54 protein-coding genes (1 of these 54 only partly in view) are annotated in these 56,556 nt (G+C 62.4%); 30 read left to right on the forward strand and 24 right to left on the reverse strand.

Features of this window, described 5'->3' with window-relative positions:
- Nucleotides 1-110 precede the first annotated feature (110 nt).
- The 4 genes from AC07SI_RS17640 to AC07SI_RS17655 form a co-directional block, all read right to left on the reverse strand.
- Entirely contained in the window at nt 111-302 is a 192-nt protein-coding gene (locus AC07SI_RS17640; protein ID WP_003172956.1) for a PLDc N-terminal domain-containing protein, read from the reverse strand.
- A gap of 67 nt (nt 303-369) precedes the next feature.
- Nucleotides 370-900, reverse strand: coding sequence for a hypothetical protein (locus AC07SI_RS17645; protein WP_495006193.1), 531 nt, complete (start codon nt 898-900; stop codon nt 370-372).
- 41 nt (nt 901-941) lie between these two features.
- On the reverse strand, nt 942-1,457 hold the full coding sequence (locus AC07SI_RS17650) for an ankyrin repeat domain-containing protein (protein WP_065903353.1): 516 nt from the start codon (nt 1,455-1,457) through the stop codon (nt 942-944).
- A 95-nt stretch (nt 1,458-1,552) separates the two neighbouring features.
- Nucleotides 1,553-3,379 (reverse strand): long-chain-acyl-CoA synthetase, encoded by a 1,827-nt coding sequence (locus AC07SI_RS17655; RefSeq protein ID WP_495006194.1) that lies wholly within the window; start codon nt 3,377-3,379, stop codon nt 1,553-1,555.
- A 395-nt stretch (nt 3,380-3,774) separates the two neighbouring features.
- Here AC07SI_RS17655 and AC07SI_RS17660 point away from each other — a divergent pair, with 395 nt between their 5' ends.
- Complete coding sequence (locus AC07SI_RS17660; protein WP_003172952.1) at nt 3,775-4,053, forward strand: DUF3509 domain-containing protein; 279 nt, start codon at nt 3,775-3,777, stop codon at nt 4,051-4,053.
- Nucleotides 4,054-4,114: 61 nt separating this feature from the next.
- Here the strand turns inward: AC07SI_RS17660 and AC07SI_RS17665 are convergent, their stop codons facing one another.
- The 4 genes from AC07SI_RS17665 to aroC form a co-directional block, all read right to left on the reverse strand.
- The gene (locus AC07SI_RS17665) at nt 4,115-4,378 is read right to left on the reverse strand and encodes a response regulator transcription factor (protein ID WP_495006195.1); all 264 of its coding nucleotides are present in this window, start codon (nt 4,376-4,378) and stop codon (nt 4,115-4,117) included.
- 211 nt (nt 4,379-4,589) lie between these two features.
- Complete coding sequence (locus tag AC07SI_RS17670; protein ID WP_495006196.1) at nt 4,590-5,120, reverse strand: 1,2-dihydroxy-3-keto-5-methylthiopentene dioxygenase; 531 nt, start codon at nt 5,118-5,120, stop codon at nt 4,590-4,592.
- Nucleotides 5,117-6,280 (reverse strand): MFS transporter, encoded by a 1,164-nt coding sequence (locus AC07SI_RS17675; protein WP_120449291.1) that lies wholly within the window; start codon nt 6,278-6,280, stop codon nt 5,117-5,119. Before AC07SI_RS17675 ends, AC07SI_RS17670 begins: the two co-directional genes overlap by 4 nt.
- A 73-nt stretch (nt 6,281-6,353) precedes the next feature.
- Complete coding sequence (gene aroC / locus AC07SI_RS17680) at nt 6,354-7,445, reverse strand: chorismate synthase (RefSeq protein WP_106803068.1); 1,092 nt, start codon at nt 7,443-7,445, stop codon at nt 6,354-6,356.
- A 143-nt stretch (nt 7,446-7,588) separates the two neighbouring features.
- Between aroC and AC07SI_RS17685 the strand changes: the two genes are divergently transcribed.
- Entirely contained in the window at nt 7,589-8,551 is a 963-nt protein-coding gene (locus AC07SI_RS17685) for an alpha/beta hydrolase (protein WP_065903365.1), read from the forward strand.
- 99 nt (nt 8,552-8,650) lie between these two features.
- Nucleotides 8,651-9,457, forward strand: coding sequence for a hypothetical protein (locus AC07SI_RS17690; RefSeq protein ID WP_065903367.1), 807 nt, complete (start codon nt 8,651-8,653; stop codon nt 9,455-9,457).
- A gap of 83 nt (nt 9,458-9,540) precedes the next feature.
- Here the strand turns inward: AC07SI_RS17690 and prmB are convergent, their stop codons facing one another.
- Nucleotides 9,541-10,449, reverse strand: coding sequence for a 50S ribosomal protein L3 N(5)-glutamine methyltransferase (gene prmB / locus AC07SI_RS17695; RefSeq protein WP_065903369.1), 909 nt, complete (start codon nt 10,447-10,449; stop codon nt 9,541-9,543).
- 240 nt (nt 10,450-10,689) lie between these two features.
- Here prmB and AC07SI_RS17700 point away from each other — a divergent pair, with 240 nt between their 5' ends.
- From AC07SI_RS17700 to AC07SI_RS17720, 5 genes are all read left to right on the forward strand, one after another.
- Nucleotides 10,690-11,280, forward strand: coding sequence for a cysteine hydrolase family protein (locus tag AC07SI_RS17700; RefSeq protein WP_495006197.1), 591 nt, complete (start codon nt 10,690-10,692; stop codon nt 11,278-11,280).
- A gap of 142 nt (nt 11,281-11,422) precedes the next feature.
- Entirely contained in the window at nt 11,423-11,743 is a 321-nt protein-coding gene (locus tag AC07SI_RS17705; protein WP_065903373.1) for a hypothetical protein, read from the forward strand.
- Nucleotides 11,744-11,818: 75 nt separating this feature from the next.
- A complete protein-coding gene (locus AC07SI_RS17710; RefSeq protein WP_057721413.1) occupies nt 11,819-12,376 on the forward strand; it encodes a Smr/MutS family protein in 558 nt (185 codons plus the stop codon).
- 78 nt (nt 12,377-12,454) lie between these two features.
- On the forward strand, nt 12,455-13,000 hold the full coding sequence (gene folE, locus AC07SI_RS17715) for a GTP cyclohydrolase I FolE (protein ID WP_003442011.1): 546 nt from the start codon (nt 12,455-12,457) through the stop codon (nt 12,998-13,000).
- 101 nt (nt 13,001-13,101) lie between these two features.
- Nucleotides 13,102-13,473: a glutathione S-transferase N-terminal domain-containing protein gene (locus AC07SI_RS17720; RefSeq protein WP_065903382.1), complete on the forward strand. Its 372-nt coding sequence runs from the start codon at nt 13,102-13,104 to the stop codon at nt 13,471-13,473.
- A gap of 114 nt (nt 13,474-13,587) precedes the next feature.
- Here AC07SI_RS17720 and AC07SI_RS17725 read toward each other — a convergent pair whose 3' ends face one another.
- Genes AC07SI_RS17725 through AC07SI_RS17735 form a run of 3 tightly spaced genes read right to left on the reverse strand, consistent with a single transcriptional unit; the run spans nt 13,588 to nt 16,518 of the window.
- On the reverse strand, nt 13,588-13,902 hold the full coding sequence (locus AC07SI_RS17725) for an AtuA-related protein (protein WP_106803065.1): 315 nt from the start codon (nt 13,900-13,902) through the stop codon (nt 13,588-13,590).
- Nucleotides 13,899-15,224, reverse strand: a complete 1,326-nt coding sequence (locus AC07SI_RS17730; protein ID WP_495006198.1) for an acyclic terpene utilization AtuA family protein — start codon at nt 15,222-15,224, stop codon at nt 13,899-13,901. The genes AC07SI_RS17725 and AC07SI_RS17730 overlap by 4 nt, the downstream gene beginning before the upstream one ends.
- Before the next feature lies 1 nt (nt 15,225).
- A complete protein-coding gene (locus AC07SI_RS17735; protein ID WP_495006199.1) occupies nt 15,226-16,518 on the reverse strand; it encodes a CitMHS family transporter in 1,293 nt (430 codons plus the stop codon).
- Between the two features lie 130 nt (nt 16,519-16,648).
- Here AC07SI_RS17735 and AC07SI_RS17740 point away from each other — a divergent pair, with 130 nt between their 5' ends.
- Nucleotides 16,649-17,536: a LysR family transcriptional regulator gene (locus AC07SI_RS17740; RefSeq protein WP_495006200.1), complete on the forward strand. Its 888-nt coding sequence runs from the start codon at nt 16,649-16,651 to the stop codon at nt 17,534-17,536.
- Between the two features lie 37 nt (nt 17,537-17,573).
- Here the strand turns inward: AC07SI_RS17740 and AC07SI_RS17745 are convergent, their stop codons facing one another.
- Together AC07SI_RS17745 and AC07SI_RS17750 are read right to left on the reverse strand one after the other, a co-directional pair.
- Nucleotides 17,574-18,176 carry a glutathione S-transferase family protein gene (locus AC07SI_RS17745; protein WP_213554578.1) on the reverse strand — a complete coding sequence of 201 codons (603 nt, stop codon included), beginning with the start codon at nt 18,174-18,176 and terminating at the stop codon, nt 17,574-17,576.
- A 10-nt stretch (nt 18,177-18,186) separates the two neighbouring features.
- Nucleotides 18,187-19,353 carry an aminotransferase-like domain-containing protein gene (locus tag AC07SI_RS17750; RefSeq protein ID WP_495006201.1) on the reverse strand — a complete coding sequence of 389 codons (1,167 nt, stop codon included), beginning with the start codon at nt 19,351-19,353 and terminating at the stop codon, nt 18,187-18,189.
- Nucleotides 19,354-19,434: 81 nt separating this feature from the next.
- On the opposite strand from AC07SI_RS17750, the gene AC07SI_RS17755 reads away from it, so the two are divergent.
- The 3 genes from AC07SI_RS17755 (at nt 19,435) to AC07SI_RS17765 (ending at nt 22,669) form a co-directional block, all read left to right on the forward strand.
- On the forward strand, nt 19,435-19,869 hold the full coding sequence (locus AC07SI_RS17755) for a MarR family winged helix-turn-helix transcriptional regulator (protein WP_065903407.1): 435 nt from the start codon (nt 19,435-19,437) through the stop codon (nt 19,867-19,869).
- A 796-nt stretch (nt 19,870-20,665) separates the two neighbouring features.
- Nucleotides 20,666-22,012 carry an NCS2 family permease gene (locus tag AC07SI_RS17760; RefSeq protein WP_120449300.1) on the forward strand — a complete coding sequence of 449 codons (1,347 nt, stop codon included), beginning with the start codon at nt 20,666-20,668 and terminating at the stop codon, nt 22,010-22,012.
- A 15-nt stretch (nt 22,013-22,027) separates the two neighbouring features.
- Nucleotides 22,028-22,669, forward strand: coding sequence for a LysE family translocator (locus tag AC07SI_RS17765; protein ID WP_495006202.1), 642 nt, complete (start codon nt 22,028-22,030; stop codon nt 22,667-22,669).
- Here AC07SI_RS17765 and AC07SI_RS17770 read toward each other — a convergent pair.
- On the reverse strand, nt 22,650-27,842 hold the full coding sequence (locus AC07SI_RS17770; protein WP_495006203.1) for a dermonecrotic toxin domain-containing protein: 5,193 nt from the start codon (nt 27,840-27,842) through the stop codon (nt 22,650-22,652). The genes AC07SI_RS17765 and AC07SI_RS17770 overlap by 20 nt on opposite strands.
- Before the next feature lie 155 nt (nt 27,843-27,997).
- Nucleotides 27,998-28,351, reverse strand: a complete 354-nt coding sequence (uraH, locus tag AC07SI_RS17775; protein ID WP_495006204.1) for a hydroxyisourate hydrolase — start codon at nt 28,349-28,351, stop codon at nt 27,998-28,000.
- 379 nt (nt 28,352-28,730) lie between these two features.
- On the opposite strand from uraH, the gene puuE reads away from it, so the two are divergent.
- The 8 genes from puuE to AC07SI_RS17815 all read left to right on the forward strand — a co-directional run bounded on the left by puuE (nt 28,731) and on the right by AC07SI_RS17815 (nt 35,989).
- Entirely contained in the window at nt 28,731-29,657 is a 927-nt protein-coding gene (gene puuE, locus AC07SI_RS17780) for an allantoinase PuuE (RefSeq protein WP_495006205.1), read from the forward strand.
- The gene (gene uraD, locus AC07SI_RS17785) at nt 29,654-30,169 is read left to right on the forward strand and encodes a 2-oxo-4-hydroxy-4-carboxy-5-ureidoimidazoline decarboxylase (protein WP_065903423.1); all 516 of its coding nucleotides are present in this window, start codon (nt 29,654-29,656) and stop codon (nt 30,167-30,169) included. Before puuE ends, uraD begins: the two co-directional genes overlap by 4 nt.
- A gap of 81 nt (nt 30,170-30,250) precedes the next feature.
- Entirely contained in the window at nt 30,251-31,246 is a 996-nt protein-coding gene (gene alc, locus AC07SI_RS17790) for an allantoicase (protein WP_120449303.1), read from the forward strand.
- 137 nt (nt 31,247-31,383) lie between these two features.
- Complete coding sequence (locus AC07SI_RS17795; RefSeq protein ID WP_027603915.1) at nt 31,384-31,887, forward strand: ureidoglycolate lyase; 504 nt, start codon at nt 31,384-31,386, stop codon at nt 31,885-31,887.
- Nucleotides 31,888-31,938: 51 nt separating this feature from the next.
- On the forward strand, nt 31,939-33,246 hold the full coding sequence (locus AC07SI_RS17800; protein ID WP_065903429.1) for a urate hydroxylase PuuD: 1,308 nt from the start codon (nt 31,939-31,941) through the stop codon (nt 33,244-33,246).
- A gap of 177 nt (nt 33,247-33,423) precedes the next feature.
- Nucleotides 33,424-34,767: a nucleobase:cation symporter-2 family protein gene (locus tag AC07SI_RS17805; protein WP_065903433.1), complete on the forward strand. Its 1,344-nt coding sequence runs from the start codon at nt 33,424-33,426 to the stop codon at nt 34,765-34,767.
- A 44-nt stretch (nt 34,768-34,811) separates the two neighbouring features.
- Nucleotides 34,812-35,180: a hypothetical protein gene (locus tag AC07SI_RS17810; protein WP_141697272.1), complete on the forward strand. Its 369-nt coding sequence runs from the start codon at nt 34,812-34,814 to the stop codon at nt 35,178-35,180.
- A gap of 23 nt (nt 35,181-35,203) precedes the next feature.
- On the forward strand, nt 35,204-35,989 hold the full coding sequence (locus AC07SI_RS17815; protein WP_065903436.1) for an outer membrane protein OmpK: 786 nt from the start codon (nt 35,204-35,206) through the stop codon (nt 35,987-35,989).
- 110 nt (nt 35,990-36,099) lie between these two features.
- Here the strand turns inward: AC07SI_RS17815 and AC07SI_RS17820 are convergent, their stop codons facing one another.
- Together AC07SI_RS17820 and AC07SI_RS17825 are read right to left on the reverse strand one after the other, a co-directional pair.
- Nucleotides 36,100-37,248 carry a patatin-like phospholipase family protein gene (locus AC07SI_RS17820; RefSeq protein ID WP_495006206.1) on the reverse strand — a complete coding sequence of 383 codons (1,149 nt, stop codon included), beginning with the start codon at nt 37,246-37,248 and terminating at the stop codon, nt 36,100-36,102.
- A gap of 84 nt (nt 37,249-37,332) precedes the next feature.
- Nucleotides 37,333-38,265, reverse strand: coding sequence for a lipid A biosynthesis lauroyl acyltransferase (locus tag AC07SI_RS17825; protein WP_065903442.1), 933 nt, complete (start codon nt 38,263-38,265; stop codon nt 37,333-37,335).
- Between the two features lie 118 nt (nt 38,266-38,383).
- Between AC07SI_RS17825 and minC the strand changes: the two genes are divergently transcribed.
- The 7 genes from minC to AC07SI_RS17860 all read left to right on the forward strand — a co-directional run bounded on the left by minC (nt 38,384) and on the right by AC07SI_RS17860 (nt 46,055).
- On the forward strand, nt 38,384-39,121 hold the full coding sequence (gene minC, locus AC07SI_RS17830; protein WP_065903444.1) for a septum site-determining protein MinC: 738 nt from the start codon (nt 38,384-38,386) through the stop codon (nt 39,119-39,121).
- 201 nt (nt 39,122-39,322) lie between these two features.
- Nucleotides 39,323-40,135, forward strand: a complete 813-nt coding sequence (gene minD / locus AC07SI_RS17835; protein WP_003175251.1) for a septum site-determining protein MinD — start codon at nt 39,323-39,325, stop codon at nt 40,133-40,135.
- Between the two features lie 3 nt (nt 40,136-40,138).
- Nucleotides 40,139-40,393, forward strand: a complete 255-nt coding sequence (minE, locus tag AC07SI_RS17840; protein WP_003175252.1) for a cell division topological specificity factor MinE — start codon at nt 40,139-40,141, stop codon at nt 40,391-40,393.
- A 95-nt stretch (nt 40,394-40,488) separates the two neighbouring features.
- Complete coding sequence (locus AC07SI_RS17845; RefSeq protein ID WP_065903447.1) at nt 40,489-41,124, forward strand: RluA family pseudouridine synthase; 636 nt, start codon at nt 40,489-40,491, stop codon at nt 41,122-41,124.
- Nucleotides 41,125-42,137: 1,013 nt separating this feature from the next.
- Nucleotides 42,138-43,427 carry a M18 family aminopeptidase gene (locus AC07SI_RS17850; RefSeq protein ID WP_065903452.1) on the forward strand — a complete coding sequence of 430 codons (1,290 nt, stop codon included), beginning with the start codon at nt 42,138-42,140 and terminating at the stop codon, nt 43,425-43,427.
- A 219-nt stretch (nt 43,428-43,646) separates the two neighbouring features.
- On the forward strand, nt 43,647-43,814 hold the full coding sequence (locus AC07SI_RS17855; RefSeq protein ID WP_162946051.1) for a hypothetical protein: 168 nt from the start codon (nt 43,647-43,649) through the stop codon (nt 43,812-43,814).
- A 72-nt stretch (nt 43,815-43,886) separates the two neighbouring features.
- The gene (locus AC07SI_RS17860) at nt 43,887-46,055 is read left to right on the forward strand and encodes a mechanosensitive ion channel family protein (RefSeq protein ID WP_065903455.1); all 2,169 of its coding nucleotides are present in this window, start codon (nt 43,887-43,889) and stop codon (nt 46,053-46,055) included.
- A 392-nt stretch (nt 46,056-46,447) separates the two neighbouring features.
- Here the strand turns inward: AC07SI_RS17860 and AC07SI_RS17865 are convergent, their stop codons facing one another.
- The 5 genes from AC07SI_RS17865 to AC07SI_RS17885 form a co-directional block, all read right to left on the reverse strand.
- On the reverse strand, nt 46,448-46,669 hold the full coding sequence (locus AC07SI_RS17865; protein WP_065903458.1) for an MbtH family protein: 222 nt from the start codon (nt 46,667-46,669) through the stop codon (nt 46,448-46,450).
- Between the two features lie 82 nt (nt 46,670-46,751).
- The gene (locus AC07SI_RS17870) at nt 46,752-48,164 is read right to left on the reverse strand and encodes an aspartate aminotransferase family protein (protein ID WP_495006207.1); all 1,413 of its coding nucleotides are present in this window, start codon (nt 48,162-48,164) and stop codon (nt 46,752-46,754) included.
- A gap of 162 nt (nt 48,165-48,326) precedes the next feature.
- Nucleotides 48,327-49,094 (reverse strand): N-acetylmuramoyl-L-alanine amidase, encoded by a 768-nt coding sequence (locus AC07SI_RS17875; RefSeq protein ID WP_106803053.1) that lies wholly within the window; start codon nt 49,092-49,094, stop codon nt 48,327-48,329.
- Between the two features lie 122 nt (nt 49,095-49,216).
- Nucleotides 49,217-50,539, reverse strand: a complete 1,323-nt coding sequence (locus tag AC07SI_RS17880) for an ATP-binding protein (protein ID WP_065903466.1) — start codon at nt 50,537-50,539, stop codon at nt 49,217-49,219.
- Nucleotides 50,536-51,216 carry a response regulator gene (locus AC07SI_RS17885; protein WP_065903475.1) on the reverse strand — a complete coding sequence of 227 codons (681 nt, stop codon included), beginning with the start codon at nt 51,214-51,216 and terminating at the stop codon, nt 50,536-50,538. The genes AC07SI_RS17880 and AC07SI_RS17885 overlap by 4 nt, the downstream gene beginning before the upstream one ends.
- Before the next feature lie 176 nt (nt 51,217-51,392).
- On the opposite strand from AC07SI_RS17885, the gene dsbD reads away from it, so the two are divergent.
- Genes dsbD through dsbG form a run of 3 tightly spaced genes read left to right on the forward strand, consistent with a single transcriptional unit; the run spans nt 51,393 to nt 54,723 of the window.
- Nucleotides 51,393-53,120: a protein-disulfide reductase DsbD gene (dsbD, locus tag AC07SI_RS17890; RefSeq protein WP_495006208.1), complete on the forward strand. Its 1,728-nt coding sequence runs from the start codon at nt 51,393-51,395 to the stop codon at nt 53,118-53,120.
- Nucleotides 53,120-53,971: a prolipoprotein diacylglyceryl transferase family protein gene (locus tag AC07SI_RS17895; RefSeq protein WP_065903485.1), complete on the forward strand. Its 852-nt coding sequence runs from the start codon at nt 53,120-53,122 to the stop codon at nt 53,969-53,971. The genes dsbD and AC07SI_RS17895 overlap by 1 nt, the downstream gene beginning before the upstream one ends.
- Nucleotides 53,947-54,723, forward strand: coding sequence for a thiol:disulfide interchange protein DsbG (gene dsbG, locus AC07SI_RS17900; RefSeq protein WP_065903488.1), 777 nt, complete (start codon nt 53,947-53,949; stop codon nt 54,721-54,723). The genes AC07SI_RS17895 and dsbG overlap by 25 nt, the downstream gene beginning before the upstream one ends.
- A gap of 87 nt (nt 54,724-54,810) precedes the next feature.
- Here dsbG and AC07SI_RS17905 read toward each other — a convergent pair whose 3' ends face one another.
- Nucleotides 54,811-56,556, reverse strand: the end of a protein-coding gene (locus AC07SI_RS17905) for a non-ribosomal peptide synthetase (RefSeq protein ID WP_495006209.1). 11,151 nt of this gene lie beyond the right edge of the window; only the last 1,746 of its 12,897 coding nucleotides appear in the window; its start codon lies beyond the right edge, outside the window; it ends in the stop codon at nt 54,811-54,813.

The following is a 56,556-nucleotide window of genomic DNA, read 5'->3' on the forward strand; positions in this document are numbered from 1 at the left end:
CCCCCCCCCCCCCCCCCCCCCCCCCCCCCCCCCCCCCCCCCCCCCCCCCCCCCCCCCCCCCCCCCCCCGCTCCCACCTTTATCGTGCCCACTCCAGAGGGAGTGAGGCGCTTAGATCCGCACGTTGCCGCGCGGCCCGGCGATTGCCCAGATGATCAGGCCCAGTACCGGCAACAACAGGATCAGCAGGATCCAGAGCACCTTGGCCCCGGTGCTCGCGCCGCTTTTGAACACGTTGATGATCGCCCAGATATCCAGCGCCAGGATGATCAGGCCGATCAGGCCGTTGAAAGTGGAACCCATGGTGTCGCTCCTAAGTGAGGGCATGCACTTGTAGGATAGTCAGCCCTGGCCGGGGTTCCGTTTTATTTCAGACGTGTACGCCGACTTTCAACGCTTCCAGGGACGGCTCGGCCTTGATGCCGACTTCAGCGCACAACTCGAGCACGCGCGGCAGGTCATTGCCGTAGACCAGCACGGCCTGGATTTCATCATCGAGCAATTGGCTGAAATCCAGCAGCACATAGCCGCCATCTTCCGGGCTCAGGGCGCTCATCTGGATCTGGATACGATTGAGCGCGGTCAGGGCCTCGGTCTTGGCCAACTGCTTGGGCTTGAGGTTGAACGCCACACCCGGGCCGAACGAGGCGACGATCTGCGCAAACAGATCGCCATAGGTATCGGCCTGGAACAGCACCGTGTCCGGCAGGCTGCCAACCACCACCCACTCGCCCAACGGGATCGGGAAGGTGTCGTCGTAGTTGATGTCCGGGTTGGCCGCCAGGAAGGCCACCGGATCGGCGTAGGCCTGGGCCGCTTCATCGGCGATGCGCGCCACCTCGTCTGCGCCCATGACCCCGGCGCTGATTTTGCTGATGAGTTCGACGAGGGCGGTTTTCATGGGGTGATCCTGTAGCGGGCTGGTTTTCGAGGGCGCACAGCCTACACCAGTTTTTGCAACTGCGCCGCCGTATCCGTGGCCCCCATGGTCTGCGCCGCTGCCAGTGCCGTAGCGCCCTGGGCGTCGGTGGTCTTGGGGTTGGCGCCCTGGCTGAGCAGGTAGTCGACCATTTCCACGCGATTGAACATCGCCGCCATCATCAGCGCGGTGCGGCCATCGGAGGATGCCGCTTCGACCGGCGTGCCGCCTTCGATCAGCGCCTTGACCACCGGCAGATTGCCCTTGAACGCCGCACCGGCAATCGGCAACTGGTTCTTGTCATTCGCGATCAGCGGGTCGGCCTTGAATTCCAGCAGTACTTTGACCGCTTCGGCGTGGCCGTGGTAAGCGGACAGCATCAGCAAGGTGTCGCCGTTGTGGTTACGAAAATTCGCCGGCAAGCCCTTGGCCAGCAGCGCGGCGAGCATGGCGGCATCGCCCTTGCGGGCCACGTCGAAGACTTGCTCGGCAAATTCGGCGGCTTCGTCTTCGGTCATTTGTTTGGCGTGGTCTGACATGTGGGAACTCCGTGTCTGGTACTGAATAGGCGCCAGTGTCGCGACGGAGTTCCCAGCTGTCATGGCTTTTTTGTCAAAAGCGCCCATAGGCAGAATCAATAGCGGAACTGCCCACCCTGGATCTGCGCGAGTAACTGCCCGGTCACCGGCACGTAGCAGTCGGACCCCGGCAGCCACGCGTACACTGGGTCATTGCCGGCCTTGTCCGGGTCAAACGCCTCTTCCTTGAGCCGCACTTTCTGATACTTGAAGGTGCCGGTGGTTTCCATCTTCACCTTGATCCGCAGGAACAGTGGCACCGCATAGTGCGGCAGTTGGCCATGGGCGAATTGCAGCAGCTCGCGCATGTCCAGTGAGGCCAGGGATTCGCTCGGAGTGATGGCGACCATGCCCGCGCGGCCATTGGTGTTTTCGATTTCGACCCCATAGGCCACTACCTCGGCGATCTGCGGGTGCTGCAGCAGGACGTTCTCGACCTCGGTGGTGGAGACGTTTTCGCCTTTCCAGCGATAGGTGTCGCCCAGGCGATCGACAAATTGCGCATGGCCGAAGCCGATGCTGCGCAACAAATCGCCGGTGTTGAAGTAGCGGTCGCCCTTTTCAAACACGTCGGTGAGGATCACCTTGCGGTTCTTTTCCGGATCGGTGTAGCCGTCGAACGGCGATTTATCATCGATCCGCGCCAGCAACAGGCCTTGCCCGCCGGTTTGCACCTTGCGCATGAAACCATCGGCGCCCCGGATCGGCTCACCGCTGTCGTGGGCGTAGTCCACCAGCGCCCAGTGTTGCAGGCAGAAGCCGATGGTGTTGTCGAAATTCAGCACGTTGGTAAAACCGATGTTGCCGTCGCTGGCCGCGTACAGCTCGCAGATATGCTCCACGCCGTAGCGCGCCTTGAACTGCGCCCACACGCCGGGGCGCAGGCCGTTGCCGACCATCTTGGTGACCTGGTTATCACGATCGAGCCCGCTGGGTGGCTGGTCGAGCAGGTAGCGGCACAACTCGCCCACGTAACCGAGGGTGGTGGCCTTGAACTTGCGCGCGTCATCCCAGAATTGACTGGCGCTGAATTTGCGGCGAATGGCAAAGCCCGACGCGCCGATAATCGCCGACCCCCAGCACACGCACAGGCCGGTGGCGTGGTAGAGCGGCAACGTGCAATAGAGGACGTCTTGCGGGCCCATGTCCAGGGCGATGCTGCCGAAACTCACGGCGGTCTTGGTCCAGCGGCCGTGCTTCATGATGCCGGCCTTGGGCAGGCCGGTGGTGCCGGACGTGTAGATATAGAAGCATGGGTCGTTGAAGAAAATCTGTGCAGTGCTGGCGGGGTTGTCCTCCGCGCACTCGGCGCTCGCGGCCAGCAGGTCGACGTAGCCCTCGGGCACGGCGGCGGGTTGCTGGTCGGCGACAAACCAGGTACGCCGGGCCTCGATCTGCACCTGCTCACGTACTGCGTCATAGGCTGCTACCAGCTCAGCGCCCACCACCACCGCCACCGGGCTCACCAGGTTCAGGCTGTGCACCAGCGCACCCTGGGTCTGCGCGGTATTGAGCATCGCGCAGATGCCGCCGAGCTTGGCCACGGCCAGCACACTCAGCAACAGTTCCGGGCGGTTTTCAATAAACAGCGCCACCACGTCGCCCTTGCCGATGCCCTCGGCCTGCAGGTGATGGGCGATACGGTTGGCGCGCCGGTTGGCTTCGCGGTAGCTGAGCACGCGGTCGCCATACAACAGCGCCGCGCCGTCGGGGTTGCGCAGGGTCGCTTGCTCGAAGTGCCAGCCCAGGCCGCAGGGTTGTTGGGGATCGGTGACGTTGGCGGCACGCATGCCGCGCACCACGCGTGGCAGGGCTCGAACGATGGAGGGCATCTTACGCAGCATCATGCCCCAGGTGATCATGTCGTTTTGCGGATGGCTCATGGAGGAACGTCCTTTTTCTTATTCTTCGTATGATCCAGAAACACCGACTCTCTTGTAGGCAGAAGGCCGAATGCATTGAAGGAAAATACGTCAGCCCCTCTTCGGCTGTACACGCGGGATTTGAAAAGTTTTGTATCCCGAGGGGCGCGTGCTGAAAAAAGGAATTTAGCCGCGTGCGGGCAGTCTTTATGGATAACGGCACGCGCAATTCGCCGGGTCGAGCAGCGCAAAATGCAGGATGCATGATGGCCATTCATGCAAATTGCACGAAAACGAAAAATCTCGTTTTTTATAACTTACTGATTTATAACGATATTTTTAAAATTCAGTAGCTGGCACAATCACTGCACCTATCACTCCATGCTTGCCAACTTGAGCCAACGGAGCTGATAGACATGAGCCTGATCCAAGATAAATTCGCTTCAGTATTCTCCAACTACGACGTCACCACCCAGCCACGTCCCGACGGCGGCATCCTGTTGACCCTGCGCAACAGCGAAGGCAAACAGGTCAAGCGTTCGATTTCCTACCAGCAGCTGCACACCGCCGATCAACTCACTTGGGTGATCAGCGCCATTCGCCGCGACCTGGCCGAACAAGCCAGTGAGTTGCCGCAGATCTCGATGCTGCAGAGCCAGAACCGTTTTGCCCTGCCGACTTACCATTCGGCCTGAGCAAGCAACCAAAAAAAAAGGGCCGCAATGCCGTTGAGCATTGCGGCCCTTTTTCATGGATTCAGCACAGGCCTCGGCGCGCCGCCTCGTTCATCGCCTGCACGCGGTTGGTGACCTCCAACTTGCCGTAGATGTTGCGCAAGTGGAATTTCACCGTGGCTTCGGACGTATTGCGTATCTGGCTGATCTCCCAGACCGTCTTGCCTTCCGCGGCCCAGCGCAGGATCTCCAACTCGGTGGGGGTCAAGGGCTTGCCGGACAAGCTCAGCCGCCGCCTGACGGCATCGGGCGCGCAGTACGGTGACGACTCCTCTGTGCCTATCATTAAGTTCTCTCCCTTTTATTGGCGGACGCCCTGTCAGCATTCGGATTCCTCCTATTGACAGGTGATATAAACATCGATGCCGCAGAGAGTTACATAACGAATGGTATTAAGGCGTAGGGCCCGCAACAAACAGCCGGGCCTTACAGGAATTTAAGTTTCTTCCCACAGCAACTAACAACTCATCGGGGTTGATGTTTGTAATTCGCCGCAATCAGTCGTCCAATCCGGGGAAACGTCGGGCGATCTCATCTCCCGTGAACGCGGGTACCTGGCCTTGAGCGTTATTGAACAGCCGCAGCGTGACCAGATGCGGGTTCTCGCCAATATCAAACCAGTGTGCAATACCCGCCGGGATCACCAGCAGGTCATGCTTTTCGCAACGTATGGCGTACACATAGTCGCCAATGTGCAGGGTGTACAAGCCTTGGCCGGCGATAAAGAAGCGCACTTCATCGTCACTGTAACGGCGCTCATCGAGGAACTGCGCGCGCAGTGAGTCTTTTTGCGGGTGGTCGCCGCTGACGCTGAACACGTCCACGCGCTCGTAGCCCAAGGCGTCGATCTGCGCCTGGTACGCCGCGATCATTTGCGCGTCGCTGGCCCCCTGCTCGATGGGTGCGGGCTGCCAGCGCTCGAACCGCACACCGTGCTCGGCGAGGATCGCGGCGATGTCGTCGGCATGGGTCAGGACCTTGTTCGGGGTATCCGGTGAAGTGACGGGGTAGACGGCGACATAGCTCATTGAGGGTTTCCTTGGTTCTGCTCTTGCAATCGAAGACCGATGATAACGGCGGCGGCCAGGGCCGCGACGCTGGCGATGCTGAAAGTCAGGGTCGGCCCCAACAGGTTCCAACTGTAGCCGGAATACAGCGCGCCCAACGCGCCGCCGGTACCCGCCAGGGCGGCATACAGCGCCTGGCCCTGGCCTTGTTGTCTAGCGCCGAAGCTGCGTTGCACAAAGGCGATGGCCGCCGCGTGAAAGCTGCCGAAAGTCGCGGCGTGCATGACCTGCGCCAGCAGCAGCACCCAGAAGTACTCGGCAAACGATCCCAGCAGCAACCAGCGCAGGGCCGCCAGCAGGAAACTGGCCAGCAGCACCCGGCGCAGCGAAAAACGCGTGAGGATGCGGCTCATGCCGAGGAACATCAGCACCTCCGCCACCACTCCCAGCGCCCACAGCATGCCGATCGTGCCACGGCTGTAGCCCAAGTGTTCCAGGTGCAGGGTGAGGAAGGTGTAGTACGGGCCGTGGCTCATTTGCATCAGCGCCACGCAGGCATAAAACGCCAGTACCCCAGGGCTGCGTAACTGCTTGAGGAACCCCTCCCCGGCCAGGCGATTGCCGTGGCTGGCGGGTTGCGCATTCGGCACCCACAGGCTGGCACCGATGATGCCGGCCATGATCACCACGACGACTACCGGGTAGATGTCCAGGCTCAGCCAGTCGAACAGACGGCCCATGATCACCACGGTGAGGATAAAACCGATGGAGCCCCACAGGCGGATCTGGCTGTAGCGCGAGGTCTGTTTTTGCAGGTGCGCCAGGGTGATCACCTCAAACTGCGGCAGCACCGCGTGCCAGAAGAACGCATGCAGCGCCATCACCAGGGCCAGCCAGGCGTAGGTGTGGCTGACGAAGATCAGCGAAAAACTCGCCAACGTACACACCGCGCCAAAGCGCACGATGGCCAGGCGCCGACCGGTGTAGTCGCCGAGCCAACCCCACAGGTTGGGTGCCACGCAGCGCATCAGCATGGGGATGGCCACCAGCTCGCCGATGCGCGCGCTGGAGAACCCGAGATGATCGAAATACAGCGCCAGGAACGGCGCCGTCGCCCCGAGCAGGGCGAAGTAGAACAGGTAGAAGCTGGAGAGGCGCCAGTACGGGAGGGCTGGGGTCATTACCGGGGCTGCTTCGCCGCCCGGCACGAACAAGCGCCCTTGCCACGGCAAGCTCGCTCACCCCTACAGGCGGTCACAGCTGGCCCAGCACCGGGGTGGTCACCTGTACATCAGCGTTTTGCCCACGGTTGCGCAGCAGGTGGTCCATCAGCACGATGGCCATCATCGCCTCGGCAATCGGCGTGGCGCGAATGCCGACGCATGGGTCGTGGCGGCCCTTGGTGATCACATCCACCGGGTTGCCGTGCACATCGATCGAACGGCCCGGCGTGGTGATGCTTGACGTGGCCTTGAGCGCCAGGTGCGCAACGATTGGCTGCCCCGAGGAAATACCACCGAGGATGCCGCCGGCGTTGTTGCTGAGGAAACCTTCGGGGGTCAGCTCATCACGGTGCTCGGTGCCGCGCTGCGACACGCAGGCAAAACCGGCGCCGATTTCCACGCCTTTCACCGCGTTGATGCTCATCAACGCATGGGCCAGCTCGGCGTCGAGGCGGTCGAAGATCGGCTCGCCCAGGCCCGGCTTGACGCCTTCGGCGACCACCGTGATCTTGGCGCCGACGGAATCCTGGTCGCGGCGCAACTGGTCCATATAGGCCTCCAGCTCCGGCACCTTGTCCGGGTCGGGGCTGAAGAAGGCGTTGTCTTCGACGCTGTCCCAGGTCTTGAACGGAATCTCGATCGGGCCCAGCTGGCTCATGTAGCCACGAATGACGATGCCCTGGGTTGCCAGGTATTTCTTCGCGATCGCGCCGGCGGCCACGCGCATGGCGGTTTCGCGGGCCGAGCTGCGGCCACCGCCACGGTAGTCGCGCTCGCCGTATTTGTGATGGTAGGTGTAGTCGGCGTGAGCCGGGCGGAACAGGTCCTTGATCGCCGAGTAGTCCTTGGACTTCTGGTCGGTGTTGCGAATCAGCAGGCCAATGGCGCAGCCGGTGGTGCGGCCTTCGAACACGCCGGAGAGGATCTCGACTTCGTCGGGCTCCTGGCGCTGGGTGGTGTGGCGGCTGGTGCCGGGCTTGCGGCGGTCGAGGTCACGCTGCAAGTCTTCCAGGGACAGCTCGAGGCCAGGCGGGCAGCCGTCGACAATGGCGACCAACGCCGGGCCATGGCTTTCGCCCGCGGTGGTGACAGTGAACAGCTTGCCGAAGGTATTGCCGGACATGCAGAGCGCTCCGTGAAATCAGTTGAATCAAGTCAACCGTAATAACTTAAGGCGGCCAGTATACGCAGGCTAACTCACTAGTTCATCCTCGAAACCTTACCGGTAGACGTTGGTCCAACCGGCACCTTCCCAATGATGGCGCGATGATGCTGCGAGTTCTGCTTTTGACCCTCACCCTGTTTTCCAGCCTTGGCTTCGCCGCCTCCCCTGTCGTCCTGCAACGGCCCATCAGCCTGGACACCGGCAGCGGCGAGCTGTTTGGCTCGCTCCTGTTGCCCAAATCCGACAAGCCGGTACCGGTGGTGTTGATCATCGCCGGCTCCGGTCCCACCGACCGCAACGGCAATAGTGCCGACGGCGCACGCAACGACAGCCTGAAGCGCCTGGCCTGGGTGCTGGCGCGGCACAACATCGCCAGCGTGCGCTACGACAAGCGCGGTGTGGCCGCGAGCCTGGCCGCCACCCCGGATGAACGCAACCTGACCCTGGATGCCTATGTGGCGGACGCCGTGGCCTGGGGCAAGCAGCTCAAGGCCGATGAACGCATGGGCCCGCTGATCCTGCTGGGCCACAGTGAAGGCGCATTGGTGGCTGCCCTGGCGGCACCGCAACTGGACCCGGCCGGGGTGATCTCGCTGTCCGGCAGCGCGCGGCCGGTCGACCAGGTGATCCGCCAGCAACTGGCCGACCACCTGCCCCCTGCCCTGTTGCTGCGCAGCAATGAAATCCTTGATCACCTCAAGGCCGGCCAGGTGGATGCCGATGTGCCTGGCCCGCTGGAGGGTATTTTCCGTCCCAGCGTGCAGCCGTATCTGATCAGCCTGTTCCGCGCCGACCCGTCGGCGGCCTTCGCCAAGCTGAACATGCCGGCGCTGATCATCCAGGGCACCAACGACATCCAGGTCGGCGTCGACGATGCCCGCCAACTGAAAAACGCCAAGCCCGACGCGCAATTGACGGTGATCGAAGGCATGAACCACGTGATGCGCATCGTGCCCAATGACGTAAAGCAGCAATTGGCCTCCTACAATGACCCGCAACTGCCGCTCGCCGCCGAGTTGGGCAGCCGCCTGGTGCGCTTTATCGACGGACTTCAACCCCGTTAAGCGACAATTTGCCTCCAGTCCTGCAGAAACCGGCCGATAAGCCCTGAGTCGACAGCAAAAAGACTGTCGACTCGCTGGGCTTGGACAGGATCGCGCCGCATGACAACCACTGAAGCAACACCGGAACCAATCGCCGACACCCCGGCTGAAAAAACCGAGGCCGTCGACGCGGCGCCCCTGCCGTGGGCGGATGTTCAGGCCGAGCATTTCAAGATGCTGCGCCTGGCGCCGCTGGCTACCGACCGCGCCACAGGCGTGCGGCCATTGCGGTTCGTGCAGTTCGGCTATGCCGAGCGCCACGACAAACGCCATAGCCTGTTGCGCATGGTCATCCAACTGCCGGGGCAGCGCGTGCGCCGTGAGCAGAACCATCTGGATATCTGGGTCGACCATGACACGCACCGCGTGCACTTCGGCCCGGGCAACAGCCTGGAAATCGAACCGGCCAACCGTGGCATCGGTCGCTTCCTGGTGGCCCAAGGCGCCGCCTGGGCGAAGAAGAAGTGGTCACACTACCGCGTCGACGGCGTCGACCTGGCCAACAAGGACGCCCTCAACGAATCCACACGCCTGCGCCGCGATCACTTCCTGCGCATCCAGGGGTTTGATGTGGCTTACGCCGATGTGCAGCACCTCAAGGGCAACGTGCAGCCGGGCAAGGTCAGCGACGTGCTCGACAGCTGGAACACCGAGAAAGTGCAGTTCGTGGAAATTCTCGAAGCCGCGCAGATGCTGCAACAGGCCGAGCAGAACCTGGCGGAGCAGGAAGTGAAGCTGCGCAAGGAAGAAGAAAAGGTCACCAAGTTCAAGCGCGAAGACAGCGGCTTGCGCTTCACGATTACTTGCCTGGTGGCGTTTACCGTGTTTCAGGCGGGGTTGTTGATCTGGATTGCCACTCACCGGTAATGCAACTGTAGGCGCCCGGTTTGCCGGCGATGGTGGCCTCAAGAGAGCCATCGCCGGCACGCTGGGCGCCTACAGGGCGTGCTTCACACCCGAGCGGCAAAGACCGCTTGATGCTGGCGGCACTGCTCGGCCGTCAACATGAACACCCCGTGGCCACCGCGCTGGAACTCCAGCCAGGCGAAGTCCACTTCCGGATACAGCGCCTCGACGTGCACCTGGCTGTTGCCCACTTCGACAATCAACAAGCCCTTCTCGGTCAGGTGGTCTGCCGCTTCGGCCAGCATGCGCCGCACCAGGTTCAAGCCATCATCGCCACAGGCCAGGCCCAGCTCCGGTTCGTGCTGGTATTCGTCCGGCATGTCGGCGAAGTCTTCGGCATCCACATACGGCGGGTTCGACACGATCAGGTCGAAGCGCTGGCCCGGCAGGCCGTCGAAGCCGTCGCCCTGCACGGTGTAGACGCGCTCGTCGACACCATGGCGCTCGATGTTCTGGTTCGCCACCTCAAGCGCTTCGAAGGACAAGTCGCCCAGCACCACTTCGGCGTCCTGGAACTCGTAGGCACAGGCAATGCCGATGCAACCGGAGCCGGTGCACAGGTCGAGGATGCGCGCCGGTGGCTGGGCCAGCCAGGGTTCGAAGCGGTTTTCGATCAGTTCGCCAATCGGTGAACGCGGGATCAGCACGCGCTCGTCGACGATAAACGACATACCGCAGAACCAGGCCTCTTTCAGCAGGTAGGCGGTAGGCACGCGCTCGTGGATACGTCGATGCAGCAAGCGCTGCACGTGGGAGATTTCCTCTTCTTCCAGATTGCAATCCAGGTAGCTGTCGGCGATTTCCCACGGCAGGTGCAAGGCGCCGAGCACCAATTGCCGGGCTTCGTCCCAGGCGTTGTCGGTGCCATGGCCAAAAAACAGGTCTTCCCCATGGAAACGGCTGACAGCCCAACGGATGTGGTCGCGCAAGGTGCGCAGGCGGGAAGTGATCACGGGGGCAGACTCCTGGAAAAAACGACTGGCGATTCTAACAGCCTTCGCCTGTACCGACGATGTACGAAAAGCCCCGGCCATACGTCGGATTTCATCCAAATTGCCATCATTCGGTTAAACAAGCCGCCCACTTGACATGGCTGCACGTCAACAACGGCGTACCTTACGATGGTAGCGATTCACAGAACCGCTCAGCCAGTGGACAATGTCACAAAAGCCCCCCTCACAGGAGCCCCCAGAATGTCCGTTCCAAAGACGATGTTTCAACTCAGCGGTCGTGGTTATGCGGCAGCCAACCTTGGCCATGCGACCCTCGTGATCATCGATGCCCAGAAGGAATACCTCAGCGGCCCGCTCGCCCTCTCGGGCATGGACGCGGCGGTCGCCAACATCCAGCAACTGGCCGCTGCCGCACGCAACGCCGGGCGCCCGATCGTGCATGTGCGTCACCTGGGCACCGTTGGCGGGCTGTTCGACCCGCAAGGCGAGCGCGGCGAATTCATTCCCGGCCTGGAACCTGTCGGCGACGAGACCATCATCGACAAACTGCTGCCCAGCGCGTTCCACGGCACTGGCCTGGAAAAACACCTGCAGGACCTTGGCTCCCTGGACCTGATCGTCTGCGGTTTCATGAGTCACTCCAGCGTCAGCACCACCGTGCGCGCCGCCAAGAACCTGGGCTTTCGCTGCACCCTGGTGGAAGACGCCTGCGCGACACGCGACCTGCCCTACAAGGGCGGCATCCTCAGCGCCGAGCACGTGCAACAGACCGAAATGGCCATCATGGCCGACAACTTCGCGACCCTCGCGTTGACCAAAGATCTGATCTGATCGACCCATGGGATGAGCGGCGCGGCGTGTTTTATGTCCCGCTCATCTGCAAATGCCTGTCATTTGCTGCAATTACCTCGGGTACAGGAACAACCTGTGTATCTTCCGGTCGAAGGGCCGATACCCTGGAGGAAAGGTCGGAATGAAGATATCCGATGGTTTTGATGCTCGTCGCTTGCGCCCCAAGGGCCCGAGCAACTGGCGTCTGCGCCTGGTGGCCGGCATTGCCGCGCTGCTGGCGATTGTTGGTGTGCTGCTGGCGGGTGCGGGTGCCGCTGGTTTATTCGGTCACTCGCCGGCCCTTGGCGAACTGAATGCCAGCCCCGGTGGCTCGGCGATCTTGGCGGTCATTGGCCTGCTGGTGCTGTGGCTGGGCGTCTGGTTGTGGCGTCGCAGCCGTCGGAAGATGCGTCAGCCGTTGTCGCTGAACATCGCTTCACACCTGATGAAAAAGCACGACTGATGGCGCTTGGATAGCGTTTCCTGCGCCCTGGCCGCCGCGATTTAGGTAAACTGCCCGCCCTTCGCGGAGGCTGACATGCAAGACGACGATTTTTCCCTGTTCAAAAACGAGCTGCGCGGCGTCAAGCCGATCAAGCACGACCGCGCCGACACCGGCAAACCCAAGGCCGACCGGGCGCAGATCGCCAAACTGCGCCAGGCTGCAACCGTGCGCACCGACGCCACCACCGTGGATGGCCTGTCGGACCAGTTCGTGATCGATGTCGGCCCCGAAGACGAACTCATGTGGGCCCGCGACGGCGTGCAGGAAAGCCAGATGCGCAAGCTCAAGGCCGGCCAGATCCCGTTCGAAGGCAGCCTCGACCTGCACGGCATGACCGTGGAAAAAGCCCGCGAAACCCTGTGGGCCTTCCTTGCCGAAGCCACCAAATTTGAAATCCGCTGCGTGCGCGTCACCCACGGCAAGGCTGTGCGACTGGACGGCAAGCGTCCGATGATCAAAAGCCACGTCAACACCTGGCTGCGCCAGCACACCCAGGTACTCGGCTTCACCTCCTGCCAGGCCCGCCACGGCGGCGCGGGGGCGGTGTATGTGATGCTCAAGCGCACCATGATGGAAGGGCGTGACGAGTAACAAGTGCCATCGTCAGGCTTGCAGCGATGTGCCCGCCACCGTAACCTTGCGCTTTGCGAAAATCCCACAGGTAGTTTCATGTCCCTGGAACAGAATTACACCGCGATCCTCGGCCAACTCGGCGAGGACGTTTCCCGCGAGGGCCTGCTCGACACGCCAAAGCGTGCCGCCAAGGCGATGCAGTACCTTTGCCGCGGCTATGAACAGACCCTGGAAGAAGTCACCAACGGTGCCTTGTTCAGCTCTGACAACAGCGAAATGGTGCTGGTCAAGGACATCGAGTTGTATTCGTTGTGCGAACACCACCTGCTGCCGTTTATCGGCAAGGCGCACGTTGCCTACATCCCGAGCGGCAAAGTGCTGGGCCTGTCGAAGGTTGCGCGGATTGTCGACATGTACGCGCGCCGCCTGCAGATCCAGGAAAACCTCAGTCGCCAGATCGCCGATGCGGTGATGCAAGTGACGGGTGCCCTGGGCGTGGCCGTCGTGATCGAGGCCAAGCACATGTGCATGATGATGCGCGGTGTCGAGAAACAGAATTCCTCGATGATCACCTCGGTGATGCTGGGTGAGTTCCGCGAAAACGCGGCCACCCGCAGCGAATTCCTCAGCCTGATCAAGTAATCGTCTGAGTAGGAAAAAACCGGCGTTCATCGCCGGTTTTTTTTCGCCTGCAGAAATCAGGTAAGCTGCGGCCCCTTCTTCATGGGCAAGAGGTTTCAGCCATGTTCGTCAAAGCACTTCGAGTGGGCCTCGGCCACGTCATCATCGCGGGCGACTTCCTTACCCGTCCGCGTAAAAAGCAGCGCCCCGCCGAACAACAGGCACAGGTCAACGAAGCGGCCAAGGGCCTGACCCTGTATCAATTCCACGCCTGCCCGTTCTGTGTGAAGACTCGCCGCACCCTGCACCGCCTGAATGTGCCGGTGGCGCTCAAGGATGCGAAAAACAACGAGCAGGACCGCCAGACCCTGCTGGAGCAAGGTGGCAAGATCAAAGTGCCGTGCCTGCGCATCGAAGAAAACGGCCAGACCACTTGGATGTATGACTCCAAGGTCATCATCGACTACCTGGACAAGCGCTTCGCCGCGGTCTGACAAACACTGAAGATCGAATGTGGGAGCGGGCTTGCTCGCGAAAGCGGCGGATCAGTCAATTAATCTATCGACTGACACAGCGCATTCGCGAGCAAGCCCGTTCCCACTTTGAGTTCAGATTACCAAGTCAACATCCAGCAGCGCCGAGCCCAGGCATTTGCCATGGGCATCCAGCGCCAGGGAGCGGGTCACGCCACCGCGCAGGATCCCCGGCAAGACGAAGTTCAGCGCCTGGACAGTGGGCAATTCATAGCGCCGCACCGGCGCAGCACCCGGTTCCAGCAGGCCGGCAAAGAACTCGGTCACGCGTTCGGCCGTGAGCTGTTCACACAGCAACGGGTAATCCTCGGCGCGATAAGCAATGATCGAGATGTTCGAGGTGTCGCCCTTGTCCCCGGTCCGGGAGTGGGCCAGCGTGTGCAGTTTCATGCTTCGATCCTCGGATTGACCGCGCCTCGCGGCAGCAGTAATGACGCCACCGCCACCACCTGGCGCACGCTTTTACTGGCACCGCCGCCGCCGGACGGGCCGTTGGTGTAGAGGGTTTCCACTTCATTGCCGATCCGTACCGCTTCGCCACGCTCCTCGCATCGAGCCGCGACGCGCAAGCGCACTTCCCAAGGTTCGACACTGCTGCGCGGGCCGTGGAGCGAGTCCATGCCGATCAGCTCGGCGCGCACGTCCTGCATCTTCACGCCGGTTAACGCCAGACGCTTGAGTACGACATCCCGCGCCAATTGAGCCCGTGCGACGGCGCCGGGGCCGCCGTAGGACATCTGCCCTTCGCCGATCCAGCCATCCAGATAGCCCACGCTGACCTTCAACTGTTCAGGTCGCGCGCGACCCGCGGCGCCTTGGGCGCGCACACGATCAACCGCTTCCTCGACAAAACCCACCTGGGAAAAATCGGCGGTCACATCAGGGGTCAAATACGCCGCTGGATCATGCACTTCATAAATCAGTTGCTCGGTGCAGGTCGCACGGCTGACCCGTCCACCTGAGCCTGCAACCTTGGTGATCAGCGCTTCGCCCTCGGCATTGATCTCGGCCAAGGGGAATCCCAGGCGCGCCAGGTCATCCACATCTTTGAAGCCCGGGTCGGCAAAATAGCCGCCACTGACTTGCCCGGCGCATTCGAGCAAATGTCCAACTAACGTGCCGCGACCCAAGCGCTGCCAGTCATCCGCGGCCCAGCCGAACTCGAACATCTGCGGCGCGAGGAACAGCGACGGGTCGGCGACACGTCCGGTAATTACCACATCGGCGTCGGCGCGCAGGGCTTCAAGGATGCCGTCCACGCCCAGGTAAGCATTGGCGGATATCAGCCGTTCGCCGAGTGAACCGACGGTCTGGCCGTTATCCAGCACTTGCTCGGGCTGCAACGCAGCCAAGACATCGTCGCCCACCACCGCGACCACCTTGAGGCGCAGGCCCAGCTCGCTGGCGATGCGCCGCACTTCAATCGCCGCCGACACCGGGTTGGCCGCGCCCATGTTGGTGACCACCCGCAGGCGGCGACGCCCGGCGCCCTCCCCCACAAACGGCAATACACGGCGCATGCGCTCACTGAGCAGCGGGTCATAGCCGCCGTCGGGATCCGTGATCCGCGCCTGTTGCGCCAGGGCAATCGTACGTTCGGCCAGGCATTCGAAGACCAGGTAATCCAGATCGCCCTGTTCAGCCAGTTCCACGGCGGGTTCGATACGGTCGCCGGAATAGCCGGCACCGGAACCGATGCGCAAGGTTTTCATCTCAAATCACTCCCAGGAGCAACGCGGTCAGGGTCATCAACACCGACGCGGCAAACAGAAAAGGGATGGTGAAGCGCTGGTGATCGGCCAATTCGATCTTGCACAGGCCCACCAACAGGAACGTCGCGGGGGTCAGCGGGCTGACCGGGAAACCGGTGGTGTGCACGCCCAGCAGCGAGGCCTGGGCCACCTGCAACGGGTCGACACCGAGGGCCTTGCCGACTTCGGCGATCACCGGCATCACGCCGAAATAATACGAATCGGGGTCGAACAGCATGCTCAACGGCATGGAAATAAAGCCCACCACCGCCGGGATCAACTTGCCGTGGCCGGCCGGAATCTGCGCCACCGCCACTTCGGCGATCGCCTTGAGCATGCCGGTGCCTTGCATGATGCCGGTGAACACCCCGGCGGCGAGCAGGATACTGGCCATGGTCAGCGCGGTTTTCGCATGGGCGTCGATGCGGGCGCGCTGGGCGTCCACATTCGGGTAGTTGATGCACAGGGCCACCACGGTGCCGAGCATGAACATCACCACCGGGTCGACCCAGCCGGCGATCATCACCACCATCACCAACACAGTCAGCACCAGGTTGACCCAGAACAGCCGAGGCCGGCGCAGCTGGATGTCGGCGTCGCTGAGCACCCGTTGCGGCACGGCATCCACGCTGGAACCGGCGCCCAGGCCCAGGCGTTTTTCCTCGCGGCGGCCGAGCCACCAGGCGCAGGCGAAGACGAAGACCAGGCCGACGATCTGCACCGGGATCAGCGGCTGGAACAGGTCAGCCACCGGCACATGCAGTGCCGCCGAGGAGCGCAGCACCGGGCCGGTCCACGGCAGGAAGTTGACCCCGGCGGCCATCGCGCAGACACAGGCAAGGATACGTTTATCAATGCCCAGCCGCGTATACAGCGGCAGCATCGCCGGCACTGTCACCAGAAAGGTCACCGCGCCGGAACCGTCGAGGTGCACCAACAGGGCCAGGGTCGCGGTACCGACGACAATCCTTGTAGGACGCGTCCCTACCGTGCGCAGGATGCGATCAATGATGGGGTCGAGCATGCCGGCATCGGTCATGATCCCGAAAAACAGGATCGCGAACACAAACATGCCCACCACGGGGGCGACGTTCTTGATACCGGTAATGATGAAGGCGCTGGTTTGCAGGCCGAACCCACCGAGCAACGCGGCGATGATCGGCAAGGCGATCAGGGCCACCAGCGGCGAGAGGCGTTTGCTCATGACGGCAGCGAGCAGGCACAGGATGGTGATGACACCCAGGATAGCGAGCATGGGTTACTCCAGAGCGGCCTTTGCGGCCGGTTATTGTTTTCCCCCGAGTATTGGAATCACGTTACCCTTTGTAAATTGGAATGTTCAGCGAGTCATGTTCGTAAAAACAAAACGCTCGAGAAAAACAACAATGAAAAATTCGATCCAGCATATCCAGGCATTCCTCGCGGTGGCCCGTACCGGGAGTTTCACCAAGGCGGCCAACGAACTGCACCTCTCACCTTCGGCGCTGACCGTGCAAGTCCAGCAACTGGAGGATTGGCTGGGCGTTGCCCTGCTCGACCGCAGCCCGCGCCATGTGAGCATCACGGCCGCCGGCCAGGAAGCGCGCGGCCCTATGGAAAAACTGCTGCTGGACCTGGACAACATTGTCACCGGTTCCCGCGACCTGGCCGCCTTGCGTCGCGGCGTCGTCACCATCGCCGCCCTGCCCTCGGTCTGCGCCGGCACCCTGCCCCCGGCCCTACGGCTGTTTCGCGAACGCTTTGGCGGCATCGAAGTGCGCCTGCACGACCTGGTGGCCCATCGCATTCATGCCCAGGTACGTGCAGGCGAGGTCGATTTCGGCATTGGTGTACGCGCACGGCTCAGTCACGGCCTGGCGTTTGTGCCGGTGCTCAATGATCGACTGTGCGCCTTCGTGCCGCTGGATCATCCCCTCACCCGCCATCGCCAGCTGACCCTGGAGCAACTGGCGGACCAGCCGATCATCCTCACCGGGCGTGACAGCAGTGTGCGTGAGCAAGTGGATGCGTTGTTTGATGAGACGCAGCTGACGATGAACGCAGGCATGGAGGCCAACTATATGTCCACGGTCCTTGCCTTGGTGCGCCAGGGGCTGGGCATCAGTGTGCTGCCGGAGTCGGCGGCGGACAGTTTGGCAGGCTTGAAGCGCATCAACATCGATCATCCCGGCGTGAACCGGGAGATCGGGCTGATCAGCCGCAGCGGCATGAGCCTGAGCCCGGCGGCGCAGCGCTGTTTTGACCTGCTCAAGGCCCAGATGCCCTCCTTGTAGGAGCCCGGCTTGCCGGGCGCCTACAGATTGAGGGCGTTCAGTCGAGCATCGCGATGTGCTTGGGGTGGCTGGCCACACGCGCCAACCACGCCTGCACGCCCGGATACGCATCCAGGTCAAAACCACCTTCCCGGGCCACGTGGGTATAGGCATACAAGGCCACGTCCGCGATGGAGAACTGGTCGCCCACCAGGTACGGCGTCAGTTGCAGCTGGCGTTCCATGACCTTGAGGGCTTTGTAACCGCCCTTGTGCAGCTTCTTGTATTCCTCGAGGCGCTCCTGCGGCAGCCCCAGGTAAAACTGGATAAACCGCGCCACCGCAATGTACGGCTCGTGGCTGTACTGTTCGAAGAACTGCCACTGCAACACCTGCGTGCGCAGGCGCGGCTCGGTGGGCAGGAATTCGCTGCCGTCGGCGAGGAAATTCAGGATCGCGTTGGATTCCCACAGGCAGGTGCCGTCTTCGAGCTCCAGCACCGGGATCTTGCCGTTGGGGTTCTTTGCCAGGAATTCGGCCGTCTGCGTGTCACCCCTGAGGATGTCCACATCCACCCATTGGTACGGGATGCCCAGCAGGTTGAGCATCAATTTGACCTTGTAGCAGTTGCCCGACTTGTAATCGCCATAAACCTTGTACATGGGGCTCCCCTTATGCCGCTTGCGCGTGCTGTGCTTGACGGACCACTGCGGCCAGGCGCTTGAGACCTTCGTCCAGACGGGACGGGTCGATATGGCTGAAATTGAGTCGCAGTGAGCCCAGGTGCTGGTCCGGCTCGGAAAAGAACGGTTCACCGGGCATGAACGCGACGTCCTGATCGAGCGCAGGAGCCAACAAGGTGCGGGTGTCGAGCGGCTGTTTCAAGGTCAGCCAGAAGAATAATCCACCCTGGGGCACTTGCCAGTCGGCCAGCTCGCCGAAGTGACGCAGCAATGCCGCCTGGAAGGCATCGCGGCGCTCGCGGTAAAAGCTGCGCAATTGCACCAGGTGCTGCTGGTATTTCTGCGTGCCGATCCACTGCATCGCCTGCCACTGGCCGACGCGGTTGGTGTGCAGGTCCGCCGACTGCTTGAGCTTGAGCAAGTGCGGGAACAGGTCCGGGCTGGCGATCAGGTAACCGACGCGCAATCCCGGCAGCAAGGTTTTGGAAACCGTGCCGGTGTAGATCCAGCTGGCTTTGTTCAGGCGGCCGACGATGGGCTTGGCGCTGCCACCGTCGAAGGTCAGCTCGCGGTAGGGTTCGTCTTCGATCAGGGTGACGCCGAACTCATCCAGCAACGCGGCGACAGCCTCGCGCTTGGCCTCGCTGTAGCGCACGGCGGATGGGTTCTGGAACGTCGGGATCAGGTAGATGAACGCCGGGCGATGGCGTTCAAGGTTGGCGCGCAAGCTGGCCAGGTCGGGGCCGCCTGCTTCCAGCTGCACCGTGAGGCAATCGGCGCCGAACAGTTGGAAGATCTGCAACGCGGCCAGGTAGGTCGGGCCTTCCAACAGGATTTTCGTGCCCTTGTCGATATACAACTTCGCCGCCAGGTCGAGGGTTTGCTGTGAGCCGCTGACCACCAGTACCTGGCTCGCCTGGCACGGCACCCCCAGGGCGCGCGCCTCGGCCGCCAGTAACTCACGCAATTGCGGTTCGCCCTCGCTCATGCCGTATTGGCCGATGTTCAGCGGCATGCCCTCCCACTGCAAGGCCGGCAACATGGCCTCGGCCGGCAGGCCACCGGCGAACGACATCACTTGCGGGCGCTGGGCTGCCGCGAGGATTTCACGGATCAAGGAGCTTTTGAGGCGCGTAACACGTTCAGAGAAGGCCATAAGGTCACCGGTAGCAAAGCCTGTGGGAAATACGTCAAACTGGTTGACCGAAATTACGACAGCTTGAATGGATACGTCAACATGCTTGACCTTAAAAACCAGGGCAGCCAGCAAGAGGCGATGCAAGCGTTCTTCTTCGGCTACCAGGCGTTCACTGCCAAAGCCGATGAAATGCTCGAACGCCGCGGCCTGAGCCGGGTGCACCAGCGCATCGTATTTTTTATCGCACGCTACCCGGCCTTGAGCGTGAAGGAGTTGCTGGAACTGCTCGGCGTGAGCAAGCAGGCGCTGAACATGCCGTTGCGCCAATTGCAGGAGATGCACCTGGTCAACAGCGTTGCGGCGCAGACCGACAAGCGCAAACGCCTGCTGGAACTGACGGAGGAAGGTATGCGGTTCGAGCAATCACTGCGGCGTGAGCAGGTGAAGCTGTTGCAACGCGCGTTCAGTGAAGCCGGGGAGGAAGCCGTGGCGGGCTGGTTGGCGGTGAATCAGGCCCTTGCCGGGCAGCCGTGATTGCTTTGTAGATGTGCTTGTGGCTGTGGCTGGACTTGTGGCAACAGCTGGATCTGGGGCTGTGGCAAGGGCTTGGGGCAACAACTGGATCTGGGGCTGTGGCACTGACTTGTGGCGAGCGGGCTTGCCCCGCGTTGGGGTGCGAAGCAGCCCCAATTCAGTCACTGCATTCTTACAGACAGAACCTGCCAGCAGGTTTTGGGGCTGCTGCGCACCCCAACGCGGGGCAAGCCCGCTCACCACAATTAAGTCCAGTTCACCCCAATAAGCACCAGTTCATCCCAACAAGCCCAGTTCATCCCAACAAGCCCAGCTCCCCCCAACAAGCCCAGTTCACCCCAACAAGCCCGGTTCCCCCCAATAAGCCCAGTTCACCCCAACAAGTCCAGTTCATCCCAATAAGCCCAGTTCACCCCAATAAACCCAGTTCACCCCAACAAGCCCAGTTCCCCCCAACAAGCCCAGATCACCCCAACAAGCCCAGCTCCCCCCAACAAGCCCAGTTCACCCCAATAAACCCAGTTCCCCCCCAACAAGCCCGGTTCACTCCAATAAACCCAGCTCACCAAAAAACGCGGCTCCCCCCCTATCCAGACACCACAGCCGTGGCCTTCCATCGACTTTCGCCCAAACAATCGAAAACATTATTTGCTTTATTTGTATACAAAAGCATAATTCGCTTCGTGCGAGTTCCTGACCTATTGGTCAACAAAACCCGCCAGTACCTCAAAGCGCTGCTGCCCACTGTCGTGACCGGCGCTGGAAATAACAATAAAACTCTTGAGGAGTACTCGCTGTGGAAAGCCGCAAATCCGAAGCCCCAACGCTGGATCTCTCACCCGCACGCAGTGGCTGGCTGGAACGCCTGTTCAAACTGCGCCTGCATGGCACCACAGTGAAGACCGAACTGATCGCCGGCCTCACCACGTTCATCACCATGGCCTACATCATCTTCGTCAACCCCAACATCATGGCCGACGCCGGCATCGATCATGGCGCGGCGTTTGTCGCCACGTGCATCGCCGCGGCGCTGGGTTGTCTGTTGATGGGCCTGTACGCCAACTGGCCGGTAGGCCTGGCGCCGGGCATGGGCCTGAACGCGTTTTTCACCTACACCGTGGTCGGCACCATGGGCTATCACTGGGAAACCGCGCTGGGTGCGGTGTTCATTTCCGGCGTGTTGTTCATGGGCCTCACGCTCTCCCGGATCCGCGAGTGGCTGCTCAACAGCATTCCGGTCAGCCTGCGCCACGCCATGGGCGCGGGTGTCGGTCTATTCCTCGGGGTGATCGGCCTGAAAACCGCCGGGATCATCGTCGACAGCCCGGCCACGCTGATCAAGCTCGGCTCGCTGCATGAGCCGGCGCCGCTGCTGGCGGCGGTGTGTTTCCTGCTGATCGCGATCCTCAGCTATCACCGCGTATTCGGCGCGATCCTCATCAGCATCATCGCCGTGACCCTGGCCGGCTGGGGCCTGGGCCTGGTGCATTACAACGGGATCCTTTCCACCCCACCAAGCCTGGCACCGACCTGGATGGCCATGGACGTGAAGGGTGTGTTCAATGTGAGCATGATAAGTGTGGTATTTGCCTTTCTTTTTGTGCACATGTTCGATACCGCCGGTACACTGATGGGCGTTGCGCAACGCGCCGGGCTGGTCAATGCCGACGGCAGGATCGATAACCTGTCCCGCGCCCTCAAGGCCGACAGTGCCTCCAGTGTGTTCGGCGCCATGGTCGGTGTACCGCCGGTGACCAGCTATGTGGAAAGCGCTGCCGGTGTTGCCGCCGGTGGCCGTACCGGGTTGACGGCGGTCACGGTCGGCGTGCTGTTCGTGGCGGCGATGTTTTTCGCGCCGCTGGCGGGCATGATCCCGGCCTACGCCACGGCGGGTGCGCTGATTTACGTGGCGATGCTGATGATGGCGAGCATGGCCCATATCAATTGGGATGAAGCCACCGACAGCATCCCGGCCATCGTGACCGCGATCATGATGCCGCTGACCTTCTCGGTCGCCGACGGGATCGCCCTGGGCTTTATCACCTATGTGGCGCTCAAGGCCGGCACCGGCAAGTACCGCGAGATCTCCGTGAGCCTGTGGGTGCTGTGCGCGATCTTTATCGCCAAGTTCGTCTTTCTATAAAAAAAGGAGCATGCAATGAGTCTGGAAACCTGGCTGCTGTTCAGTGGCGCTGCACTGGTAGTGATCCTGATCCCGGGGCCGCTGTCGTTGCTGATGATCAGCAACAGCCTGAACTACGGCCTGCGTCGCTCATACCCGGCGTTTCTCGGCGGGGTGATCGCCTCGATCTGCCTGTTGAGCGCGTCGGCCCTGGGCCTGGGCGCATTGCTGCTCGCGTCGGAAAACCTGTTCAGCGCACTGAAGATTGTCGGCACGCTGTACCTGTTCTATCTCGCCTGGCAGAGCTGGCAGCAATCACGCCAGCCATCCCAGGGCGCGACAGTGCCGCAGGCTGCGCCGGTGCCGCGCTTTCGCGCGCTGTTCGGGCGCGCTTTTGTGCTGGGGGCCAGCAACCCCAAGGACATCCTGTTTTTCGCCGCCTTTTTGCCGCAGTTCCTGAGCAGCCAGCAACCTTTCCTGCCGCAGTTGCTGATCATGATCGCCACCTGGACCCTGCTCGACCTGCTGTGCAAGCTGGCCTACGGCCTCGGCGCCCATGGTGCTGCGCGGTACCTGCGCAGTGGCAGCGGTCAAAGCTGGTTCAACCGCGTCAGCGCCGCCCTGTTCGGCAGTGCCGGCGTGGCTTCGCTGATCAAGGCTAGAATGGTTTCACTTTGACGAAATAAACCGTTGGCGGCAGATTGCCCTGGCTGGGCCATTGAATGCCGGTGACGATCGGAACGAGGCGCTGCTCCCTCATGGCGCTTCGGACCATGGCAGCCACGACTGAATCCTGATGCGCGTTGATGGCCGTATTCACCCAGCCATCAGTCAGGCGCATATTCAACTGAACGCTCCCTCGCTCAAGCCACTGATAGGTCATGTAATACAGCTGGCTTGAACGTGGATGCGTCGCCACCAGTTCATGCATCGGAACATGCCCTCGCCTTACCTGCCATTCGTGAAGGCTGAAACCCTGCTGCTCGAGCACTGACCTGACAGCCGCGCGTTGGGCGGTTCTTCTCTCAATCGCCAACGACATGTCACCGGACCGCAGCCGCGCATCCAACGCCACAGGGGGCCTGAAGTCGACACGCGTAAAGCCTGGGGTCTTGCCTTCGTAACCAATGAACACTGACGTCGGCTTCCTTTGCACAGGCCGCAGCATCCTCAGCAAATCATCCGTCTGACCGGGCCTCACCGGATTGGGGGTCATCCAATCGTCCAACGTCGCCCGCAGGTTGAGCAAATGGCTGGCCGTTGCCGAGCGAGAGGAGTCCGAAAGCTCAAGCACCCGGGCCACTGCAAACTTACGGCTGTGACGCGTCAGCCCTGGGAACGCCCTGCCGACCTCTGCCTCCGGCGGCCCAGTGAACAGAGGGGCATGGAGCTGCCACTCACCGGTTGCGGTACGCGTCGCCGGCAGCGGTTGCTCACCCAGCGCGGTGGTGGTCCATCGCTCAATGTCCACGCTGACCCTTGAAACCAGTGGCTCGTGTTTGCCGATAAACACGAACTCGCTCAGCGGCGCGTGATCGCCTTGGTGGAGCAACCGGTAATAACCCGCCGCCGATTGTGTGGGCGTGTCATAGCGGCGGCCCACGTAAATGAGGTCATAGGGAAATCCTGGCGGTTCCAGCGGCACATGGAACACCCCTGAAGCTACGGAAGCCAGCGACTGCGCGTCAGGTGCGGGTGCACGCCAACTGAACCAGTGACCGGCCGGTGCGGATGACTGGCGGATCCGGTTGTGCGTGGCGATGCGCACGCTGGGCGGGCGCCAACTCGGCGGCTGCACCGCTTGCCACGGACTGAGTAGCGCGGAACTCGGACCGGCCATGGGCGCATCCGCCCCCAGCAGCCATTCCTTGGGCGAATAAATCGTCAGGATCAGCTCATCCGTTCCCGGCGCGTCGCTGTTTTTCAGGCGGAAAAACGCTTCGCCCTCACGGCGGTAAACCGGGTAATGGTGCGTGTCTTCCACCAAGAAGTGCTCGCCGCGCCGCACGTAGAGACCCTTTTCCCCGGGCCCCTGCAACACGACCGCGTTTTGCGGCCTGCCCGGGGCGCGAAACCGTTCCAGGGGCTTGAGCCGCGCGACTGCCGGGGACGATCGTGGCAGGTTGAGGGGCCGACCAAACTGCGCGAGGGTTGAACGATGGATCCGTCCCAGGCTTGCACCTATCGACCGCGTCATCGGGCGAACCACCGCGCCCGCCTTCACCTTTGGGCCGGGCACAAAGCTCAGCAACAGGTCTATCGCCAAAAATACCGAGCCAAACGCCACGTCCACCGCAACCCGAGGATCACCCGTGCGGTGATAGTGTCGCGCGGTCAGCAATAGCTCATACAACTGGTTACCCAAGCCAAAAAACGGCAGGACAATCGACAGCAAGGCCCGCCCTCGGCTATCCGCCTCGGCCTCCAGGCGCTGCTCGCGGTAGGTCTCCAGACTTTTGCGCGACTGACTGCCGGCCTGTGCCTGACGGTGCAGATCAATTGCCCTCGCCTGATACAGGAGCGCCCTGGCATCACTGTGTGAGGTGGGCACCAAGGCTAGCCAGTGCTGCGGGTCACTGGCGATCTGCTCGAGGATCTGTTTTTCAATGTCCTCGACCCGTGCAGTGGGCACCAGGTGTTTGACGGAGAACGAGCGAACAAACTCGACGCCGCGCCAGAACCCATTCACCAGGGCGTAGTCAGGGCGCAAGTCGGCGGGGTCGAAGGACGTCGCGTGTGTTTGCCCGGGATGCGCGTTGATGGCTTCGAACGCCCAGCCGGGTGCAATGTGCCGTGCCAGTGCGCTGACGTGATCAGGCGATGCCCAGTGACGGTTCAGGTGTTCCTGGGCCGCTTGCAGGTTGGCGTGCTCACTGAGGCTCATGCCATCCGGCGCGGCGGGCCAGTAAACCACGCAACGTTGGGAAAGCCGGTCATGAATCACCAGGATGCCCGCGCAATAACGATCATGCTGCAGGGTATGGGCCACCAGATGCACGATGTACAGCTGCAATTGATCGCCATGTTCCAGCAAATCCTGAGGAATGCGTGCGTTCATGGCGGTGTTGAAAAAGCGCTGCGCCTCCAGCGTCAACCCGCGTCGAACCGCCGAATACAGATCTGCGTCCGCACCTGCCCGCAAGACGCGCCTCAAGAGTTGTGGCACACGCATGTCGGTACCGGGCGAATAAAACACACTGTCGATCAACGCCGCATAGCGCCCGCCGATATCCAGCGAGAACACCATATTGATCAAGTAGTCCGCGTTCAGTTGCTGCTTCCATGCGGGTTTGAGGTACTCGGCGTACTTGAAACGCCACCACGTGGGCATCATCTGCGGGTCGAGGTTATGCAGCGCCAACTGCAGCAGGCTGAACCGCGAACGCTCCGGGCTGGGCGTCAGGACTTCCTTGCGATCGCCCACCGTACAGCTGCTTTCCCAACCACAGACCTTGCCGTCGACGTGGTCGGGCATGTCGATAAACGGTGTGTCGATGTCCACTTGCGGGAACAGGCCGTCCTCGCGTAAACGCGCAATCAACCGTTCACGGGCATAGGTGTGCAGATCCGGCAGCCGCTGTTTAAGGTGCTCTTCAAACGCCAGCATGCTGCCCAGGGAGTGGCGCAGCAGGTGCTTGAAGCGTTTGCGCTGCGCCACGCTCGACTCGCCCAGCCAGGACGGCAGTTTTTTCTTCGCGCTCGCAGCTTTGCGCACCAGCGCCACATGCACCTGCGCCTGGATCAGCGCATCGCTGACCGGCGCATGCAGATGCTGCTCCAGTTCGACCGCCAGCAGCAGGCGGCTCAAGGCAATATCCGCGGTTTCACTGAATACACGGGCGCCGCCATCGAGGCCGCGCTGCAGGGACAGGTAACCCTTGAGCAGCCGCTTGAGCGCCAGCAGCACGGGGTTACCCTCGATGATTTGATAACGCACCGCGAGGGTTTGGTCGGCAGCCTGCTCACGCACACTTTGGCGTTTGGGTCGCTCGACGTAGCGCCCCAGCACCGATTCATCTCGGCTGCCAAGGCTGGCATTGATCCCCACGGATAATGCGCCAAGGCTGTCAAATACCGTCACGCCGCCGTCTCGCCCGAACGCACACAGCACCACCGGTTCGCGCCGCTCGGGATCACTGAGCGCCGCCTTGCGGGTCACCGCAAACAGGCTGTGCAACGGAGAATCGGTATCGGGTCCAGCCCCCACCAGAACCGACAGCACGCAGGCCTCGCTGTCTGCCCGCTTGCTGGCCAGCGGCGTATCCAGCACTTCGAGCAGCAGGTCGCGGTGGGCTGTGCGGACCAACTTGAGTCGGTGCTGCAACTCGATTTCGCCACGCAGCCAATCGGTCCAGAGTTGGAGGACAGAGGACAGGCGATGGTGTTCACCGTCGGGTTTTGCCTTCCAGAACGCCACGTCGAACAGCTGCAGTTGCGCCCCCTGCACCAGCGCGGACAGGGTGTCCGCGGTAGCCTTGAGTTGCGCGTCAAGCGTCACGAAATCCCGCAAGGCTTGGGTGTCTTCCACAGGATCCTGCGGGTTCAGCAGTTTCATCAGGCCTTTTTCGTAGCGCTTGACTTGGTGCAGCGCAGTGTCCATCGCCAGCCACGGCGCCGTACTGGCGAAAATGATCTCGTGACGCCGTCGATGCCGGTCCCAGGCCTGCAATGGCTGGCGCATACTCCCCAACCGTGGCGTGCCCACCCAATGTGTTCGGCCGCGCTCGACGTCGGCGAGATAGCGGCCGGCGTCGGTCACTGGAGGCTGTCGCGCACCGGCAAAGACCTGCGCCAGGTTGATCGACACCGCGCACGCCAACTCATTTTCCCATTGGCTCTCCAGCATCGCCTGGGCGCTGAGCACAAACACATCGCTCTTCAACGCTGAACCTTGCCACACCGCTGCGGCGGTCATTTGCGCCGGGCACACCGGGTGCCGACGCCGCAAGGGCAGGCACTGCCACAGCTCATCCAGTGACGTCCCCTGGATCAGCGCCACCAGGCCGCACTGCAATTGGCTGAATGAGCGGTACTCGTAATAGTTGCGCGTCAACCCTGGCAGGTACATCACGTGCGGCGACTGCGCAGGGTCATCCGCGCGATGAATATGCAGCGCACCGGGGATGGGCATCAGCCGCGGGCCTACACCCGGCCACATCAACTGGCTGACCTTGAGGCTGGCCCACGGCTCACCCGCGCGTTGCCGCGCCTGCGCCGTCGGCGCATCCACCAGCGCCTGGACCATGGCCCGCCCTGCACTCGATAACTCGTCCAGTTGCCAGGCCACAAAAGCCTGGTCGGCGAACGCCTGCTGGTGCAACTGGGTCCAGCGCTCCTGGCGCGTCAGCCACGATCCCGGCACCAGCGCCTGCCAATAGTCGCTGTATGCCTGGGCAAGCCGCCCAAACAGGTTCAGGGCAATCACCCGCTGCAACGCCTCCAGCGGGGTAAACGGCAGAACGCGGGCGGGATCGTCCTTGAGGCTCAGGGTGGTGTAATGGTTGAGATTGATCGGCACCGAAGGCAGCACCAACAGGCGCAGCGTGCGGTCGGTCAGGCTCTCGACGTTTTGCGCGGCGGCAGGCGGCTTGGGCTCGGTAAGCAGCAGCTTGTCCGGGTCCAGGTCAAAGGCCTTGCGCAACTCGGCGCGAATGACCCGCAAGACCCTGGGCGCTCCGAGGATCAGGCGCGAGCGTAATCTGGTTGATTCGGCACTGCGCAGATCAGCGGCTGCGAGCCAGTTGATCAGCAGGCTGGGATGGGGGCTGGCGTTGATCCGCCGCGTCAATTGAATACGCATCGCCTGCCATGCATCGTCGTCAGGCACATCGGAATCGTCAGGTAAGGTCACGGCGGTATCTGCGTCGAGGAAAACACCTAGCCTATGCAGCACCCGCCCTGATAGGGCGCTAGATAATTGAACGCGCCCCGGGCAAAAAAAAGCCCGCAGTGTGGGCGGGCGAAAAACCAACGAAGAGCTTTGGGGGTGTGAAGCGAGGTGACGACTCAGCTACCGCGATAGGTGGAGTAGCTGTAAGGCGAAATCAGCAGGGGCACGTGGTAGTGATCCTGTTCGGCACTGATGCCAAAACGCAGCACCACCACATCGAGGAACGCAGGCTGTGGCAATTGCACGCCGCGGGCGCGGTAATAATCGCCGGCGCTGAATTGCAATTGGTAGACGCCACTGCGGTAATCCTCCCCTTGCAGCAGCGGCGCGTCGCAGCGACCGTCGCTGTTGGTCACGGCCGTGGCGACCAGCTCCAGTTGCGCGCCTTTGACGCGGTACAGCTCAACCTGGATGGCGCTGCCTGGGCAGCCGTGGGCTGCGTCCAGTACGTGTGTGGTCAGTCGTCCCATGGGTTGGGGCTCCCTTGCGTTGAGTGAAATAAGCCGCCCCCTTATGGGGCATGAAAAGTCGCGATTGAGCTGATTAAGACACTTTTAATAAAAATTGTACACAATAAAAATCACAAAGTTTCTGACACCCCTACTGGCACACGCCCCAAGCTCAAAAACTCAACACCCCTTGCTTTTAAACGACCTTTTATCCATTTACTGACCAACCGGGCAAGTTTCTTGCAGTGTTAAGCTGCGGCAACCGTCGAGAAAAAATGCGGAAATACAGGCTTACAAAGTGACCATCAAGTTGTATACAATCAGCCCATCGCTGTGACGCCACCCAGTCTTTCCGCTGGCCGCCACACACTTGCTACCACGAACAAGAAGGAAGACTGCAGTGAGCGCTGACTACCCACGCGACCTGATCGGTTACGGCAGTAACCCTCCTCACCCCCACTGGCCGGGCAAGGCGCGCATCGCTTTGTCGTTCGTACTCAACTACGAAGAAGGCGGCGAGCGCAACATTTTGCACGGCGACAAAGAGTCCGAAGCCTTCCTTTCGGAAATGGTCTCGGCCCAGCCGCTGCAGGGCGAACGCAACATGAGCATGGAGTCGCTGTACGAGTACGGCAGCCGTGCCGGCGTGTGGCGCATCCTCAAGCTGTTCAAGCAATTCGATATCCCGCTGACCATCTTCGCCGTGGCCATGGCCGCCCAGCGCCACCCGGATGTGATCCGCGCGATGGTCGAGGCCGGCCACGAGATCTGCAGCCACGGCTATCGCTGGATCGACTACCAGTACATGGACGAGGCCCAGGAGCGCGAGCACATGCTCGAAGCCATCCGCATCCTCACCGAACTGACCGGCGAACGCCCACTGGGCTGGTACACCGGGCGCACCGGCCCCAACACCCGGCGACTGGTGATGGAGGAAGGCGGCTTCCTGTATGACTGCGACACCTACGACGACGACCTGCCCTACTGGGAACCCAACAACCCGACCGGCAAGCCGCACCTGGTGATCCCCTACACCCTGGACACCAACGACATGCGCTTTACCCAGGTGCAGGGTTTCAACAAGGGCGATGACTTTTTCGAGTACCTCAAGGATGCCTTCGACGTGCTGTACGCCGAGGGCGCCGAGGCGCCGAAAATGCTTTCGATCGGCCTGCACTGCCGCCTGATCGGCCGCCCGGCGCGCCTGGCTGCGTTGAAGCGCTTTATCGAATACGCCAAAGGCCACGAACAGGTGTGGTTCACCCGCCGCGTCGATATCGCCCGTCACTGGCAAGCAACCCACCCGTACACGGGAGCTGCGAAATGACTGCGTTTAAGACATTGAAACCCTCGACCTTGAGCCGCGACGCCTTCGTCGCAGCCTTTGCCGACATCTACGAACATTCGCCATGGGTGGCCGAAAAGGCCTACGACCTGGGCCAGGACACCTCGATCGACCAGATCGAAACCCTGCACCAGCGCATGAGCGACATCCTGTTGAGCGCCGATCATGCCAGCCAACTGGCGCTGATCAACGCTCACCCGGACCTGGCCGGCAAAGCCGCCGTCCAGGGCCAACTGACCGAAGCCAGCACCAATGAACAGGCTGGCGCCGGTATTCACCAATGCACGGCCGAAGAGTTCTCGCGCTTCACCGAGCTGAACGACGCCTACAAGGCCAAGTTCAAGTTTCCCTTCATCATGGCGGTAAAAGGCAGCAACCGGCATCAGATCCTCGCCGCGTTCGAAACGCGCATCCACAACTCGGTGGACACCGAGTTCAAGTGCGCGCTGGACGAGATCAACAAGATCGCGTTGTTCCGATTACTGACTCTTTAAGCAGACCTGGCCCGAGCGGTTCATGAACGCCCAGGGCCTGGCGAGCATCCCAAGCCACTCTATTTAAGGCAGACAAGAAGAATGAAAGCTTACGCCGTACCTTTCGAGAAGTTCGTCAACCTGGCCGACGCCCGCCTGGGCACCAAGATCATCTCCGTCACCGATGACTGGTTCGCCGACGCCAACCGCCTGTTCCAGCCGACCCCGGCCGTGTGGAAGGAGGGCGTTTTCGATGACAACGGCAAGTGGATGGACGGCTGGGAGTCGCGCCGCAAGCGCTTCGAAGGCTACGACAGCGCGGTGATCCGCCTGGGCGTACCGGGCTCGATCAAGGGCGTGGACATCGACACTTCATTCTTCACCGGCAACTACCCGCCATCGGCCTCGCTGGAAGCCTGCTTCCTGGCCTCGGGCGAGCCGGATGACAATACCCAGTGGGTGGAAGTGCTGTCGGCCGTCGAGCTGCAGGGCAACAGCCACCACTACCACGAAATCAGCAACGACCAGGCGTTCAGCCACCTGCGCTTCAACATCTACCCGGATGGCGGCGTGGCCCGCCTGCGTGTGTACGGCGTGCCGTTCCGCGACTGGTCCGCAATCGGCGACAACGAACAGGTCGACCTGGCTGCCGCGTTGAATGGCGGTCGCGCCCTGGCGTGCTCCGATGAACACTTCGGCCGCATGAGCAACATCCTCAACCCGGGCCGTGGCATCAACATGGGCGACGGCTGGGAAACCGCACGTCGTCGCACGCCAGGCAATGACTGGGTGATCGTCGCGCTGGGTCACCCGGGCGAGATCGAGAAGATTATCGTCGACACCCTGCACTTCAAGGGCAACTACCCGGACACCTGCTCGATCCAGGGCGCCTTCGTGAAGGGCGGCACCGACAGCCAGATCGAAACCCAATCGCTGTTCTGGCGCGAACTGCTGCCGGCACAGAAACTGGAAATGCACGCCGAACACACCTTCGCCGAACAGATCAAGGCACTGGGCCCGATTACCCACATCCGCCTGAACGTGTTCCCGGATGGCGGTGTGAGCCGCCTGCGCGTTCTCGGCAAGGTCGCGAAGTAACACCCGATCGTTCCCACGCTCCGCGTGGGAACGCATTCCGTGACGCTCTGCGTCACAAGAGCGGACGCAGAGCGTCCGGGGCGGTGTTCCCACGCAGAGCGTGGGAACGATCCATAGACAAGATTAAGAAGACAGCCATGCGCACACTGATGATCGAACCCCTGACCAAAGAAGCCTTCGCCCCTTTCGGAGACGTTATCGAAACCGATGGCAGCGATCACTTCATGATCAACAACGGGTCGACCATGCGCTTTCACAAGCTGGCAACGGTAGAAACCGCGCAGCCTGAAGACAACGCGATCATCAGCATCTTCCGCGCCGACGCGCTGGATATGCCGCTGACCGTGTGCATGCTGGAGAGACACCCGCTGGGCAGCCAGGCTTTCATCCCGCTGCTCGGCAACCCCTTTCTGATCGTGGTCGCGCCACTTGGCGATGCACCTGTATCAGGCTTGGTCCGCGCCTTCGTCACCAACGGCAGGCAGGGCATCAATTACCATCGCGGCGTCTGGCACCACCCGGTGCTGACGATCGAAAAGCGGGATGACTTCCTGGTGGTTGATCGCAGTGGCACAGGCAATAACTGCGATGAGCATTTCTTCAAAGAGGATGAGCGATTGATCCTCGCCCCCCACCAATAAGAGAAGGCCGGATCACCCGACAACAAGGGTGACAGGCGAGAGGTAAAGACTGTGGAAGCACATCTGTTGGAATGGCTGAACCTTAGCGTGCGCTGGGTTCACATGATCACTGGCGTCGCCTGGATCGGCGCTTCGTTCTACTTCGTCTGGCTGGAAAACAACCTCAACCGCGTCAACCCCAAGGACGGCCTGGCCGGTGACTTGTGGGCGATCCACGGTGGCGGTATCTACCACCTGGAAAAATACAAACTGGCCCCGCCGACCATGCCGGACAACCTGCACTGGTTCAAATGGGAAGCCTATTTCACCTGGATGTCAGGCATCGCGCTGCTGTGCGTGGTGTTCTACTCCAACCCGACCTTGTACCTGCTGGCCCCGGGCAGCAGCCTCAGTGGTCCGGAAGGCGTGCTGCTGGGCATCGGCTCACTGTTCGTCGGCTGGTTCATCTACTCCTTCCTCTGCGACTCGGCCCTGGGCAAGCGCCCTGCCCTGCTCGGCTTCATTCTGTTCGTGCTGTTGATTGCCGCCGCGTACGGCTTCAGCAAAGTGTTCAGTGGCCGTGGCGCGTACCTGCACGTGGGCGCCGTGATCGGCACCATCATGGTCGGTAACGTGTTCCGCATCATCATGCCGGCGCAACGCGCGCTGGTGGCGGCAATCGCCGAGAACCGCACGCCGGATCCGGCCCTGCCGGCCAAAGGCTTGCTGCGTTCACGCCACAACAACTACTTCACCCTGCCCGTGCTGTTCATCATGATCAGCAACCACTTCCCGAGCACCTACGGCAGCCAGTACAACTGGCTGATCCTGGCCGGGATCGCGGTGGCGGCAGTGCTGGTGCGGCATTACTTCAACACCCGCCACAACAGCCAGAAGTACGCGTGGACCTTGCCGGTGGGCGCCTTGGCGATGATTTGCCTGGCGTATGTGACCGGGCCCAAGCCCGTTGCGACCGCTCCGGACGTGGCCAAGGCACCGGCGGCGATCGAGTACCAGCCGCTGCCGGAAACCGCCTTGGGCGGTGGCTTGAAGCCCGCAGCCCCTGCCGCGCCAGCCGCGCCAGCCGCAGAACCTGCACCTGCGCCGGCCCAGGCGACGATTGATTTCGACAAGGTGCACGGGGTGATCCAGGAACGCTGCGCCGTGTGCCATTCGGCCAAGCCCACCAGCCCACTGTTCAGCACCGCGCCGGCCGGGGTGATGTTCGATACCCCGGCGCAGATCCAGCAGCAGGCGGCACGCATTCAAGCGCAAGCCGTGGCGAGCCAGATCATGCCGCTGGGCAACATCACCCAGATGACCCAGCAGGAGCGTGACTTGATTGGCACATGGATCAATCAGGGGGCGCGTACCAACTGACAGCCTGACGCAGGTCCAAATGTGGGAGCGGGCTTGCTCGCGAATGCGGTGTGTCATCCAACACATCAGTGGCTGAACCACCGCATTCGCGAGCAAGCCCGCTCCCACAGGGGATTTGCTGAGTTTCGAAGATTGCGTTCCAAACAACACAAAAATAAAAAAGATCCGAGGTGTTGCATGTCCCAGTTAGAACCGCAGATCCCTGCCGCGCCCGCGATGGAGCGGCTGCCCCTCTTGCAACTGATTCTGGTAGGCCTGCAACACGTCTTGCTGATGTACGGTGGCGCCGTCGCCGTCCCCCTGATCATTGGCCAGGCCGCCGGCCTGAGCCGTGAAGAAATCGCCTTTCTGATCAACGCCGACCTGCTGGTGGCCGGTATCGCCACCCTCGTGCAGTCGTTCGGCATCGGCCCGGTGGGCATTCGCATGCCGGTGATGATGGGCGCCAGTTTCGCCGCCGTGGGCAGCATGGTCGCGATGGCCGGCATGCCCGGCATCGGTCTGCAGGGAATCTTCGGCGCGACCATCGCCGCCGGCTTCTTCGGCCTGTTAATCGCGCCGTTCATGTCCAAGGTCGTGCGTTTCTTCCCGCCGCTGGTGACCGGCACAGTGATCACCGCGATCGGCCTGTCGCTGTTTCCGGTGGCCGTGAACTGGGCCGGTGGCGGCAGTGCAGCGGCCACCTTCGGCTCGCCGATCTACCTGGCGATTGCCGCCCTGGTGCTGGCCACCATTTTGTTGATCAACCGCTTCATGCGCGGCTTCTGGGTCAATATCTCAGTGTTGATCGGCATGGGCCTGGGATACGCCTTGTGCGGCGCCATCGGCATGGTCGACCTCGCCGGCCTGGCCCAGGCGCCGTGGGTGCAAGTGGTGACGCCGCTGCATTTCGGCATGCCCAAGTTCGAGCTGGCGCCGATCCTGTCGATGTGCCTGGTGGTGGTGATCATTTTCGTCGAATCCACCGGGATGTTCCTCGCGCTGGGGAAGATCACCGGCCAGGACGTCACGCCGAAGATGCTGCGCCGCGGCCTGTTGTGTGATGCCGGCGCGTCATTCTTCGCCGGTTTCTTCAATACCTTTACCCACTCCTCGTTCGCGCAGAACATCGGCCTGGTGCAGATGACCGGCGTGCGTTGCCGCTCGGTGACCATGATGGCCGGCGCCTTCCTGATCGTACTCAGCCTGTTGCCCAAGGCCGCGTTCCTGGTGGCGTCGATTCCACCGGCGGTCCTCGGCGGCGCGGCGATTGCCATGTTCGGCATGGTCGCGGCCACCGGTATCAAGATCCTCCAGGAAGCCGACATTGCCGACCGCCGCAACCAGTTGCTGGTGGCGGTGAGCATCGGCATGGGCCTGATCCCGGTGGTGCGCCCGGAGTTCTTCGCGCAACTGCCACTGTGGATGAGCCCGATTACCCACAGCGGGATCGCCATGGCCACCCTCAGCGCGTTGTCGCTGAACATATTGTTCAACATTCTCGGCGGGGCTGAACGCCCTGTCGTCGCCCACACGCATTGATTCCTTCGTTAAAACAACAATAACAACGAACAGGAAACAGTCCCATGCACGCCATTCACCCGGGGCCGGCCACCCGCCGTGCCCCATTCCTGCCCCATGCGCTCTGTAACGGCGCACTTGAGCCAAGGCTTTGGAGCCAGTATTCTCCGCGCCCGCTCGAATCGACTCAAAAAAAAACAGCCAATGTAAAAGCTGACTGCAAGGCCAACTTACCCCGGCCCAATGTCTGCTGCCAAAGTGCGCAAAAGTTCTCGATATTCGACTGCATCCGATGCAGCCGACGGGGATTTTTTGGCTTTTTAAACACCTTGGCGCAGCTCTTGCTAAAAGCATTAAAGCTGACCGAACAGACGATTTTTGCAGCGAACCAAAAGGCGCCACACCAGAGCGCCTGCGTAGAAGAAAAACCATAAAACTTTAACTCGGGAGCAACCGAATGAAACCTATGTTCAAAGGCCTGATGCTGGCGGGATCCCTGCTGGCCGGTGGCCAGGCCGTGGCCGGTGATCTGTTGCAGTGGCAGAACAACAGCCTGACTTACTTGTGGGGCAAGAGCTTTACCGTCAACCCGCAGATCCAACAAACCGTGACATTCGAACATGCCGACGCCTGGAAGTACGGCGACAACTTCTTCTTCCTCGATCGCATCTTTTACAACGGCAAGGAAGACGGCAATGTCGGCCCCAATACTTATTACGGTGAGTTCAGCCCGCGCCTGTCGTTTGGCAAGATTTTCGACAAGGACTTGTCATTCGGCCCGATCAAGGATGTCCTGCTGGCCTTCACTTATGAGTTCGGCGAAGGCGACAACGAGTCGTACTTGCTCGGCCCAGGCTTTGATTTGAATATCCCGGGTTTCGACTACTTCCAGTTGAACTTCTACCAGCGCCAGACCGAAGGCAATCGCCCGGGTGACGGCGTCTGGCAAATCACCCCGGTATGGTCGTACACCGTGCCGGTCGGCAACTCCGACATCCTCATCGACGGCTTCATGGATTGGGTGACGGACAACGACAAGAACGCGCGCGGCACTTACCACGCCAACCTGCACTTCAACCCACAGGTCAAATATGACCTGGGCAAGGCGCTGCACTGGGGCGACAAACAGTTGTACGTGGGTTTCGAATACGACTACTGGAAGAACAAGTACGGGATCGAGGATTCCGGCGCGTTCAAGACCAACCAGGACACCGCGAGCTTCCTGGTCAAGTATCACTTCTAAATAACACTGCAAAACAAATGTGGGAGCGGGCTTGCTCGCGAAGGCGGTGGATCAGTCAGCGATTCGGTGGCTGACACACCGCTATCGCAGGCAAGCCAGCTGCCACATTTTTAGACCGCTGACAGGCCTAAGAACCTCGACAGTTCCTCGCGCTTGGCCAACGCATCCTTCCTGCCCAACTCAATCAACTCGCTGCAGTACCCCGCCTCGAACAGCAGGTAGCTCAACACCCCCGCCCCGCTCGTCTTGGTCGCCCCCGGCCCGCGCAGGAACAGGCGCAGCGCCGCCGGCAATTCCTGCCGATGACGTGCTGCGATTTCATCGATCGGCTGGCTGGGTGCAATCACCAGCACTTCAACCGGGGCCAGGCCCTGTATCGCGGCATCCGCCGGCAACACGTGGCTGAACTGGTTCAAGCGCTCCAGCAGTTCGATATCACTTTCCAGGCTGTCAATGAACGTGCTGTTGAGCATATGCCCGCCAATCTGCGCCAACGTCGGCTCCTGGCCGGTGTAGGTGCGCTGCGTCGACGGCTCGTTGCCCCGCGGGTTGCCACTGACGCCGACCACCAGCACTCGGCTGGCGCCCAGGTGCAAGGCCGGGCTGATCGGCGCCGATTGCCGTACGGCGCCGTCACCAAAATACTCCTGGTCGAGTTTCACCGGCGCAAACAACAAGGGGATCGCCGAACTGGCCAGCAGGTGTTCAACCGTCAGTTGCGTCGGCACGCCGATACGCCGATGGCGCAACCACGCGTCGATGGTGCCGCCGCCCTGGTAGAAGGTCACGGCCTGCCCGGATTCGTAGCCGAACGCCGTCACCGCGACCGCATGCAAATGCTGGTGGCGGATGGCTTCGTCGATGCCGTCCAGATTCAACCGCTCCTGCAGCAAATCGCGCAGCGGCGCGCTATTGAGCAACGCCACCGGCACCTGGGCGCCGATGCCCAGCAGGCTGTGGATAAAGAACCGGCTCGCCTGGCGAATCACCCCCGGCCAGTCGCTGCGTAACACCCGATGGCTGCGAAAGCCCTGCCAGAACACGGTAAGACGTTGGACTGCGGCGGTGAAGTCCATGGCGCCACTGGCCAGGCTCACCGCATTGATCGCGCCGGCAGAGGTGCCGACGATCACCGGAAAAGGGTTCGGCGCTCCCGGCGGCAACAGCTCGGCAATCGCCGCCAATACCCCCACCTGATACGCCGCTCGCGCCCCGCCGCCGGAAAGAATCAAGCCTGTAACCGGTTCAGCTGGGCGCATCGCATCACTCCGTGTGGGGAAAGCTCGTTCTTTGTGGCGAGGGCGCTTGCTCCCGGAGGACTGCACAGCCGCCACACGCTCTTATCAACGACGTTTTTCGTACAGTTTAGGCTCACCGGGTGGCCGGCTCTTGAAGCGGCGATGGGTCCACAGGTATTGCTCGGGGCATTCTCGTACCGAGGCTTCGACCCACTGATTGATCCGCAGGCAATCGACTTCATCGCTTTCGCCGGGGAAGTCGGTCAACGGCGGGTGGATCACCAGGCGGTAACCGCTGCCGTCCGCCAGGCGCTCCTGGGTGAACGGCACCACCAGCGCCTTGCCCAGGCGGGCAAACTTGCTGGTGGCGGTCACCGTGGCGGCCTGGATGCCGAACAACGGCACGAACACGCTTTGCTTGGCGCCGTAGTCCTGGTCCGGTGCGTACCAGATGGCGCGGCCGGCGCGCAGCAGCTTGAGCATGCCGCGCACGTCTTCACGCTCGACCGCCAGCGAATCGAGGTTGTGGCGCTCGCGACCACGGCGCTGGATGTAGTCGAACAACGGGTTGCCGTGCTCGCGGTACATGCCATCAATGGTGTGTTTCTGCCCCAGCAGGGCCGCGCCGATTTCCAGCGTAGTGAAATGCAGGGCCATGAGGATCACGCCCTTGCCATCCAGCTGGGCCTGCTTGAGGTGTTCAAGGCCTTCGACGTGGGCCAGGCGCGCCAGGCGCTGACGCGACCACCACCAGCTCATGGCCATTTCAAAGAAGGCGATGCCGGTGGAGGCGAAGTTTTCCTTGAGCAGGCGCTTACGCTCCTTGGCGGATTTTTCCGGGAAGCACAGTTCCAGGTTTCGCGCGGCGATACGCCGACGTTCACCGGCCACCCGGTACATGCCCGCTCCCAGCAGGCGACCAATGGTCAGCAGCGCGCGGTACGGCAATTGGGTGACCAGCCACAGCAGGCCGAGTCCCAGCCATAACAGCCAAAAACGCGGGTGAAAAAATACAGCTCGAAAACGCGGGCGATCCATTACAGATTCCGGTAAAGACAGGGCCGCGCATTCTACAACGGTTCGACTCGGCTTGCGGCCAGTGAGTGTTCTCGTTATAAGTCTCGACACTTTTCGTGACAAGCCGCTTTTGCCGACCATGAGCCAAACCGAACCGCTAGACCAAGATCCCGTGTTCCAGCTGAAAGGCAGCATGCTCGCCATCACCGTGCTGGAACTCGCCCGCAACGACCTCGACGCCCTGGATCGCCAGCTCGCCGCCAAGGTCGCCCTGGCGCCGAACTTCTTCAACAATGCCCCGCTGGTGCTGGCCCTGGACAAATTGCCGGCCGGCCAAGGCTCGATCGACCTGCCCGGCCTGATGCGTGTGTGCCGCTCCCATGGCCTGCGTACCCTGGCGATTCGCGCCAGCCGTATCGAAGACATCGCCGCCGCCATCGCCATTGAACTGCCAGTACTGCCGCCATCCGGCGCGCGCGAGCGTCCGCTTGAACCTTTGGTCGGCGAAGTGAAGAAAAAACCGGAAAAACCTCCGGAGCCTACGATCAAGCCTACAAAGATCATCACCTCGCCCGTACGCGGCGGGCAGCAAATTTACGCCCAGGGTGGCGACCTGGTGGTGATCTCCTCGGTCAGTCCGGGGGCGGAACTTCTCGCCGATGGCAATATCCATGTATACGGCCCGATGCGCGGACGTGCCCTCGCCGGCATCAAGGGTGATACCAAAGCACGTATTTTTTGCCAGCAGTTGACTGCTGAACTAGTGTCCATCGCAGGCCAGTACAAGGTTTCAGAAGATTTGCGCCGTGATCCGCTGTGGGGGGCCGGGGTGCAGGTCAGCCTGTCGGGCGATGTGTTGAACATCATCCGTCTTTAACGGATACTGCCGCATTTTCCAAGCATCTCTAGACTCTGATAGCACAGCGAAACCGGCAAGACTTGCGTAGGAATAATTGAAAGTTGGCGTTTCCCCTACGGAAACCACATCTTTTTCCTACTAGGGCTGCCCGCCTGCAGCGAGTTCCAAGAGATGTTTTTCAGGGACTGAAAAGTCCTTTTTCCTTAGGGGTGAAACACCTTGGCCAAGATTCTCGTGGTTACATCCGGCAAGGGTGGTGTGGGTAAGACCACCACCAGCGCCGCTATCGGTACCGGCCTCGCTCTGCGCGGCCACAAGACAGTTATCGTCGACTTCGACGTCGGTTTGCGTAACCTCGACCTGATCATGGGCTGCGAACGCCGCGTGGTGTACGACTTCGTCAACGTGGTGAACGGCGAAGCCAACCTGCAACAGGCCCTGATCAAGGACAAGCGCCTTGAGAACCTGTACGTGCTGGCCGCCAGCCAGACCCGTGACAAGGATGCACTGACCAAAGAAGGCGTGGGCAAAGTCCTCGCCGAGCTGAAAGAAACCTTCGAATACGTGGTGTGTGATTCGCCGGCGGGTATCGAAACCGGCGCTCACCTGGCGATGTACTTTGCCGATGAAGCCATCGTGGTGACCAACCCGGAAGTGTCCTCGGTACGTGACTCGGACCGCATGCTCGGCCTTCTGGCCAGCAAATCCAAGCGCGCCGAGGAAGGCCAGGACCCGATCAAGGAACACCTGCTGCTGACCCGCTACAACCCTGAGCGCGTCAGCAATGGCGAAATGCTTGGCGTTGAAGACGTCAAGGAAATCCTCGCCGTGACCCTGCTGGGCGTGATCCCGGAATCCCAGGCGGTGCTCAAGGCATCCAACCAGGGCGTGCCGGTGATTCTCGACGACCAGAGCGACGCCGGCCAGGCGTACAGCGATGCCGTCGATCGCTTGCTGGGCAAGACCGTGGAACATCGCTTCCTCGATGTCAAGAAGAAGGGATTCTTCGAGCGTATCTTTGGAGGCAACTAAACAATGAAATTTCTCGACTTCTTTCGCGCCAACAAAAAGCCAAGTACCGCGTCGGTAGCGAAAGAGCGTCTACAGATCATCGTGGCGCACGAACGCGGCCAACGCAGCACTCCGGATTACCTGCCGGCCTTGCAGAAGGAACTGGTCGAGGTGATCCGCAAGTACGTCAATATCGGTAACGATGACGTGCATGTCGCCCTGGAAAATGACGGCAGCTGCTCGATTCTGGAACTCAATATCACCCTGCCTGATCGTTGATCGAACAGGCGGCCGCCACGGCGGCTCGTTCACCCTGACCCGTTTTACGGGCCGGGTGGGCGAGCCGCCGTTGGCGTTTGTTACGAGGCTGTTTAATGCCGCTGTCCACTATTCATATCCTGCACCAGGACGACGCTGTCCTGGTGGTGAACAAGCCGACCCTGCTGCTCTCGGTGCCTGGCCGCGCCGATGACAACAAGGACTGCCTGATCACGCGCCTGCAGGAAAACGGCTACCCCGAGGCCCGCATTGTCCACCGCCTGGACTGGGAAACCTCGGGCATCATCCTGCTCGCCCGGGACGCCGATACGCACCGCGAACTGTCCCGTCAGTTTCACGACCGCGAAACCGAAAAGGCCTACACCGCCCTCGCATGGGGCCAGCCGGAACTGGACAGCGGCAGCATCGACCTGCCGCTGCGCTACGACCCGCCGACCAAGCCACGCCACGTGGTCGACCACGAATTCGGCAAACACGCGCTGACCTTCTGGAAGGTGCTGGAGCGCTGCGGCGACTGGTGCCGCGTCGAACTGACGCCGATCACCGGGCGTTCGCATCAGTTGCGCGTGCACATGCTGTCGATCGGGCATCCATTGCTTGGGGATGGGCTCTACGCCCACGAACAAGCCCTGGCCGCCTGGCCACGCCTGTGCCTGCACGCCAGCATGTTGAGCTTCACCCATCCGCAAAGCGGCGAACGCGTACGCTTCGAGTGCCCTGCACCTTTCTAAGCTGCACACACGCTCAAATGTGAGAGCTGTCGAGCTTTAGCGAGGCTGCGCAGGCGGTGGCACTGATAGCCCCTCTGTGCCTGACACACCGCCTTCGCGGCCTCGCTGGGGCTCGACGGCTCCCACAAGGGGGGCGGCTGTGTGGCTGGGATTGAGCAGGCACCGGGTTTCGCTGATTGCAGTTTCTGCAGAGTGTCGCTGGGTGAGCTGGATCCCAGCGACCGCTAGGTTTCGCTATGTGGCTGAGATTCCAGCCACCACACCGCCCAACTGTGGGAGATGTCGAGCTTTAGCGAGGCTGCGAAGGCGGTGGCACTGATAGCTCCTCTGTGCCTGACACACCGCCTTCGCGGCCTCGCTGGGGCTCGACGGCTCCCACAGGGGGGGGCGGCTGTGTGGCTGGGATTTGAGCAAGCACCGGGTTTCGCTATGTGGTTGAAATTTCAGCTACAACACCGGTCAACTGTGGGAGATGTCGAGCTTTAGCGAGGCTGCGAAGGCGGCGGCACTGATTAGCCCTTCTGCGCCTGATACACCGCCTTCGCGGCCTCGCTGGGGCTCGACGGCTCCCACAGGGGGGCGGCTGTGTGGCTGGGATTTGAGCAGGAGCCGGGTTTGCTATGTGGTTGAAATTTCAGCTACAACACCGGTCAACTGTGGGAGTTGTCGAGCTTTAGCGAGGCTGCGAAGGCGGTGGTACTGACAGTCCTTCTGTGCCTGACACACCGCCTTCGCGGCCTCGCTGGGGCTCGACGGCTCCCACAGGGGGGGCGGCTGTGTGGCTGGGATTGAGCAAGAACCGGGCGGCTGAGACTCCAGCCACCACACCGTCTAAATGTGGGAGCTGGCTTGCCTGCGATGGCGGTGTGTCAGCCTCAAATCTTTCACTGACAGACAGCCATCGCAGGCAAGCCAGCTCCCACAGTGGTTCTGTGTGATGTTCAAGAAGGCAGCTTCACTTCAAATGTGTAGCCAATACGGTAAACTTCGCGCATTGCTGTCTGGAGCTATTTATGCGCGAAGCGTTGAATCAAGGCCTGATCGACTTCCTCAAGGCCTCCCCTACTCCTTTTCATGCCACCGCCGCCCTGGCCCAGCGCCTCGAAGCCGCCGGCTACCAGCGTCTCGACGAGCGCGAAACCTGGACCACCGAAGCCAACGGTCGCTACTACGTGACCCGCAACGACTCCTCGATCATCGCCTTCAAGCTCGGCCGCCACTCGCCGCTGCTGGGCGGCATCCGCCTGGTCGGCGCCCACACCGACAGCCCGTGCCTGCGCGTCAAGCCGCAGCCGGAACTGCAGCGCCAGGGTTTCTGGCAGTTGGGCGTCGAAGTCTACGGCGGCGCGCTGCTGGCGCCGTGGTTCGACCGTGACCTGTCCCTGGCGGGCCGTGTCACCTTCCGCCGTGACGGCAAGGTCGAAAGCCAGCTGATCGACTTCAAGCTCCCCATCGCCATCATTCCCAACCTGGCCATTCACCTGAACCGTGAAGCCAACCAGGGCTGGGCGATCAATGCGCAGACCGAGTTGCCACCGATCCTCGCCCAATTTGCCGGCGATGAGCGCGTGGACTTCCGCGCCGTGCTCACCGAGCAACTGGCCCGCGAACATGGGCTGAACGCCGACGTGGTGCTCGACTACGAGCTGAGCTTCTACGACACCCAGAGCGCCGCCGTGATCGGCCTGAATGGCGACTTCATCGCCGGCGCACGCCTGGACAACCTGTTGTCGTGCTACGCCGGCCTGCAAGCCTTGCTCACCAGCGAGACCGATGAAACCTGCGTGCTGGTGTGCAACGACCACGAAGAAGTCGGTTCCTGCTCGGCCTGCGGCGCCGATGGCCCGATGCTCGAACAGACCCTGCGACGCTTGTTGCCGGAAGGTGATGAATTCGTACGCACCATTCAGAAATCGCTGTTGGTGTCTGCGGACAATGCTCACGGCGTGCACCCCAACTACGCCGAAAAGCACGACGCCAACCACGGCCCCAAGCTCAACGCCGGCCCGGTGATCAAGGTCAACAGCAACCAGCGCTACGCCACCAACAGCGAAACCGCCGGGTTCTTCCGCCACCTGTGCATGGCCCAGGAAGTACCGGTGCAAAGCTTTGTGGTGCGCAGCGACATGGGCTGCGGCTCCACCATCGGCCCGATCACTGCCAGCCACCTGGGCGTGCGCACCGTGGACATCGGCCTGCCGACGTTTGCCATGCACTCCATCCGTGAACTGTGCGGCAGCCATGACCTGGCGCATCTGGTGAAGGTACTCGGCGCGTTCTACGCGAGCCGCGACCTGCCCTGATCTCGACAACTGACTGCGGTCAGAACTGTGGGAGCGGGCTTGCTCGCGAAGGCGGTGTGTCAGCCACTGAATCGGCTGACTGATGTATAGCCTTCGCGACCAAGCCCGCTCCCACATTCATTTCTGCACACACCTGATCTGTATCACCTGCATTTTCTGCAATCCGGCCTAGACTTGTCAGAATTCCCACTCTGACAAGGCCGTCGCCCGATGATCTCCATGTCCTCCTTCCACGCCATGCTTATCCCTATTGTGATCGGCATGATCATGCTCGCGGTCGGCTTCAACTTTCGTGACAAACCTGCCGGGGTGTTCGGCATGTGGGTGGGCATGCTGCTGATCCTGGGCACCGTGGTGTACAAGATCCTCGCCAAACTGGCCGAATGACAAATGCACTCGCATTGGGCATAGCGGCCTCGTACACTCGGTCAATTCGTCGTTTCCAAGGTTGACCGCCTCGTGCTTTCCCGTCTGTTCGCCCTGCCCTGTTACCTCCTGATCGCTCTGCTCACGCTGCTGCCGCTCGCGCCTGCCCAGGCCGTGAGCCTGCCCGGCCTGCTGGGCAGCACCAACAAGACCCAACCCCAGGCCGAAGTGCCGCTCGGCCAGTCCCTGGACGAGGTGATCAAGACCCTGGAAAACGACCAGCAACGCACCCAGTTGCTGAGCGACCTGAAGAAACTGCGCGAAGCCACGCAAAAGGCCCAGCCGGCCGCTGAACAAGGCGTGCTCGGGTTGATCGGCAGTACGCTGTCGGGCCTCGAGCAGCAGTTCTCCGGTGCCGACAGCCCGCTGGGACGCTGGTCCAATGAAGTCGACCTGGCCAAGGATGAACTCGGCGCGCTGATGCTGCCGGCCAGCGAATGGCTGCCGATCATTTTCGGCTTTGCCTTGATCCTGGCGGTGTGGAGCCTGCTCGCAGCCGCGCTGATCTGGCTGAGCCACCGCGTGCGTGAACGCTTCGGCCTGCCCGAGGAACTGCCGCAACACCCGCGCACCTGGGACATGCTGCGCTTTGCCCTGCGCAAACTGGGGCCGTGGCTGATCGCGCTGGTGATCACCGTGTACCTGAGCTACGCGCTGCCCTCGTCCCTGGGTAAATCCCTGGCGATGGTGCTGGCCTACGCGCTGGTGGTCGGCACGTGTTTCTCGGCGATCTGCGTCATCGCGTTTTCGGTGCTGGACGGCCCGCACCGTCACCGCGCGCTGTATATCCTGCGCCACCAGGCGTTTCGTCCGTTGTGGCTGATCGGCAGCTTTGCGGCCTTCGGCGAGGCGCTGAGCGACCCACGGATGATGCAGGCCCTGGGACAGCACCTGGCGCACACCGCCGCGACCGTGGCGAATGTGATGGCCGCGCTGTCTACCGGCGTGTTCATCCTGCGCTTTCGTCGTCCGATCGCCCATCTGATCCGCAACCAGCCGCTGTCCCGCCGCCTCACACGCCGCGCCCTCAGCGACACCATCGAAATCATCGGTTCGTTCTGGTACATCCCGGCCCTGCTGCTGGTGGGTATCTCGCTGTTCGCCACCTTCGTATCCGCCGGCGACACCAGTACCGCCCTGCGTCAGTCACTGTTGTGCACGGTGCTGCTGGTGTTGTGCATGGTGATCAACGGCCTGGTCCGCCGCCACGCCCTCAAGCCGCAACGCGGGCACAAGCGCCATGCGCTGTACTCCGAGCGCCTGAAAAGCTTCGTCTACACCCTGGCTCACCTGGTGGTGTGGCTGGTGTTTATCGAACTGGGCCTGCGGGTCTGGGGCCTGTCGCTGATCCGCTTTACCGAAGGCGACGGCCATGAAATCAGCGTCAAGCTGTTCGGCCTGGGCGGCACGCTGCTGTTTGCCTGGCTGATCTGGATCCTCAGCGACACCGCGATCCACCACGCCCTCACCCGCTCGCGCAAAGGCCTGGCGAATGCCCGCGCGCAGACGATGATGCCGCTGATCCGCAACGTGCTGTTCGTGACCATCTTCATCATCGCGGCCATCGTCGCGCTGGCGAACATGGGCATGAACGTCACGCCCCTGCTGGCCGGTGCCGGTGTGATCGGCCTGGCCATCGGTTTCGGTGCACAGTCGCTGGTGGCGGACTTGATCACCGGCCTGTTCATCATCATCGAAGACTCCCTGGCCATCGATGACTACGTGGATGTCGGCGGCCACCTCGGCACGGTCGAAGGCTTGACCATCCGTACCGTGCGCCTGCGCGATATCGACGGCATCGTGCACACCATCCCGTTCAGCGAGATCAAGAGCATCAAGAACTACTCGCGGGAGTTCGGCTACGCGATCTTCCGCGTGGCGATCCCCTACAACATGGAAATCGACGACGCGATCAAGCTGATGCGCGATGTCGGCCAGAAGATGCGCAACGACCCGCTGCAACGCCGCAATATCTGGTCGCCGCTGGAGATCCAGGGGGTGGAAAGCTTCGAATCCGGCAGCGCGATCCTGCGCGCGCGGTTCAAGACGGCACCGATCAAGCAATGGGAAGTGTCGCGGGCGTTCAACTTGTCGCTCAAACGTCATCTGGACGAAGCCGGCCTGGACCTGGCCACCCCGCGCTTGAGCGTGCAGGTGGTGACGGGGGCGTCGGGCGGGTTGGAGAAAGAGAAGAACGCGTGAGTGGGAAGGGCCTGTGGTGGCCCGGGGCCGTGTAGTGGTCTGGGTCTTGTTGGGGTGAATGGGGCTTGTTGTGGTGAGCGGAGCTTTTGTGGTGAGCGGGCTTGTTGTGGTGAGCGGGCTTGCCCCGCGTTGGGCTGCGTAGCGGCCCCCTCTCAAGAAACACTCAGTGCATCAGGTAAACCTCAGCGGCTGGTTTTGGGGCTGCTTCGCAGCCCAACGCGGGGCAAGCCCGCTCGCCACAACAGCCCTGCTCACCCCAACAGCCCTGCTCACCCCAACAAGCTTTGAGGCCACAGCCCCCTCAGACCACAGGAAACCCTCCAACCACAACCCCCCTCCAATGCCACAACAGGCCCGCATACCAAAACAACCGAGCCTGCTGCAGCGCGGGCTCAGGACAGCGCGGCGCCGTCCATCTTCTGGCGCAGGCTCAACGGACGCATGTCGGTCCAGGTTTCTTCGATGTAGGCCAGGCATTCTTTCTTCAGGCCGCTCTTGCCCACGGTGCGCCAGCCTTCTGGCACCGCCTTGTAGTCGGGCCAGATGGAATACTGTTCTTCATGGTTGACCACTACCTGAAACAGGATGTCGTCGCGGTCAAATACTGAGGTCATTGCTGTTCTCCATCGCTCAAAGACTGGCTGCGCACCACGCGCAGCGCTGATATCTGTAGAAACGTACCAAAGCGTAAAAAAATTAGAGGCTGGCCACCGCTGCGGCCAGGGCGCGCCCGAAGATCTCGGCCACTCGGTCGACTTCGGCGGCGGTGATCACCAGCGGCGGCAGGAAGCGCACCACGCTGCCATGCCGGCCGCCGAGTTCCAGGATCAGGCCGCGCTTGAGGCATTCACGCTGCACCAGCGGCGCCAATTGGCGATGCACCGGTGGATGGCCCTGGATATCCAGGGTGCCCTCGGGGTCGACCAACTCCACGCCGAGCATCAACCCACGCCCGCGAATGTCGCCAAGGTGCGGGAATTCACGCTGCAGGATTCTCAGGTGTTCACCGAGGCGTTCGCCCATGGCGGCCGCGTGGCCAGCCAGGTCGTATTCCTTGAGGTAGCGCATCACCGCCGAGCCCGCCGCCATGGCCATCTGATTGCCACGGAAGGTCCCGGCATGCGCACCCGGCAACCAGGTGTCGAGCCAGTCGCGATACACCACCACCGCCAACGGCAGGCTGCCGCCGATGGCCTTGGACATCACCACTACATCAGGAATGATGCCGGCGTGTTCAAAGGCAAACATCTTGCCGGTACGGCCAAAACCGCTCTGGATTTCATCCACGATCAACGCCACGCCGGCCTGCTCGGTGATCCGTCGCAAACCGCGCAGCCAGTCGAGATCGGCCGGGATCACGCCGCCCTCGCCCTGCACCACCTCGACGATCACCGCCGCCGGCAGCAACACCCCGGCTTCCGGGTCATTGAGCAGGTTCTCCAGGTAATGCAGGTTGACCCGCACACCCTCGGCGCCGCCGAGCCCGAACGGGCAACGGTAGTCGTAGGGGTACGGCAGGAATTGCACGCCATTGCCGAGCAAGGCGCCCAAGGGTTTCTTCGGCCCCAGGCTGCCCATCAGGCTCAACGCGCCCTGGCTCATGCCGTGGTAGCCGCCCTGGAACGACAACACCGTGCTGCGCCCCGTGGCGGTGCGCACCAGCTTCAACGCGGCTTCCACAGCGTCGGTGCCGGTCGGGCCGCAGAACTGGATCTTGGCTTCGCGCGCCAGCGCAGTCGGCAACAAGCCGAACAGATCCTGCACGAACTGGTCCTTGACCGGCGTGGTCAGGTCCAGGGTGTGCAGGGGCAGTTCGTCACTGAGCACCTGCTGGATGGCTTCGATCACCACCGGGTGGTTATGCCCCAGCGCCAGGGTGCCGGCGCCGGCCAGGCAGTCGATGAAGCTGCGGCCTTCCACGTCTTCCACGTAGATACCCTTGGCGCGCTTGAGCGCCAGGGGAATGCGCCGCGGGTAACTGCGCGCGTTGGATTCCTGCTGGCGCTGTCGAGCCAGCAGCGGGGTTTCGTCGAACTGGTAGAGCGTTTCCGCGGGCGCCGGGCTGGCATGCACCGGGGCATCTTCGATACGGCTGATAGCGACTGACATCTCTCGATCCCTCAATACACTGATGATGGTGACCAAACTGCCGATCCGTTGGCGTCTGGCCCAAGGGCATGCGCACGGATTTCCTGTTCTGGAAACGCACCAGCGAGAAGAGGATTTAGGGGACAGTGACGGTTAACGGATGGATGAGCCTCGCGCCCGGCGTCACAACCCGAGGTATTTTTCGTTCAGCGCATACAAAATCGCGCAGGTCTCCGCGTCCAGGCACCCGCCGTAATCCCGCGGGCGAAAGTGCATCTGGAAGGCGCGCGTGCGCCGCTCGAACATCTGGCGATTCTGCGCCGGTTTATAGCCATAGCGCTGGAACGCCCGCTCCACCTCCACTTCAGGCGGCAACCCCAGGCGAAACCGGCGCTGGTACATGGCCCGCGTCGACTCGTCAAACCACGCGCCCACTCCCGCCTCGAACAACGTGCGCCACGGCAGGCGCGGCCCCGGGTCACTCTTGCGCCAATAGGCCACGTCCGAGTGCCCCAGCACGTCTGCCGGGCCGATCTGCGGATGGCGCCCCAGGATGTCGCGCATCAGGGCGATGAGCACCTCCACCTGCGCCTGGCCGTACGCGGGAAAGGTAAACACCCCGCCATCGTCGCGCGCCAGGTTGACGATCTCGATGCCGATCGCCCGGCTGTTGAGGTTGTCACGCCCGCCCCAATGGCTGGCCCCGGCATGCCACGCACGCAGGTCCTCGCCCACCAGGCGAAAGACGCGCAACTCTTCATACCCGGCGGCGCGGTAGCCGGGCTCATCGGGGTCGGGCAGCAGATAGTGAGCGCTGACCCCGTTCTGCGTCAGGGTCCGCAAGGACGACGCGAAAGGCGCCGCGGTGTAGTGCAGGACCACCTGGCGCACGGGCTCGCCGCTGCGTTCGTTGAAGTCCCGGGCAGGGAAACTGGTATCGATGACCAACATAAGAACTGTCCTTTTCAGTACAGGCCGAGTCTTTCGGCCCGTTCAAGCGCAAAAAAATTACCGCCATCCTGAAGGGTTGATCTTCAGCAGGGCGGTAACTATTTGGCACATGAGAAAACGGATCAGCGTCGCAACGGCATGCCCAGGTCGACGCGCAGGCCATCTGCCTGGCTGTCGAATGTCAATGAACAGGAACACCGCTGCACGATGGCCTGCACGATCGCCAGGCCCAGGCCACAGCCTTCGCTGTTGCCATTGCGCCAGAAGCGTTGGGTAAGGTACTGCAGGTCCTCGGCGGAAATCTGCGTGCCGTGGTCACGCACGCGGAACACCACCTGATCGCCAGCGTTGAACACATTCAGCTCCACCCGGGTGTCGGCCGGGGTGTGGCGCAAGGCGTTGTCCAGCAGGTTGCGCAGGGCCGCGACGGCCAGGCCCACCGGCATTTCCACCGGAGCGCTGGTGAGGGTGTCTGCCAGGACCAGGTCGATGCGCTGGTTGTCGCCGGCGTTCGCATCCTCGATCGCCAGCCGCGCGACTTCCTCGGCGCTGGACTGCAAGCCGTCGTCGAATGACAGGCTGCCCTCCACCCGCGCCAGTAGCAGCAATTGCTCCAGGGTCCGGTGCAGGCGGTCGGCGCCTTCCTCGGCGTGGGCCAGCGACTGGTCGCGCGCCGCGCCCTCGGTCATGCGTGCGACTTGCAGGTGGGTCTTGATCGCGGTCAGTGGGCTACGCAACTCGTGGGCCGCATCGCCGGTCAGGCGGCGTTCGCGCTCGATGGTCTTGGCGATGCGCTGCAGCAGTTGGTTCTGCGTATCGAGCAGCGGCTTGAGCTCGCTGGGCAACGGGTGAATCTGCAGCGGCTCGAGGGAATCGGCGCTGCGGCGCATCAGCGCGTCACGCATGCGATTGAGCGGCAACAGGCTCTGGCCAATGCCCAGCCACAACAGGCACAGGCAACCCAGCATCGCCACGCCGACCGGCACCGAGGCAGCCAGCAGGATCGACAGGTTCAGCGCCTCGCGCTCCACCTGGCGGTCGGCCGTGGTGATCAGCAGGTCGCCACGCGACAGGGTAAAACTGCGCCAGCCCACACCGTCGACCACCTGGTCGCGGAAGCCGCTCTTGCGCGACTCCAGGCCCTCTTCCGGGGTGGTATGGCTGCGCGCGAGGATTTCGCCGCGCAGGGAGCTGACCTGGCAGGCCATGCCGCCCGGCACATGCAGTTGTTCGGCGCTGAAATGCGCGCCGCCGCTGACACTCGCCAGCCCCGGCATTTGCTCGGTCAGCCCCGCTACCATGCGCGCGGACGCCACCAGGCGCTGGTCGAGGGAAAACATCATCTGGTTGCGCAGGTCGTTGAGCATCCAGGCCGCTGCCAGGGCCCAGATAAGCACAAAAGCGGCGCCCAACTTGAAGGTCAGGCGCAGGCGCAGGCTTTTCACGACACGTCCTCTCCCCCGTCCGCCGGCCCGAGGCGGTAGCCCAGGCCACGCACGGTTTCGACGATGCCATTGCCCAATTTGCGCCGCAGGTGGTGGATATGCACGTTGAGGGCGTTGCTTTCCAGTTCGTCGTTGAAGCCGTAGACGCTGTCCTTGAGCTGCTCGCTGGACAGCACCCGGCCCTTGTTATGCAGCAGGGCCTGCAGCAGCGCCTGCTCGCGGCGCGACAGGTCGACCGGCTGGCCGCCGAGGAAGGTCTCGCGGCTGCTGGGGTCGTAGGCCAGGCGGCCGTGCTCGATCAGGTTGACGCTGCGCCCCGCCACGCGCCGCAGCAGGGTCTGCAGGCGGGCGGCGAGTTCACGCAGGTCGAATGGCTTGAGCAAATAGTCGTCGGCCCCGGCTTGCAGGCCGTCGACACGATTGGTTACCGAATCTCGCGCGGTGAGGATCAGCACCGGGATTTCGAGGCCCTGGCTGCGCTGCTGCTGCAACAGCTTGAGGCCATCTTCGTCGGGCAGGCCGAGGTCGAGCACCATGATGTCGAACGTGGCCGCCTTGAGCATCGCCCGCGCCGCCGCCGCCGTGGCCACGTGCTCGACGGTAAAGCCCTGGGCGCCAAGGCCGGCGACGATGCCGCTGGCGATCAGCTTGTCGTCTTCACAGACCAGTACGTGCATGGTGAACCCTTCATGAAAGATGGGGAGGATTAAAGGTGTCGCGGATTAAGCGCCGATTATGCCGTGAAAAGAGGCGCGCTCAGTCATCTCCTTCACTTTAGAATAGCGCCCGGTTAATCATCGGTTAATCAACGCCACACATTGTGTGCCTACTTGCATCGAACTAAGGCTTGACCATGCGGCATCTGTTTACCTTTCTGCTGGTGTTGTTCGCGGGATTCGCCCAGGCCGCGCCGGGCAACCCGTTCGAGACCAAACCCGACTTCCTGCCGGTGGGCAAGGCGTTCACCTTTACCTCCGAGCGCCTGGAATCCGGTGAGACCCAGCTTTACTGGCAGATTGCCGACGGGTACTACCTGTACAAGCAGCGCATGAAATTCGATGGCCTGGCCGAACAGCCAGTGCTGCCGCAGGGCGAGGCCCATAGCGATGAGTTCTTCGGCGAGCAGGAGGTGTATCGCCAGGGCCTTGAAGTGAAGATCCCCGCCGGCGCCACCGGCCAGGTCAAGCTCGGCTGGCAAGGCTGCGCCGATGCCGGCCTGTGCTACCCGCCGCAATCGATCACTGTAGACCTGGGCGGCAACCCCGCCGTTGCCGCTACCGCCGAGGCGCAGGATCAGAGCCTGGCCAGCGGCCTGCAGCAACGCAGCCTGGGTTGGAGCCTGCTGGTGTTCTTTGGCCTCGGGCTGCTGCTCGCGTTTGCCCCCTGTTCGTTACCGATGCTGCCGATCCTCGCCGGCCTGGTGGTGGGCAGTGGCGCCAGCCCGCGTCGTGGCTTTGCCCTGGCCAGCAGCTATGTGGTGTGCATGGCGCTGGTGTATGCCGCGCTCGGCGTGTTGGCCGCCTTGCTCGGCGCCAACCTTGGCGCACTGCTGCAAACACCGTGGATCCTCGGCAGTTTCGCCGCGCTGTTCGTGATCCTCGCGCTGCCGATGTTCGGCTTCTTCGAACTGCAACTGCCGGCCTTCCTGCGTGACCGCCTCGACAACGTCAGCCGCCAGCAAAGCGGTGGCAGCCTGCTGGGCGCCGGGGTTCTAGGCGCGCTGTCGGGCCTGTTGGTGGGGCCGTGCATGACCGCGCCCCTGGCCGGCGCCCTGCTGTACATCGCCCAGAGCGGCAATGCCGTGCACGGGGGCTTGATCCTGTTCGCCATGGGCATCGGCATCGGCATTCCGCTGTTGCTGCTGGTGACCGTGGGCAACCGCTTCCTGCCCAAGCCGGGCACCTGGATGAACGTGCTCAAGGGCGTCTTCGGCTTCCTGTTCCTGGGCACCGCGGTGCTGATGATTCGCCCGGTGGTCGACGACAGCCTGTGGATCGGCCTGTGGGGCGCACTGGCCTTGGTGATGGCTTACTGCGGCTGGACCCTTGCCCGCGAGTACGGCCTGGCCGCCAAGGTGTTCGGTGCCGGTTCGCTGGTGCTCGGCCTGTGGGGCGCGGTGCTGGTGGTGGGCGCAGCCGGTGGCAGCGATGACCTGTTCCAGCCATTGAAGGTCTACAGCGGTTCGCGAGTCGCCACCGCAACGGACGCCCACGACGCCTTCATGACCATCAAGGATCCAGCCGTGCTGCAAAGCCAGCTCGACAGCGCCAAGGCCCAGGGCCAATGGGTGCTGGTGGACTACTACGCCGACTGGTGCGTGTCATGCAAGGTCATGGAAAAACAGGTGTTCGGCAAACCCGAGGTCATGGCCGCCCTGAAGGATGTCCGCCTGCTGCGCCTGGATGTCACCGCCGACAACGCCGCCAGCCGTGCGCTGCTCGGCCGCTACAAGGTGCCGGGGCCGCCGAGCTTTGTCTGGATCGGCCCCGACGGTGAGGAGCGCCGTGCCCAACGCATCACTGGCGAAGTGGACGCCGCCGCTTTCCTGCAACGCTGGACCCAGACCCGGGACGCCCTCTGATGCTGACCCTAACCATCGGCACCTTCGCCATCGCCCTGAATCACATCCTGTTGATCGGCGCGCTGATTCTCGCCACCCTGGTGGGTTGGCGCGTGGCCAAGCGTGGCGGTGAAAACCCGGAATCGGTGCTGTTCAGCCTGTTCCTGCTGGGCATGCTGGTGGCCCGCATCAGCTTTGTGCTGATGTACTGGAGTGACTACAGCAACGACTGGCTGCAGATGGTCGACCTGCGCGACGGCGGTTTCCTCGCCTGGCCTGGCGTGGTCGCACTGGTGCTCGGCGCACTGGCCTACGGCTGGCGTCGCCCGGCCCTGCGCAAGCCGCTGAGCGCCGGGGTGATCACCGGCCTGCTTTTCTGGGGCATGGCCACCCTGTCCCTGAGCCTGTACGACAAAGGCACGCAACTGCCGGACATCACCCTGCGCAATGCCAACGGCGAGGTGGTGCAACTGGCCGACTACAAGGGCGGCCCGCTGGTGATCAACCTGTGGGCCACCTGGTGCCCACCGTGCCGGCGGGAGATGCCGGTGCTGGAACGCGCGCAACACCAACGCCCGGACGTGACCTTCCTGTTCGTCAACCAGGCTGAAAGCATGCAGAGCGTCAGCACCTTCCTCGCTACCCAGGGCCTGACCCTCGACAACGTACTCTTCGACGCCAGCGGCCGCCTCGGCCAGGCCGTGGGCTCCATGGCGCTGCCGACCACGTTGTTCTACCGGGCCGACGGGCGCCTGATCAACAGCCACCTGGGCGAGTTGTCCCAGGCCAGCCTGGCCCGTGCCATGGAACCCTTCGACACCGAACCTGCCGCCATAAGGAAACCGACATGCCCCGCCTCCGCCACCTGCTGACCCTGCTGCCGCTGACCTTCCTGTCACTCAGCGCGACAGCCACCCTGGCCCAGGCCGAAGACTGGCCGGCACCGATCAAGCAGATCGAGGCCAAGGGCGCCAAGATCCTCGGCAAGTTCGATGCGCCCAGCGGCCTCACCGGCTACGCCGCGCAATACCAGAATCGCGGCATGGCGCTGTACCTGACCGCCGACGGCAAGAGCGTAATCGCCGGCAACCTGTACGACGCCCAAGGCAATGACCTGAGCAGCGCGCCCCTGGAAAAACTGGTGTACGCGCCGATGGCCAAGGCAGTCTGGGCCAAGATGGAAAACAGCAGCTGGATCCAGGACGGCGACAAAAACGCGCCGCGCACCGTCTACCTGTTCAGCGACCCCAACTGTCCTTACTGCAACATGTTCTGGGAACAGGCGCGGCCATGGGTGAAAGCCGGCAAGGTGCAGTTGCGCCACATCATGGTCGGCATCATCCGCGAAGACAGCCCAGGCAAATCCGCCGCACTGTTCGCCGCCAAGGACCCGCAAAAAGCCCTGGAAGAACACGAGGCCGCCGGCAAAGCCAGCAAGTTGCAGGCGCTGGCCAAGATCCCGGCGACTATCGAAGCCAAGCTCGATGCCAACATGAAGTTGATGGATGAGCTGGAACTGTCGGCAACGCCGGCGATTTTCTACCTGGATGACAAGGGCCAATTGCAGCAACAGCAAGGGGCGCCGTCGCCGGAGAAGTTGGTGAAGATTTTGGGGCCAAAGTAAGCAGCGCCTGGCCTGACCTCATCGCCGGCAAGCCAACTCCCGTGGGAGCCAGCTTGCCGGCGCTGAGGCCCTGGCAGACCACAAATATCAAAGCCCCTCCAGCTCCGCCATCAAATCACTCAACCGATCCACTTTCTCCGCGCTGATCTCGTTCGCCGCCAGCCCATCAATGTACTCGGCCAACTCCGCCACCGTGCTGCACTCGAACATGGCTCGCAGTGGTACATCGCGTTGCAGAGACTTCTGCACGCGCGAGGCAATCTGCGTGGCCAGCAACGAGTGGCCGCCCAGCTCGAAGAAGTTGTCCTGCACGCCCACCCGCTCGACTTTCAGTACCTCGGCCCAGATGGCGGCCAGGGTGGTCTCCAGTGCGTTGCGTGGCGCCAGGTAGTCCTGGCTGTGCAACTGGCCGATTTCGAGTGCCGGCAGGGCCTTGCGGTCGAGCTTGCCGTTGGCGTTGAGCGGCAGGCGCTCGAGCCATAACCAGTGCAACGGCACCATGTATTCCGGCAGTTCGGCGCGCAGGCGTTGCTTGATGCGGTCCAGGCGTTCGCTTGAACTCAGCGCTTCATCGGCCGCCACCAGGTAGCCGACCAGATGCTTGCCGTTGACGCCTTCCTGCACGCCCACGGCGGCATCACGCACGTACGGCTGCTCGTGCAGGCGCGCTTCGATTTCACCCAGTTCGATGCGGTAACCGCGAATCTTCACCTGATGGTCGATACGCCCGACGTATTCCAGCACGCCATCACTGCGCCGACGCGCGAGGTCGCCGGTGCGGTACAGGCGCTCGCCCGGCGCGCCGAACGGGTTCGGCACAAACACCTGGGCGGTGCGCAGCGGATCGCTGACATATCCGCGGCCCACACCGGTACCGGCCACGCACAGCTCGCCGACTGCACCTCGCGGCACCAACTCCAGCGCGCCATCGAGCAGGTACAGGCGGTTGTTGTCGGTCGGTGTACCGATCGGCAGGTAAGTGCCACGGGTCGACGCCACATCGACGCGGAAGAACGCCACATCGTCCGAGCACTCCGCCGGCCCGTAGGCGTTTACCAGGCCAATCTGCGGGTATCGCTGCAGCCACTGGTGCGCGAGTTCCGGCGGCATCGCTTCGCCGGTCGGCAGCATCCAGCGCAGGCCGTCCAGGCTCATGCGCTCCTGGGCCAGCATGCCCTGGATCAGCGACGGCACGCTTTCCAGCACGGTAATGCCCTGGGCGTGTACATGCGCCAGCAAGCCTTGCGGATCGTGGGCAATGGTGTTCGGCACGATGTCCACCCGCGCGCCGAACAGCGGCGCGGCAAGGAACTGCCACACGGAAATATCGAAGCTTTGCGAGGCGGTCTGGGCGATCACATCCGCCGGCCCGAGGTCCAGGTACGGCACCTTGCTCAACTGGTTGTTGAGCATGCCGCGCTGCTCGACCATCACCCCTTTGGGCAGGCCGGTGGAGCCCGAGGTGTAGATCACATAGGCGAGGTTGTCCGCTGCGCTGTAGATGCCGGGATTGGCACCACGGCCAGGCACTTCTTCCCACACCAGCAGTTGGCAATCAAAACCCTGCAGCAGTTCGATGGCCTGCTCGCGGCACGCCTCGGTGCACACCAGCAACGGCGTGCGGCTCAGGTCGATGATGCGGCTCAGGCGCTGGCTGGGCAGCCCCGGGTCCAGCGGCAGGTAACCGGCGCCGGCCTTGAAGCTGCCGATGATCATGCCCAGCAGGTCCAGGTTGCGCTCAGCCAGCAACGCCACCGGTTGATCCAGGCCCACACCCGCCGCGATCAACGCGTGGCCGAGGCCGTTACTGCGCCGGTTCAACTCGTCATAGGT

This window comes from Pseudomonas sp. GW821-FHT05D12 (assembly GCF_059419825.1).

What these genes read in the sequence shown, in the direction of transcription:
- AC07SI_RS17640 (WP_003172956.1), bottom strand. Translation starts at nt 302, where the DNA reads ATGGGTTCCACTTTCAACGGCCTGATCGGCCTGATCATCCTGGCGCTG.
- AC07SI_RS17645 (WP_495006193.1), bottom strand. Translation starts at nt 900, where the DNA reads ATGAAAACCGCCCTCGTCGAACTCATCAGCAAAATCAGCGCCGGGGTC.
- AC07SI_RS17650 (WP_065903353.1), bottom strand. Translation starts at nt 1,457, where the DNA reads ATGTCAGACCACGCCAAACAAATGACCGAAGACGAAGCCGCCGAATTT.
- AC07SI_RS17655 (WP_495006194.1), bottom strand. Translation starts at nt 3,379, where the DNA reads ATGAGCCATCCGCAAAACGACATGATCACCTGGGGCATGATGCTGCGT.
- AC07SI_RS17660 (WP_003172952.1), top strand. Translation starts at nt 3,775, where the DNA reads ATGAGCCTGATCCAAGATAAATTCGCTTCAGTATTCTCCAACTACGAC.
- AC07SI_RS17665 (WP_495006195.1), bottom strand. Translation starts at nt 4,378, where the DNA reads ATGATAGGCACAGAGGAGTCGTCACCGTACTGCGCGCCCGATGCCGTC.
- AC07SI_RS17670 (WP_495006196.1), bottom strand. Translation starts at nt 5,120, where the DNA reads ATGAGCTATGTCGCCGTCTACCCCGTCACTTCACCGGATACCCCGAAC.
- AC07SI_RS17675 (WP_120449291.1), bottom strand. Translation starts at nt 6,280, where the DNA reads ATGACCCCAGCCCTCCCGTACTGGCGCCTCTCCAGCTTCTACCTGTTC.
- aroC (WP_106803068.1), bottom strand. Translation starts at nt 7,445, where the DNA reads ATGTCCGGCAATACCTTCGGCAAGCTGTTCACTGTCACCACCGCGGGC.
- AC07SI_RS17685 (WP_065903365.1), top strand. Translation starts at nt 7,589, where the DNA reads ATGATGCTGCGAGTTCTGCTTTTGACCCTCACCCTGTTTTCCAGCCTT.
- AC07SI_RS17690 (WP_065903367.1), top strand. Translation starts at nt 8,651, where the DNA reads ATGACAACCACTGAAGCAACACCGGAACCAATCGCCGACACCCCGGCT.
- AC07SI_RS17700 (WP_495006197.1), top strand. Translation starts at nt 10,690, where the DNA reads ATGTCCGTTCCAAAGACGATGTTTCAACTCAGCGGTCGTGGTTATGCG.
- AC07SI_RS17705 (WP_065903373.1), top strand. Translation starts at nt 11,423, where the DNA reads ATGAAGATATCCGATGGTTTTGATGCTCGTCGCTTGCGCCCCAAGGGC.
- AC07SI_RS17710 (WP_057721413.1), top strand. Translation starts at nt 11,819, where the DNA reads ATGCAAGACGACGATTTTTCCCTGTTCAAAAACGAGCTGCGCGGCGTC.
- folE (WP_003442011.1), top strand. Translation starts at nt 12,455, where the DNA reads ATGTCCCTGGAACAGAATTACACCGCGATCCTCGGCCAACTCGGCGAG.
- AC07SI_RS17720 (WP_065903382.1), top strand. Translation starts at nt 13,102, where the DNA reads ATGTTCGTCAAAGCACTTCGAGTGGGCCTCGGCCACGTCATCATCGCG.
- AC07SI_RS17725 (WP_106803065.1), bottom strand. Translation starts at nt 13,902, where the DNA reads ATGAAACTGCACACGCTGGCCCACTCCCGGACCGGGGACAAGGGCGAC.
- AC07SI_RS17730 (WP_495006198.1), bottom strand. Translation starts at nt 15,224, where the DNA reads ATGAAAACCTTGCGCATCGGTTCCGGTGCCGGCTATTCCGGCGACCGT.
- AC07SI_RS17735 (WP_495006199.1), bottom strand. Translation starts at nt 16,518, where the DNA reads ATGCTCGCTATCCTGGGTGTCATCACCATCCTGTGCCTGCTCGCTGCC.
- AC07SI_RS17740 (WP_495006200.1), top strand. Translation starts at nt 16,649, where the DNA reads ATGAAAAATTCGATCCAGCATATCCAGGCATTCCTCGCGGTGGCCCGT.
- AC07SI_RS17745 (WP_213554578.1), bottom strand. Translation starts at nt 18,176, where the DNA reads ATGTACAAGGTTTATGGCGATTACAAGTCGGGCAACTGCTACAAGGTC.
- AC07SI_RS17750 (WP_495006201.1), bottom strand. Translation starts at nt 19,353, where the DNA reads ATGGCCTTCTCTGAACGTGTTACGCGCCTCAAAAGCTCCTTGATCCGT.
- AC07SI_RS17755 (WP_065903407.1), top strand. Translation starts at nt 19,435, where the DNA reads ATGCTTGACCTTAAAAACCAGGGCAGCCAGCAAGAGGCGATGCAAGCG.
- AC07SI_RS17765 (WP_495006202.1), top strand. Translation starts at nt 22,028, where the DNA reads ATGAGTCTGGAAACCTGGCTGCTGTTCAGTGGCGCTGCACTGGTAGTG.
- uraH (WP_495006204.1), bottom strand. Translation starts at nt 28,351, where the DNA reads ATGGGACGACTGACCACACACGTACTGGACGCAGCCCACGGCTGCCCA.
- uraD (WP_065903423.1), top strand. Translation starts at nt 29,654, where the DNA reads ATGACTGCGTTTAAGACATTGAAACCCTCGACCTTGAGCCGCGACGCC.
- alc (WP_120449303.1), top strand. Translation starts at nt 30,251, where the DNA reads ATGAAAGCTTACGCCGTACCTTTCGAGAAGTTCGTCAACCTGGCCGAC.
- AC07SI_RS17795 (WP_027603915.1), top strand. Translation starts at nt 31,384, where the DNA reads ATGCGCACACTGATGATCGAACCCCTGACCAAAGAAGCCTTCGCCCCT.
- AC07SI_RS17805 (WP_065903433.1), top strand. Translation starts at nt 33,424, where the DNA reads ATGTCCCAGTTAGAACCGCAGATCCCTGCCGCGCCCGCGATGGAGCGG.
- AC07SI_RS17810 (WP_141697272.1), top strand. Translation starts at nt 34,812, where the DNA reads ATGCACGCCATTCACCCGGGGCCGGCCACCCGCCGTGCCCCATTCCTG.
- AC07SI_RS17815 (WP_065903436.1), top strand. Translation starts at nt 35,204, where the DNA reads ATGAAACCTATGTTCAAAGGCCTGATGCTGGCGGGATCCCTGCTGGCC.
- AC07SI_RS17820 (WP_495006206.1), bottom strand. Translation starts at nt 37,248, where the DNA reads ATGCGCCCAGCTGAACCGGTTACAGGCTTGATTCTTTCCGGCGGCGGG.
- AC07SI_RS17825 (WP_065903442.1), bottom strand. Translation starts at nt 38,265, where the DNA reads ATGGATCGCCCGCGTTTTCGAGCTGTATTTTTTCACCCGCGTTTTTGG.
- minC (WP_065903444.1), top strand. Translation starts at nt 38,384, where the DNA reads ATGAGCCAAACCGAACCGCTAGACCAAGATCCCGTGTTCCAGCTGAAA.
- minE (WP_003175252.1), top strand. Translation starts at nt 40,139, where the DNA reads ATGAAATTTCTCGACTTCTTTCGCGCCAACAAAAAGCCAAGTACCGCG.
- AC07SI_RS17845 (WP_065903447.1), top strand. Translation starts at nt 40,489, where the DNA reads ATGCCGCTGTCCACTATTCATATCCTGCACCAGGACGACGCTGTCCTG.
- AC07SI_RS17850 (WP_065903452.1), top strand. Translation starts at nt 42,138, where the DNA reads ATGCGCGAAGCGTTGAATCAAGGCCTGATCGACTTCCTCAAGGCCTCC.
- AC07SI_RS17855 (WP_162946051.1), top strand. Translation starts at nt 43,647, where the DNA reads ATGTCCTCCTTCCACGCCATGCTTATCCCTATTGTGATCGGCATGATC.
- AC07SI_RS17865 (WP_065903458.1), bottom strand. Translation starts at nt 46,669, where the DNA reads ATGACCTCAGTATTTGACCGCGACGACATCCTGTTTCAGGTAGTGGTC.
- AC07SI_RS17870 (WP_495006207.1), bottom strand. Translation starts at nt 48,164, where the DNA reads ATGTCAGTCGCTATCAGCCGTATCGAAGATGCCCCGGTGCATGCCAGC.
- AC07SI_RS17875 (WP_106803053.1), bottom strand. Translation starts at nt 49,094, where the DNA reads ATGTTGGTCATCGATACCAGTTTCCCTGCCCGGGACTTCAACGAACGC.
- AC07SI_RS17885 (WP_065903475.1), bottom strand. Translation starts at nt 51,216, where the DNA reads ATGCACGTACTGGTCTGTGAAGACGACAAGCTGATCGCCAGCGGCATC.
- dsbD (WP_495006208.1), top strand. Translation starts at nt 51,393, where the DNA reads ATGCGGCATCTGTTTACCTTTCTGCTGGTGTTGTTCGCGGGATTCGCC.
- AC07SI_RS17895 (WP_065903485.1), top strand. Translation starts at nt 53,120, where the DNA reads ATGCTGACCCTAACCATCGGCACCTTCGCCATCGCCCTGAATCACATC.
- dsbG (WP_065903488.1), top strand. Translation starts at nt 53,947, where the DNA reads ATGCCCCGCCTCCGCCACCTGCTGACCCTGCTGCCGCTGACCTTCCTG.